Origin of the sequence: uncultured Gemella sp. (genome assembly GCF_963537375.1) — a bacterium.
GTDB lineage: Bacteria > Bacillota > Bacilli > Staphylococcales > Gemellaceae > Gemella.
Genome location: NZ_CAUTDQ010000004.1, coordinates 1 through 57,671, shown reverse-complemented (window position 1 = coordinate 57,671; position 57,671 = coordinate 1). Strand labels below are relative to the sequence as shown.

Genomic DNA, 57,671 nt, shown 5'->3' with positions numbered 1-57,671 from the left:
GGAAGTTCAATTAGCTTATGCAATTGGAGTAGCACACCCAGTATCAATCTTTGTTGAAACATTTGGAACTTCAAAAGTTGATGAAGGAGATATTGTTAAAACAATTAAAGAAGAATTCCGTTTAACACCAAATGGAATCATCGAAACTTTAGATTTAAGAAAACCAATCTTCAAGAAAACAGCAGCATACGGTCACTTTGGGCGTGAAGATGTAGAATTCACTTGGGAAAGAACTGATAAAGTGGATGCATTCAAAAAATTATTAAAATAGTATTATTGAAACGTAGAGTGGATAATATCCTATTCTACGTTTTGTGCTTTTTATAATAAAATTTGCTAAATTCAAAAAAATTTCAATAATAAATTGATGTTTGATAGCATTTTAATTGCAAAATAATACTATATGTAGTTTAATATAAATAAGGACAAAAAGTGAAAAAAATATGAACAAATTGTGGAGGTTATTATGAACCTATATGAAAAAATAGGAGAAGAAAAAATTGATGAGTTAGTTATACACATGTATGATGATATTATTCCTAATGATGATAGAATTAATATTTTATTTAATGATGGGTTTGATAACATCAAAATTGAACAGAAGAGATTTTTTAGACTGTTTTTAGGAGAGCCAGGGCATTCTGTATTCGCCACTCCAGATTTAAGAAAAAAACATATGAAACTTCCTATCTCGATAAAAGAAGCTAAATATTGGTTAGAGGATTTTGAATTAGCCTTAGATAGAATAGAACTAGACCCTGCAATAAAAAAATTCTTTAGTCAAAAAATAAACACATTGACAATGCAGATGATTAATACAATTTAATAAATTAAAAAACCTTCTTTATTGATAATTTAATTCAATAAAGAAGGTTTTTTGTTATGCGACAACTTCGTCTTCATCTGACTTAGAGAATATTTCTCTAAGTGTTTCAGGAGAAGAGGTAGAAACAAATTTGATTGATGATTTTATATTGAACAGGAATGCTTCATCTTTGTGAATTTTATTAGCAGTTAGTGCACCTTGAATACTAGTGAATAACCATTCGCTAACAGGGTTACAAACGTCCTCTGGTAGATTTCTATCGAATAAACCATCAGCAAGTAGTAAACGCCAATTTTCAAGAATATCACTGCATTTTTCAGCGATTATTGGAGAAAGTTCTGCAGTTTCCATCGCCAATAATGTAAGTGAAAAACCACTACGTTTACAAGCTTTACCTTTTGATATAAAAAGATCAAAAACAGCTGTTAAATACTCCTCTAAAGTCCCTAATTTAGGAGAAATTGTTTTAAATTCTTTTTTTACATTACTGTTGATTTTATCTAATGCTTCTAGATAAATTTCATCTTTTCCTTTTGGAAAATAGTAGTACACGCTTCCCTTAGGGGCTTTAGCTTTTTTTATTATATCCTGAACACTTGTCAGAGAATAGCCCTTAGTTCAAACGTTTTGGACAGTTGTTAAAATAATGTTTTCTTTAACTTTATTGTTTAACGTCATGTCATTCACTCCCTTGTTTTTTTATTATAATTTTATTATACAATTTTATGTTATTAAAATCAACGATATATAATAAAAATTTTCTACTTAACCTGAATATACAGATGCTGGATTATAGGCAGTGTTAACGTGTAATATTTAAAAAAGTCTATGATTTTAAAATTGTGGAAATATAAGAATATAATATAATAATAGTTATTAATTAAAAAGAGAAATTTCAAAAGATAATTTTAGGATTTTCTTTTGCAATATTTGTATTTAAACGACTTTTATAGTAAAATATAGAATGATATTCAATAAGGAGACGGGTATGTTAAAAAAGAAAATGTTTCAACTTTGTGTTGAATTAACTAATGGAAATATGAGTTCTAAAGCTCTTAAAAAATTAACAAAATCTAATCTAAGTCGATTAATGATTCAACCTTTTGCTAAGGTATATGATATTAATACTGATGAAATTTTAGATGAAATTGATGATTTTAAAAATTTAAATGAATTTTTTATTAGAAAGCTACGCCCAGATGCTCGACCAATCAATCTAGATGAGAATTCACTTGTAAGTCCAACTGATGGAGTGATTTCTGAACTAGGTGTTGTTTCTGAAGACAGAACATTTGTTGTGAAGAATCAAGTTTACAACGTTCAAACATTGGTAGGAGATAGTGAGTTAGCGGATAAATATAAAGATGGTACATACATGATAATATATCTTAGTCCTAAGAATTATCACCGTATTCACTTTCCTATGAATTGCCAAGTAAAGGATGCTTATAGCCTTGGAAAATATTCATATCCAGTTAATAATCTTGGGCTGGAATTAGGAGATAATATACTAAGTTATAACTACAGACAAGTGTATAAATTAAGTGGAAAAATCAATTATACACTAATACCTGTAGGGGCTCAAAATGTTAACTCGATTATTCCTACATATGAGAGTATCTATGTGAAAAAAGGAGAAGAGTTAGGTTATTTTGAGTTTGGTTCAACAGTTGTATTACTGTTTGAAAAAGATAACATAATCTTAGAAGAAAATTTAGAGAATAAAGAAATCAAGATGGGAGAGAAAATAGCAACTATTTTATAGGCTATTGTGTAGAAAAAATGGTACTAAAAAGATATTTTTCACCTGATGATTTTGTAGAAAAGTATGAGTTTATTGATGTTGAGTATATGAATATGCACAACAAAAAAGTTATTATTTCAGATTTAGATAATACTTTAATATCATGGGATAGTAAAAAAGATACTAAAGAATTGAATAAATGGCTAAAGAAGATGAAAAAAGCTGGTTTTGATATTATTGTTGTATCTAATAATACAGAAGAGCGTGTTGAAGAATTTTGTAAAAAATTAAATCTCCAATATGTTGCGGGTGCAAAGAAACCTTTAACTATAGGTTTTAAAAGAGCACTTAAAAAGTTGAATAGAAAACCAGAAGAAGCGATTATTTTAGGGGATCAAGTTTTAACTGACGTATTAGGAGCAAAAAGTTTTGGAGCTATGAGTGTTTTAGTAAAACCTATCTCGAAAACAGATGCATTTAAAACTAGAATTAATAGATTTTTTGAAGCGTTAATAATACATAATTTAACTAGAAGAAAAGCATTTCCTAAAATGAAAAAAGTAGGGTATAGATTAAAACACAAGAAAGAAAATAGTGGAGGCCATATTGAGTAATAAAGTTTATTGTATAGGTTGTGGTGTTGAAATTCAAAGTGAAGATCAAAATAAACAAGGATATTTACCAAAAAGTGTTGTAGAAAAAAGCATTGATGGTAATCTTGTTTGTAAGAGATGTTTCAGATTGAAAAATTATAATGAGGTATCTGATGTTCAACTAGGAGCTGAGGATTTCTATCAACTTATCAAAACATTATCGAAAAAAGATGCATTAATAGTAAAAGTTGTAGATATCTTTGATTTTTCTGGAAGTTGGATTGAAGATGTAGTAGATATCGTAGGAAATAATAAAGATATTGTCCTAGTGGCTAATAAACTAGATTTACTGCCGAAATCAGTTAAACAAAACAAGGTGAAACAATGGTTGTTTAAGATGCTTAAGGCGAAAGGAATTAAAGTAAAAGATATTCTATTAATTAGTGCAATAAAAAATCAAGGTGTAGAAGAAGCTGCTAGTCGTATAGATGAGCTTCGTAATGGTAAGGACGTATATATTGTAGGTGCGACAAATGTTGGTAAGTCTACATTTATTAACAAACTTATTGAACTTACAACTGGGGATAAAAATGTTATTACAACATCTCACTTCCCTGGAACAACACTTGGAATGATCGAGATACCTTTAGACAGAGCTACTAGTATTTATGATACGCCGGGTATCATATTAGATTACGATATTGCTCATTATCTAGATGCACAAAGTTTAAAATTAGTAATGCCTAAAAAGGAGATTAAAGCTCGCGTATTTCAATTGAATGCTGAGCAAAGTTTATTCTTTGGTGGTATGGCTAGAATGGACTTTGTAGAAGGTGAGCGTCAAAGTTTCACTTTATATGCGTCTAATTTAGTAGAGATTCATCGTACAAAACTTAGTAATGCAGATGCATTATTTGAAAAACATTTAGGAACGTTATTGAAACCACCATTTGAAGATAATATTTCAATATTCAATAATCAAGTTAAGAAAAGTTTCACTATTGATAGTAGAAAAATGGATATTGTAATTTCTGGATTAGGTTGGATAACGGTTAATAGCGATAGTGGATGTAAGATTGATATTCATGTTCCAGAAGAAATTGAAGTATTTGTACGTGAATCAATAATATAGTATAAGAAAAGAGGATAAGATGTTAAAAGGAAAACAAAAAAGACAATTAAGAGCATTAGCACATCATTTATCACCGATTTTCCAAGTTGGAAAATCAGGTGTGAATAGTGATATGATCCAAGGAATCAGAGATGCGTTAGAAAAACGTGAATTATTAAAAGTTAGTATTTTACAAAACTGTGAAGAAGATAAAGATGAGGTAGCAAAAATTTTATCTGAACGTACTTCATCTGAATTAGTTCAAGTGATTGGACACACAATTGTATTATACAAACAAAGCTCTAAGGAAAAGTATAGAAAAATAGAGTTGGTGAAGTAAGATGTCAATTGCGCTTTATGGAGGTAGTTTTGATCCAATACATATTGGACATTTAATTACAGCCGAAAATGCACTAGAAACTTATAATTTAGAAAAAATTATCTTTATACCATCATATATTACACCCTTAAAAGGCCGAGAATTGGAAGCTAGTGATAAGAATAGATTTGAGATGATTAAGCTGAGTGTAAAAGATAATTTAAAATTTGAAGTTAGTGATTATGAAATCTTAAATGAAGGGATAAGTTATAGTTATAATACCGTTAAGTATTTTAGTGAACTATATAAAAATGAAAAAATCTATTTTATTATCGGAACAGATAGAGCGAAAGATTTAAAAAGATGGTATAATATAGAAGAACTATCTAAACTTGTAACATTTATTTTCGTAGCACGAAACGAAGAGGATTTGTATGAGGTAGTAAATGGAGATGTATTTTATAAATCTATAAGTTACGAGATAATGAGGTCTCCAATAATAGAGATAAGTTCTAGTTTAATTAGAGATAATTTAAAAAATAAGAAAAGTATTAAATATATGATCACCGATGAATGTAGGTCATATATAGAGGAGTTGAGTTTATATGGAATATCAAGAAATTCAAAATAGAGTAAAAGAAATATTACCAGAAAAAAGATACGAACACACTTTAAGAGTTGTGGAAGTGGCGAAACATTTAGCAGAAATTCATGGTGCAAATGTGGAAAAAGCAGCATTAGCAGCTTTAGTTCATGATGTTTGTAAACCTATGGATGAAGTATTAATGAAAAAATATGTAATTTTACATAATTTAGATGTTAATTTATTAGATTATCCAGTAGAAGTTCTTCATGGACCGGTAGCAAGTGCATTTATTGAAGAAGAATTTGGTGTTGCAGATGAAGAAGTTAAACTTGCTGTTGCAAACCATACTTTCGGTAGAAAGCACATGACGCTACTAGAAAAAATAATCTTTATTGCTGACTATACTGATCCACAAAGAAAACATCCGCATTTAGCTGAAGTGACAGAAGTATCTCAATATGATCTTGATGAAGCGGTTAGACTTGCGGCAAAATATACATTAGTTTACTTAATTGACAATGATGAAAGAATTTATCCTTCATTATTAGAATGTTATAACTACTATAATATTAAAAATTATCGTGTTGGATTTAAAGAAAAAAATAAAGACAAAATCTTAACAGATGAAAAAACAATCACTATCAGAAATAAGAGTGAAGCTCATTTCAAGAAAGGTGATTTATTAGAAGCTACAACTTATGAAGATCCAGATACAGTGTTTGCTACATTAGAAGTTGATTTAGTTAAACCTGTAACTAGAGAAACATTAACAGAGCGTTACGCTAAATATTACGGAGTTACTTTGGATGAGTTAATCGAAAAACTTGCGAAAAGATATCCAGAAGATGACGTACTATACGTAGTAATGTTCCATATTATAAAGAAATAAATAAAGAAAGAGGATGAAAATGGAAGTAGAAAACTTATTAAAAATTGTTGTAGATGCATGTGACGATAAGCACGGATATGATATTGTTGCTTATGATTTAACACAAGCAGGAGTATTATATGATTATTCTGTAATCTGTCATGCACCTACAAATAGACAAGTAGAAGCAATTGCACAAGAAGTTAGAGAACAAGTATTAGAAAATGGTGGAGAAATTCACAGCACAGAAGGTTTAAGAGAAGCTAAATGGGTTCTTATGGACTTAGGTGATGTTGTAGTTAACATTATGACACGCGATGATAGAGAATACTATGAATTAGATTCATTATTTGAAAAATACCCTATAAAAGGTGTTTAATATGTATGAGAATTTAAGTATTGTTTATGATAAACTAATGGATGTCGACTACGATGCTTATAGAAATATTATTAATCAAGAATTAGAAGATAGAAGAAATCTTCTAGTTCTTGATTTAGGTTGCGGTAGTGGAACGATGCTACCAACACTAAAAAAATACGGAGAAGTATTCGCAGTAGATAATAGTGAACAAATGCTAGCGATAGCGAGTGAAAAAGTTCCAGGTTGTAATTATTTTGCGATGGATCTATTAGAAATCTCATCGTTAAATATAGAATTTGATTTTGTTTTAAGTGCATTCGATGTATTTAATTATTTATCAGATTTTGAGGAATTTAAATTAGGATTAAAAGAAGTATATTCGTCTCTAAAAGAAGGTGGGAAATTTATTTTTGATATTCACACACCTAAAAAAATTATTGATATGCTGGAAAAACAAGTTTTCGGATATGAAGATGAAGAAATAAGTTATCTATGGTTTACATATGAAACAGAAAATTCGTTAGAGGTGGAAAGTGAGCTGTCATTCTTTATTAAAGAAAAGAATGGTTTATATAGAAAGCTTGAACAGTTTCATTCACAAAGAACTTATGAAGTAAATAATGTCCTTGAAGAAATTCAAAATATTGGATTTAAAGTGAAAGATTATTTCTGTGATCTTGATAAGAATAATAAAAATTATTCTGAATCAGATCGAATAATCTTTATTTTGGAGAAATAAAATGGCAGTAGATTTCAAAAAAACTCTTAAGCATTTATATGCACCTAAAACTAAACCAAGTATTGTAAATGTAGATAAGGCTAATTATATAGCTGTTAAGGGAGCTGGTGATCCTAATGATGAAAATAGTGAATATAAAAAATCAATCAGTTTATTATATCCTGTAGCTTATGCGATAAAGATGAGTAAAAAAGGAGATTATAAAATTCCAGGTTATTTTGATTTTGTTGTTCCACCATTAGAAGGTTTTTGGTGGCAAGACGGAATAGAAGGTGTTGATTATGCTAATAAACAAAATTTTAAATTTATTTCATTAATAAGAATGCCAGATTTTGTTACCAAAGAAGTATTTGATTGGGCGATTGAGCAGGTGATAGAAAAGAAAAAAGAAGATTTTTCATCAGTTGAATATTTCACTTATGATGAAGGACAATGTGTGCAATGCATGCATATAGGCCCATATGATTCAGAGCCGGAGACTGTTGCTAAGATGCATGAATATATGATTTCTGAAGGATATGAATTAGATATAAATGAGACCAGATATCATCATGAAATTTATATTTCAGATGTGAGGAAAACAGCATCGGAGAAACTTAAAACAGTAATAAGACATCCAATTAAGAAAAAATTTTAAACTTGATTTTAGTATTGCTAGAATCAAGTTTTTTATGAATTGACATTATATGTTTAACATAGTATTATAGTTACAGATGTAACTGAGAAAAAAAGGATGAATGGAAATGGATATTAATATTTCAGAAGCTGAATGGGAAGTAATGCGAGTAGTCTGGAGCAATAAAGAAACTACAAGTAAATTTGTAATAGATACTCTAGGTGAAGAAAAGTCTTGGACTCCTTCAACTATTAAAACTTTACTTTCAAGGTTAGTAGAAAAAGGGTTTTTAGAAACAAGAAAACAAGGGAATAAATTTTTATATTCAGCAAAATGTGTAGAAGATGAATGTTTAGATATATTAACACAAAACTTTTTAGAAAGAATTTGTGAGAGAAGGACACATATTATTGTTAAGAATATAATTGAGACAGATAATTTGAGTAAAAGTAATATTGATGAAATTATAGAATTACTTAAAGAAAAAAGAAAAACTGCAGCTGATGTTATTACATGCAAATGTCTAAAAGGGCAATGTAGTTGTGCTGCAAAACATGGATAGACGAGGGATATAAAATGGAAACTGGTAAACAAAAAATACTAATTACTGGAGCTTCAAGTGGTCTTGGTCGTGAACTAGCTCATCAATTTGCTCAAAAAGGGAATGTTGAGTTAATATTGGCTGCCCGAAGAAAAGAAGCATTAGAAAAAGTTGCTAAAAAATGTAGTTCGTTTGAAAATGTTAAAACTAGAGTTTTTAGTGTTGATATTGGTTCTCAAGAACAAGTAGATAATTTACTTTCTTCTGTTAGCGACATTGATATTCTCATCAATGGTGCGGGATATGGACTTATGAAAGACTTCAGTGAATTTAGTGATGCTGAAGTAGTCAATATGTTTGATACAAATGTAATCGGAACTATTCAATTAACTACTGAAATAGCTAAGAGAATGAGAGAAAAAAAATCTGGAACAATAGTTACTATCGCTTCATTAGCTGGTAAAATCGCCACACCGAAGAGTTCTGTTTATTCGGCTACTAAATTTGCTTTAATTGGATACTTCAATTCTTTACGTTTAGAACTAAAAAAAGATAATGTTCATGTTATGACTGTAAATCCAGGGCCTGTAGCAACTAATTTCTTTAACATAGCTGACGAAGATAAGAGCTATCAAAAAGCAATGGGTGGTAAAACATTAACACCTAAATTTGTTGTTACGAAGATTATAAAAGGAATTGAAACTAAAAAACGCGAGGTAGATTTACCATTTAAATTAGTTTTAGGTGTTAAAATTAGTCAGCTATTTCCAAGGTTAAGTGATAGAATTTTAGCAAATATGTTTAAATAACAAAGAATAAATAAAAATCAAGGTTAGAAGAATCTAATCTTGATTTTTAATTTTATTCTAAAGTTTTCATTTCGAAAAATCCGTTTTTTAATCGTTATCATTATTTCTTATAGATTTTAGTATTGAAAAACTCGTACATTTATGATATTATGTAAATTATAAATTACAAATATGAAAGTGAGAAAAAAAGTTATTATGAAGAAAAAAAATTACACATTAGCGTCAGTTACAATAGTAGGATTAGCAATTGCAACTTCAGGGGGAGCTGCATTAGCTAATTCAGAGGATACAACTACAACTCCATCGCCAACAACAACTACACAGACACCGCCAGTAGCACCAGCTCCTGCTTCTGCAACAGCGCCAGAAAAAGATTTAGTATTAGTTCATACTAATGATGTTCACGGGCGTATCGTAGAAGAAAAAGGTCGAGATAAAACTACATCAGTTGTTGGGGATGCAAAATTAGCTACAGTAATTGAAAATGAACGTGCTAAAAAAGATCAAACAACAGTAGTGGTAGATGCAGGGGATGCTTTCCAAGGTTTACCAATCTCTAACTCAACTAAAGGAGAAGCTCGTGCGGAAATTTTAAATAAAATGAATTACGACGCTATGGCTGTAGGTAACCACGAATTTGACTTTGGTTTAGATGAAGCTAAGAAGTATAAACAAATCTTAAAATTCCCACTGTTAAGCTCGAATACATACGTAAATGGAGCACGTTTATTCGAAGCTTCAACAATTGTTGATAAAGACAAAACAGTTAAAGGTGATGAAGTTGTTGTTATTGGGGTAACAACACCAGAAACTGCCACAAAAACACACCCTAAAAATGTACAAGGTGTAACATTTAAAGATCCTATTCCAGAAGTTTTAAATGTTGTTAAAGAAATCCAAGCAAAAGCAAAAGTTACTGGTGATGATTATAAAACGTATGTTGTTTTAGCTCACCTTGGAGTAGATACAACAACTCCAAAAGAATGGAGAGGTTCTACTCTTGCTGATGAACTATCAAAAAGTCCTTTACTTAAAGGAAAACGTGTAGTAGTAATCGATGGACACTCTCATACTGTTGAATCGAAAACATATGGAGACAACGTTACTTATAACCAAACAGGAAGTTACTTAAACAACATTGGTAAAGTTACATTAAAACCAAATAGTTTATTAGGAACTCCAAGTCTAATTAAAGCTTCAGAAACTACTAATGTGACTCCAAATGCTGAAGTTAAAGAATTAGTTGATAAAATTAAAGCGAAATACGATGCAGAAAATGCTGTTGTAGTAGTGAAAAACAGTCCAGTTGAATTAAGTGGTACTCGAGAAAATGTTCGTGTCCGTGAAACTAACTTAGGAAACGTAGTAGCTGATTCACTTTATGAGTATGGTCAAACAGGATTTAAAAATAAAGCGGATATCGCAGTAACAAATGGTGGTGGTTTACGTGAAACTATCGCTAAAGATAAACCTATTACAAAGGGTAGCGTAATTGCAGTTCTTCCATTCGGTAATACAATTTCTCAAATTAGTGTTACTGGTAAAGACGTATTAGCTATGTTTGAAAAATCTTTAGGATCTATTTTACAAGTTGACAAAGCTGGTAAAACTGTTTTAGATGAAAATGGACAACCGTTATTAGAACCAAGTGGAGGTTTCTTACACGTATCAGGAGCTAAAGTATACTACGATACAAACTTACCTTCAGGTAAACGTGTATTACGTGTAGAAGTTAAAAATCACGATACAGGTGCCTACGATAAATTAGATTTAGCTAAAACATACTACTTAACTACAAATGATTTCTTAGCAGCAGGTGGAGATGGATATACTATGCTAGGTGGAGCACGTGAAGAAGGACCATCTATGGATGAAGCATTCAAAAATTATTTAGAAAAAGCAGATTTAACTAAATATGCTGTAGTAAATCCAAATTCGCGTACAATCTCTGTAGATTCAAAAACTTACAAATTTGAAGAGGAAAAAGCAGAACAACCTAAAGAAGATAATTCATATACTGGAAATGTAGGTTCAGGAGCTGATCAAGGAGAACAATCAACTAAAGAAGAAGTAACTTCAGGGAAAGTAGAACAAAACGGTAATAGTAAACAACGTAAAGATGAAAATGTTGAAAACAAAAGTGAAGAAGCTAAATCAGAATCTAAAGCAACTGATGTTAAATTACCAACTAATGCAACTAACAAACAAGTTGTAGAAAATATTAAAGAAAATAAACTACCTAACACTGGTATGAACTCAACTAGCACAACTGCATTAGGATTAAGCTTAATTGCTTTAGTTGGAGCTGCCGTTAGACGTAAACTTTCTGAATAATTGAGTTAATTAGATTATAAAAAAAATTTAAAGAGTATGGGCATTTTCTGTACTCTTTAATTTTTGAAGTTCTATTGTATATGTCTATAATAATAGTTAAAATTGTATGGTAAAAAAATATTGACAAGGATTTCTTAACTTGATATACTTAAAACACAATAAAAAATTACACTTTGAAAAGAAGAGTAGTAGTTGATGTTTGCTTAGAGAGTCTCGGTAGGTGAAAAGAGATCAAGGATGATACTATGAAGATGGTCTTTTCGTGTTAGTAGTTGAATAATTAAACTGCTACGGGATAGCCCGATATAGCTAATGGTATAAAAATAAGATTTAAATTTTGTTTTAGTACTTTATAAGTTAGTATTTGTGAGAATACTATAAATCAAGGTGGTAACACGTCAATAGATACGTCCTTGTAGAAGTGAATAACTTCTACAGGGGCTTTTTCTTTGTGTAATATTTGTATTGTAGGATTTTATTATTTTAGTTAATTTTGAAGTTGTTAGAGAAAAAATATAAAGGGATAATTATTATAAAAAGTAGTTAATGAATTATTCAAAAACAATAAACATTAAAAGACTTATTTGTTCCTAAATATTATACAAATTTTTAAAAAATGAAGTTCAGTTAAAAAATAATAAAAAATAATGAAATAATAATATTTTTATTAGTTTTTTCATAGTGATAATAGATATTATTAGATGGAAAAATTTTCTTAAATATGATAGAATAAAGTATTGAGAAATCAACGAGTAAATTTCTAATGAAAGAGATTAAAGGAGATTATATGATTAATAAATTAGGATGGAAAATTGGTGGAGAACAAGGTGAAGGTATTGAGAGTACAGCCGAAATTTTCTCTACAGTAGTAAATACACTTGGATACCACATGTATTCTACAAGAGACTTTTCAAGTAGAATCAAGGGTGGTCACAGTAACAGCAAAATTTGTATTTCAGAAGAAAAAATAAATGTAATTGACTATAAGACAGATATTCTTATAGCTTTCGACCAAGCTACACTGGATAACTATATTCCAGAATTAGATGAAAATAGTATTATTATTGCGGATGCTAAAATTAAACCTGAAATATCAGAAGAAATTAAAGGTTTAGTTGCGGTATTTCCAATTACAGAATTAGCGAAAGAAATTGCTAATCCGATTATCAAAAACATAATTACATTAGGGATTTGTTCAGCATTATTAGATATTGATTCAAAATTATTCTATGATATGATTGATTCAAAATTTGCTAGTAAAGGTGAGGAAATCGTAAATATTAATATTCAAGCCTTTGATAAAGGTCGTGAAATCATGACTGAGTTTATGGAAGAAAATGGTATTAAAGATAAGTATTATCTTAAAAAATTAAATCCAACTCACAAAAATATGTGGTTAATCGGTAACCATGCAGCTGGTCTTGGTGCTTTAGCAGCAGGTTGTAGAATGTATGCAGGATATCCTATTACACCAGCAACAGAAATCATGGAATATTTATTTGAAAAGCTTCCATTAGTAAATGGAGCATATATTCAAACTGAAGATGAAATTGCGGCATTAGGTGTTGCAATTGGAGCTAACTTCGCAGGAGTACGTGCTATGACAGCTACATCTGGACCAGGTATTTCACTTATGACTGAGTTTTTAGGTATGGCTGCTATGGCAGAACAACCAGTTGTTATTGTAGATGTTCAAAGAGGGGGGCCTTCTTCAGGGCTTCCAACAAAAACAGAACAATCTGATATCTTCCATGCTGTCTATGGTGGAACTGGAGATGCTTCTCGTATCGTACTAGCTCCTACATCTGTAGAAGACTGTTTCTACACTATGATAGATGCATTCAACATGGCGGAAAAATATCAAACACCAGTTATTGTTTTAATGGATTTACAATTAGGTATGAACAAAGAAACAGTTCCTAACTTCGACTTTAGTAAAGTTCAAATCGATCGTGGTAACTTATTAAAACAAGAAGAAATTACAGAAGAAGATATTATCTATTTCAAACGTTATGCAACTGATGTATTAGTTTCAAATAGAACTATCCCTGGTCAAAAAGGTGGAATTCATAATGCGAACAGTTATGAACACTCAGTAGTTGGACTACCTTCAGAGGTGAAACGTAATACAAAACGTCAAAAAGAAAAACGTGCTAACAAGATTGAATCAGCTTTAGTTGAAAGACCATTTGTATTAAATGAATACAATGATGAAAAAGATATTTTATTAGTGGGTGTTAACTCAACTTATGGAGTATTAAATAAAGCGGCTAAGCAACTAAAAGAACAAGGATTGAAAATTGATACAATGCATATTCGTCAAATTTATCCAGTTGCTCAAGCTGTTCGTGATACATTTGATAAATATAGAAAAATTTATATTGTTGAACATAACCACAATAAACAATTGCGTACGGTAATTGCAAGTAAGTATCATAATTCAGACAAAATTAGTAGCTTACTAAAATATGATGGAGATATTTACTATACTCATCAACTTGTTGAACAATTACTAGAGGAGGAGAAATAGTTTGAAAGTAACATTAAAAGATTATAAAAATGATGTTAAGCCCGATTGGTGTGCCGGTTGTGGAGACTTCTCGGTACTTGCGGGTATAAATAGAGCTGTAGTTAACCTAGGGATTAAACCAGAGAATGTTGTAATTTCTGCAGGGATTGGATGTTCTGGTAAAATTAGTGGATATACAAAAGCATATGGTGTACAAGGATTACATGGACGTTCATTACCAATTGCACAAGGTATTAAATTAGCAAACCAAGATTTAACAGTTTTTGCAATGGGTGGAGATGGTGACGGATATGCTATCGGTATTGGTCATGCAGTTCATGCTATGAAACGTAATGTTAATATGACTTACGTAGTAATGGATAACCAACTTTATGCCTTAACTAAAGGTCAAATGTCTCCTAAGTCTGATGAAGGTTTAGTAACGACTACAACTTTAGAAGGAGTAATGGAAAAACCTTTATCAGCGATGAAAATTGCCTTATCTTGTGAAGTAACGTTTTTAGCACAAGCATTTACTGGTGATATGAAAGAGATGATGCAGATTTTCGAAGAAGCTGTTAACCATGATGGCTTCTCACTAGTTAACGTATTTAGCCCATGTAAAACTTATAACTACAAAAATACACCGGCTTGGTATAAAGAAAACTTAACTAAACTTTCTGACATCGAAGGTTATGACAATACTAATAAATTGGAAGCGTATAGAGTATTAGAAGAGTACAATGACCTTGTAACAGGGGTAATTTATAAAAATGATAAAAAACCTCATTATGAAGATACTTTACGTAATTATAAACGAGATGAACCAATTGCTCATCAGAATTTAGAATTTAGTGAGGAATTATTTAACTCGTTATGTGATGAATTCAGATAAGAGGTAAAATATGAAATTTAGAAAAATACTAGTTCCATTAGTAGCAGCTTATGCTGGATATCGTATATATCAAAAAACAGAGGAACAAGAGTTAGATAACGATCATATAGATAGATGTAGAAATAAACTAATTGCATTAGGTTATGATGTGATTGATAGTTATACGTTGAATCTAAAAGAGAATCCATACTTAATGTTTTATTTTGATAACGACAATATCAAGTACGAAGTTCGATATGATAAAGAAACGGAAATAATAGAGTACATAAAAGAGGTATAAGAAAATGAGTAAATCAATAGAAAGATTCAGAGAATTAACAATGTTAGACGGGACATCAGGATTTGAAAGTGAAATTTCAAAATATTTAGAAGAAAATTTATCTAAATATGCTGATGAAATTAAATATGATAATCTTGGTGGAATCTATGCTATTAAGAAATCAAAAAAAGAAGATGCTAAAACTGTTATGATTTCAGCGCATATGGATGAAGTTGGATTCATCGTGACTAAGGTATTACCAAATGGTATGCTTAAGTTTGAAACGCTTGGTGGTTTTAGAGAAGATGTTCTTTTAGCTCAAACATATACAGTAACTTCATATGAAGGGAAAAAATTCACTGGTGTAATTGGATCTATTCCTAAACACTTTACTGCAGGTGTAGCACAAAATGTAAAAATTAGTGATATGACTATCGATGTTGGTGCTTCATCAAGAGAAGAAGCATTAGCGATGGGAATTCGTGAAGGTGCTTTTGTTACTCCAAAAACAACTTTTGAACAACTTACTGAACACAGATTTATGAGTAAGGCTGTCGATAATCGTTATGGATGTGTAATTATTACAGAAATTTTAGAACAATTTGCAGAAAAAGAGTTGGATTTTAATTTAGTAGTGTGTGCTACCGTTCAAGAAGAAGTAGGTCTTCGTGGTGCAACTATCGCTGCTAATATGATTAAACCAGATGTATGTTTTGTTGTAGACTGTAGTCCAGCAAATGATATGGATGGAAAAGAAACTAGTAATGGTCGATTAGGACAAGGTTTCTTAGTAAGATTAGTAGATAGAACTATGGTTCTTCGTGCAAATATGAGAGAAAAAATCGTAGCTCTTGCAGAAGAAAATGGAATTAAGTATCAATACTTCACTTCACCAGGTGGAACAGATGCGGGTAACATTCATCAAGCTTTAAATGGAGTTCCAACTACTGTAATTGGTATTTGTGCTCGTTATATTCATACTCATAATGCAGTATTTGATATTCGTGATTATTATGCTGCTAAAGCAATTTTAGGGAAACTAATTGAAACTATCGATGATAAGTTCATTGAAGATATAAGAAAATAAAAAAATGTGGATAGAAATTTTTTCTATCCACATTTTTTATCTTTTTCTTTTACTTCGACGAAATTGTTGAGGTTCTTCTTCATAATACCTATTGTTGTTATTTTCGTATACAGGTTCTAAAGGATCATAATCTTCTTCATGTTGAACCTCATCATAATCTTCTTCGTAGTTATCATAGTATTCATCTTCCATATATTCTTCGTGTATTGTTGCATGAATTTTTATAATAATACCAAACAGGATGCTATTAGCGATAAGTGAACTACCACCATAACTAATAAACGGCATACTAATACCGATAACTGGAATAATGCTTAGTGTTGAGAATATATTGACGAAAAATGAAAAGCAAAAGCTACAAACACTAAGAAGAATGAAATAGTAACTATAGTTACCTTGTTCACATTTTTTCATAATATTAAATAGTCTCAGAATAAAGATGAAGAAGATAAATAAGAATATTGCTGCACCTATAAATCCAAAGTTCTTTGCGATTATAGAGAAAATAAAATCATTAAATTGTTCATCTATATAGTTTTTATTCTTAACAAATGTACCAGTTAATCCACCTAGTTTAATCTCTCTAAGTACTTGAGTAATTTGATAAGAATAATCTAACTTATATGCTTCAGGATTTAGCCATGATAGAATACGATTTAGCTGATAAGATTTTAAACCAACCAAGCTAAGTAATCTCGGGAAGTATAAAGCAGCTAGAATAATAATTGCTAGTCCTGCTATAACTACTGAATAAATTCTAAATAACGTTTTACCTTTGTTACAAACCAAGAAGACTAATCCTAGGAATAAAAAGATGAAAAATAATCCATTCCCTAAGTCATTTTCTTTTAGGACTAGTATAAAAGGTATAGAAATTATTAAAGCTATTTTTAAAAGTTTAATTGTATCTGTGTTTTCTTTAAAACTCTTTTCTTTAATAAGCATACTTATCATTGCTACAGTAGCTATTTTACTAAATTCTGAAGGTTGTAAGGTAAATATTCTAAAGTTATACCAACTACGAGCACCATTAACAATTGGGGCAAGAGTAGGTGGAACTAAGAATATTCCAACTAAAAGAACCAAAGCAAATAAATAAAATGCTATTGAAAACTTTTCGATATAATTTATTGGTATCTTTTGCAGTAGATATATTATTCCAAAACCAATTAAGTAAAAAACAAATTGTTTTAGAAATAGTGTTGGTGTTTTATTGTTGTTATATTCAGCTAATAGTATAAATAGTAAACTAGAAAAGCTAAATATAAAATAAAATATCAATATTGATAAATTTGTTTTATTTTTTATGAAATTTAACATAAGTCAACTCCTTTGATGTAATTATACAATATTGAAGGGATATACGCAACTTAATAGGAATCTACAATATGAATTTGGTTATGATATTAAACTAGAAGATATATATAATATTGATGGTGAAGTTGAAGTATCGAACGAAGATGTTAAAAGAGAAAAGCTAGGGCTTATTGATTAATATGAAAATAAATCTAAATTGAATAAATCAGAAAATAATGATAATAATGTTTTAAATAAACCTTTAGAAAATACTGGACTTTTAACTGAGGGGAATGGAAGTATTATCAGTTATCATCCTCTTATAGTAATATTGATATTAAGAAAGAAAAAATAATTGTATACTAAATTTATAAGAATAAATAATAAAAGAGTTACGTTAGTAAGCAATTTGTTACTGGATAACTCTTTTTTATGTGTTTTGTCACATGTCACACTACTAAAAAATAACGTTTTATGCTAAAATTATATATGTTATAAATACAAGGAAGAAATAAAGAGAAAGGAACTTTTGAGATGAAATATACTCCAATGATAGAACAATATCTGAAGATAAAAAAAGATTATCAGGACATGTTTTTATTTTACCGTCTTGGTGATTTTTATGAGATGTTCTTTGAAGATGCGACTAGAGCGTCAAAAATATTAGAAATAACTCTAACTGCTCGTGATGGAGGAGCTGAAAAAATTCCTATGTGTGGAGTTCCATTTCATTCATCAGCTACTTACATTGATACTTTAGTTAATAACGGCTATAAAGTAGCTATATGTGAACAAGTTTCAGAACCTGGTCAAGGAAAAATCGTAGAACGTAAGGTAGTTCAAGTAATCACACCTGGAACTTACATGAACTATAAAAACTACGATGAGAACAATTACTTAGGTAGTGCATATGTAAAGGATAATAATATTTACTTCGCTTTTTGTGACATTATGACGGGGGATAGCCGTTGTACTGTACTAAAAACTATGGCTGATCTGCAAGATGAAGTACTAAAAAATAATATTAAAGAAGTAATTAGCATAAAAGATCAAGAGTTGGATATTAGTGCTTATATTACTGAAGTTAAATTAACTAATGATATTACTAAGGAAAAAACAAGTAATCTTACTGATAGTAATCTTCGTGTTGCTTGTGATGTTCTTTTAGATTATATTGAAAAAACTCAAAATAAGGATATTTCAAGCCTTAAAGATTTTGAAGTATATTTTAAAGATAAGTTTGTTTATATGACGAACTACTCGTTAAAAAACTTAGAAGTTACTCAAAATATGGCTAATGGTGGGAAGAAAGGTTCACTTCTTAGTATTGTAGATAAAACATCAACAGCTGCGGGTTCAAGGAAACTAAAAAAATGGTTAGAAAATCCATTATTAGATCTTAAAGAAATTAAAAAACGTCAGGAAATTGTAGAAGATTTTACTAAACATTATTTTGAAAAAGCTGATGTGAAAACTAGTTTGAAAGAAGTGTATGATCTTGAGAGAATTTCTACAAAAGTTTCTTATAATATAGTAAGTCCTAAGGAATTATTAAATCTAAAGAAAACATTAGCTCAAATACCAGAAATTAAGAAATTGTTATTAGGATTTGAATCTAATAAATTAAAAGATATCGCAGAGAATATCGATGAATTAACAGATTTATACGATTATCTTGAAGCGACAATCCATGAAGAAGCTGGGCAGACTGTTAAAGAAGGAAATGTAATTAAATTAGGCTTCAATGAAGAATTAGATAGCTATAAGAATTCTAGTAAGAATGGAAATAGAATTTTATTAGAAATCGAAGAACGTGAAAAAGAGAGAACTGGGGTTAAAAATCTTAAAGTTGGATACAATAAGATTTTTGGTTATTTTATCGAAGTATCTAAAGTAGGGCTTAAAACTATAGATCCAACAGAACTAGGTTATCATAGGAAACAAACACTTTCTAACTGTGAAAGATTCGTATCTGAAGAATTGAAAAAAGTTGAAGAACATATCGTAAATTCTAAAGCAAAAATAGAAGAATTAGAATTACAATTATTCCAAGAAGTTAAGACGAAAATTCATAATTATATTGTAAGATTGCAGAGAGTAGCGAATACTTTGAGTGATATTGATGTTTTTGTTTCATTATCTGATGTAGCGGAAGAATATGGTTATATGAAACCTGAGTTCAATGATAATAATATTATCGATATTGTTGATGGACGTCACCCGATTGTTGAGAGAAATGTGAGTGCGGATAGTTATATTAGTAATGATTGTAAAGTAGACAAAGATAATAATATCTTGCTTATTACAGGGCCTAATATGTCTGGTAAATCTACTTACATGAGACAACTCGCTCTTATAGTGATTCTTGCACAAATAGGATCTTTCGTTCCAGCGACTTCTGCGAATTTACCGATTTTTGATAAAATATTTACGAGAATAGGTGCGAGTGATGATTTAGCTGGTGGTAAATCGACGTTTATGGTTGAGATGATTGAGGCGAAGAACGCTTTAGTTGAATCTACTGCAAATTCATTATTAATTTTTGATGAAATTGGTCGTGGTACATCGACATATGACGGTATTGCCTTAGCTCAATCAATATTAGAATACATTAATAATACTATTAAGTGTAAAACATTATTCTCAACTCACTATCATGAGCTTACAAAATTAGAAAATATTACCCAGGGAATAAAGAATATTCACGTCTCTGCAAAAGAAGATCATGGAAAATTAATTTTCTTATATAAAATTAATGAAGGACCTATCGAGAAGAGTTATGGTATCCATGTAGCTCAACTTGCTCATTTACCGGAAGATGTTATCGTAGGTGCTAATAAAATTTTAAGAGAATTAGAAAGTGGTAATAAAGGTAGTGAGGACCTTGTTGATAATGCTAGATATAACAAAGTATTATTAAATGATGCTTCATCACAAGAATCTGAGGAAAAACTAAGAGCGAAAATTCGTTCTGAACTAGAAGAAGAATACAGTAGCAGAGTGGTTAAAGAAGATGTTGTAAAAGTGGACGAGGAAGCTTTAAGAACGAAGCTCCGTCAAGAACTTGAAAGAGAACTTAAAGAAGAATTAGAGAAAACTATTAGAAAACAACTAAAAGCTGAAGAGATATCGAAGAAAAATTATGCGAAATTACAATTGGATTTCGATGGAGATAATGAGAAATTTGATGAAATCAAAAAACAATTAGAAAGTGTAAACTTCTTAGAAACTACTCCAATGCAGGCGTTCAATCTTCTTTATGAATTACAACGAAAAATAAGTGAGGATGTGAAATAAATTAAATGGGAAAAATAAATATATTATCTGCGGAATTATCTAATAAAATAGCAGCAGGAGAAGTTGTCGAAAGACCTTCTTCTGTTGTTAAAGAACTTGTGGAAAACTCAATAGATGCAGGGAGTACTAATATTAAAGTTATAATTAAAGAATTTGGTATTCAACAAATTAGAATTATTGATAATGGTAGTGGTATTTCTAATGATGATTTGGCACGAGCATTTTTACGTCATGCAACTAGTAAAATAAGTGCTGACTATGATTTATTTCACATAGAAACGCTAGGTTTTAGAGGTGAGGCATTAGCGAGTATTTCATCTGTGAGTAAAGTAGTAATTAAGAGTTGTGCAGGAGAAGCGCAAGGAAAAATGTTAGTTCTTGAAGGTGGAAAAGTAGTTTCTGAGGAATATTACGCTCCTATTAAAGGAACTGATTTAAGTGTAGAAAATTTATTCTACAATACACCAGCAAGATTAAAATATTTACGTAATCCTCATACAGAACAAGCTAATATTACTAATATTATTCATAAGTTTGCCTTGTCTTATCCTAATGTAGCTTTCGAACTTCATGTAGATGGTAAGCTTACCTTTAAAACATACGGTGATGGTGATGTTCATAAGATTTTATCTAAAATCTATAATATGGGTGTTGCTAGAAATATGATTGAATTCAGTGGTAGTAACGATGATTATAAAGTATTTGGTTATATTTCTGTTCCTGAAGAGACGAGAGCTAGTAAAAACTATATAAATATTTTTATTAATGGTCGTTATATAAAGAATTATGGAATTCAAAATGCTATAATCGATGCGTATGGAACACTTTTAATGATTAATAGGTATCCATTATGTGTAATTAATATCGAAATGGATCCAATTTTATTAGATGTTAACGTGCATCCAACTAAGCAAGAAGTAAGATTATCGAAAGAAGCGGAGTTAATACGTTTAATTAAAGAAGTTATCGCTGAAAGATTAAGTAATTATACGTATATTCCACAAGGAATGAATAATGTTCTTACGAAAAAAGAAAAAGCAAAAATTGAAAAAATAAATTTCTTAGATGAACTTGATAATAAGTTTGGAAATGTTCAAGATGAGAATAGCTTCTCAGGAGAGTTAAAAGTATCTGAAGTAAATTCTAAAGATGACAGTAGTATTTCTGATAACCGAGAAGAATCAACAAATTATGTCATTCAAGAAGATGAGTTTCTTTTCGGAGGAGATTTATTGACGGGCTCTAGCGAAGAAAAAACTTCAGTACAAAGTAAAGAAAACACATTTAATCAAAGAAGTAAAACTCAAAGAATTAAGAGCGACTTACCGGATTTAAGTTATAGTTCACATCCTCGCGATAATAGAAACAAGTACGGTGATAAGCCGACTAAAAAAGAAATAGAGAACTTCATGAATTTTTCTAAAAAAGAAGATAATGCGAGTTATGATAATTGTACTGAAGAAGTAGTTTCTAATGTAGTAAAAGATGACAGTCACTTTAATGAAATTAAAGATGCTAAAATCGTCCAAGATGATGATACAAAAGTTAGAACTCTACCAGACTTAAAAGTATTAGCCCAAATCTTTAAAACATATATCTTATCAGAAGCGGATAATAAGTTATTTCTAATAGATCAGCACGCAGCTGCAGAAAGATATAATTATGAGAAATTACAACGTGAATTTATTGAAAGAAAGAATTATAAAAAGCAGATGTTAATACCGCTTATGTTTGATTTTTCTGTAGATGAAGCGGCTGAAGTTCGTAATAATTTAGAAAAATTTGAAGAACTTGGTATTGTATTTGAGGAGTTTGGGGATAATTCTTATGTTGTTCGTGAATTTCCTGGTTGGATAGAAGAAGACGAAGAACAAATGATAAAAATTATTGTTGAGAAGGTCCTTAGAAATAATAATATAACTTTCAACGAATTAAGAAATGATGCAATTGCAATGGCGAGTTGTAAAATGTCTATAAAAGCGAATCAAGTACTTACTGATGTAGAGATGAATAAGGTTATAAGTGATCTTTATGAATGTAAGAATCCGTTTACGTGTCCACATGGACGTCCGATAATCACAAAAATGGAGAAAAAAGATTTAGAAAAAATGTTTAAGCGTATAGTGTAGGAGGTAAGATGGAAAAAATACCTTTAATAGCTATAGTAGGACCTACTGCAGTTGGGAAAACAGCACTTAGTATAGAACTAGCAAAAAAGTTCAACTGTGAAATAATTTCTGTAGATAGTGTTCAAATTTATAAGAAGTTTGATATTGGTTCTGCAAAGGTAAAAAAAGAAGAGATGGATGGAATAGATCATCATTTAATTGACGAACTAGAGCCTACTGATACTTGTTCTGTCTATGATTTTCAAAAACTAGCACGTAAGAAAATAGAGGAAATACATTGTCGTGGTAAGATGCCTTTATTAATCGGAGGAACTGGTTTTTATATGAATGCTGTTCTAAATAATTATGAGTTTACTGATTTAGAGGAAAAAACTTATGACATTGATGTTGATATGGCCAGAGAGTATCTAAAAGAAAACTATCCAGACACATATAATTCGATCGATCTAGAAAATCATCGTCGTGTAATCAATGCATATAATTATGTGATGAATGAAAAAAAATCTGTAACGACTAACAACAATGGGGATACTGTTCTTGATTGCTATAATCCATTTTTAATAGTTCTTAATACCGATAGGGAAGTTCTATATAGTCGTATTAATAAGCGAGTTGAGCTGATGTTTGAAGAAGGTTTAGAACAAGAAGTTAGAGAAATTATAGATGAGTATGGAATAGAACTCCAAGCTTTAGGAGCGATAGGATATAAGGAGATGATCCCGTATCTTAATGATAATATTTCTAAAGAAGATACCATTGCAACTATCTCTCAAAACTCACGCCGTTATGCAAAACGTCAATTAACATGGTTTAGAAACAAAATGGATGGAACTTGGTATGATACTGCTAATAAGGAACTATTGGCAGATGTAATAAGAGGGATCAAAGAGAAATTTAATTTATAATTATATTAGTAATTGTCTAAGGCTTGGAAGATTAATTTTTCAAGCCTTTTTTCTAATTTATTACAAGTTATTTTCTATTGTATAATAGATTGAACTCTAGTTATGAGAAGATATATTAGAAAATTTTAAAATATTTCAAGAGTATTTCTGATTTAACTAGAGTTTTTGTTAGTTATGTGCTAAACTAGTAATACTATAGATTCTCAAAAGTAGGAGGAGAAGATGAATTCATTTAAATATCTCAAGCCGAAGTTATTTAGTGTAATGAAAAATTATACAAAGGAACAATGCTTAAAAGATATAATTGCTGGTTTAATAGTAGCTGTTATAGCATTACCTTTATCGATTGCTTTGGCGATAGCATCTGGAGTGAATCCGGAACAAGGTCTTTATACTGCGATTATAGCAGGTTTTTTTATTTCGTTTTTAGGTGGGAGTAGGGTTCAGATTGGTGGACCTACGGCTGCTTTTGTTGTTATTATTTATGGGATAATAGCTGAACATGGAATTGCAGGATTAACTGTTGCTACACTAATGGCAGGAGTTATGTTGATTCTAATGGGGTTATTTCACTTTGGGGACTTGATAAAATTTATTCCGAAAACTATCACTATTGGATTTACACTAGGGATTGCTATGGGAATAGTAGTTGGTCAGGTGAAAGATTTTCTAGGATTAAGTATGGGAGCAGTTCCTGCAGAGTTTGTTGGGAAATTAGTAGCATACGGTCATAATATAAGAAGTATTAGTTTCGTCACTTTAGCGATAGGGTTACTTGCGATACTAATTCAAATATTTTGGCCAAAGGTATCGAAGAAAATACCGGGTTCTTTAATCGCAATACTAGTTACAACATTTTTAGTAGCTATTTTCAAATTGCCGGTTAAAACTATTGGTGATCTATATACAATTAAAGCAGGGCTTCCTAGCTTTACAATGCCTACAATTTCATTTTCGCTAATAAGAGAGATGATTTTACCGGCATTTACAATCGCAATATTGGCAGCTATAGAATCACTATTATCGGCTGTAGTATCTGATGGTATGACAGGAAGTAAGCATAAATCTAATGCTGAGTTAGTAGCCCAAGGTGTAGGGAACTTTATGTCGGCACTTTTTGGAGGAATACCTGCAACAGGTGCGATTGCGAGAACGGCAGCTAACGTGAAAAATGGTGGAAGAACACCGGTATCTGGAATGGTGCACGCATTTACCTTATTACTAATATTATTATTTTTAATGCCATATGCATCGTATATACCTATGAGTTGTTTAGCTGCGATATTGATAATTGTAGGTTATAATATGAGTGGCTGGCGTATTTGTGTACGTATGTTGAAAACTGCACCGAAGAGTGATATTGCGGTATTAATTATTACTTTCTTATTAACGTTATTCTTTGACTTAGTTATTGCGATAGAGTTCGGTATGGTATTAGCGGCTTTCTTATTCTTAAAACGTATGTCAGATATTGCAGAAGTTCGACAATGGACTTATAAAGGTTCATCTGATGATGATAAACTATCAGAAGAAGTCGATTTAAAATATGTTCCTAAAAATACAGTAGTTTATGAAATATTTGGAGCGTTATTCTTCGGTGCAGCAAATGTGTTTACTAACTTTGAACATGGAGAAGGGAAAAATGTTTTAATTATAAGAATGCGCAATGTTCCAGCTATGGATATTTCGGGATTAGAAGTACTTGAAGAAATATTGGAAACTTGTAAAAAACGTGGATTAACATTAATATTATCACACGTAAATGAACAACCATATCATGTTATGGAAAAAGCTGGCTTTATTGAAAAAATAGGTAAAGAAAATATATGTGAGAATATTGATGCTTCTTTAGAGAGAGCGGAGAAATTAAGAGAACTATAAATTTAAGTAAATTTTATTTATAGTATAAAGTTTATATAAGGTATATCGGATATAATATAAACATAACAAAACTTAATAATATTTTTTTCATAATATATGGGACTGATTATTTTATCAGTCCCTTTCTCCATTATCACAGATTATTTTCAAATTTTTTCAATTTTAGTTACATTTTAATTATAGTCTAAAGTTCATATAAGGTATAACGTATATAATATAAACATAACAAAACTTAATAATATTTTTTTTCATAATATATGGGACTGATTATTTTATCAGTCCCTTTCTCCATTTTTAGGGCTACTTATATTCTGGTTGATATAGTTTGTGAGGAAGATTAATTCATAATACTTTTTTATATGAGTTATATATGGGTAATTTTTTGTACAGGTAATATGGTATAATGAATTTAAATGGAGGTGAATATTATGAGTACATTAGAAATTTTGTTAGGAGTATTTTCATTAATATTTTGTATTTTTTATATGATAGTATTTGTAATAGCTAGAAAAACTATAAAAAAAGAAGAACTACTTTTAGAGAAGTTAACAGATAAAGAAATAGAAAAAATTAGACTAAAGGAGAATTCTTCCAAATCCGCTTTATTATTAAATTTAGGTATAACTATATCATGTTATATATATCTACTCATTTCAATAATAAATAAAGGGTTATTGATAAGTTTCTTTGGGGAAACAGTAAACAAAGTAATTAATTCAATTATTATTGTTATAATTTTACTGCCACACTTATTGGAGAGAATTAATGTTATTCGTCGTTACAATAAGGTGAAAAAAATGGCAGTGAACAATTAGACGTTCAATTATTTAAATATAAATTTAATAAATTTTTAAGACAATTGGTAAAATATTTATTGATTGTCTATTTTCATGAAAACTAAATTATTGACAATTGTAAACTATAGAGGTAGAATGAACTCATTAGTATTAAAAAAATTACTAATAAGTTTTTTAATAAGATAATAGTCAAAAGATTTTACTAGTTTAGAAGAGGTTTTCAGTGTTATAAAAATAAAGTGAATCTAATAGTAAAGAAAACATTTAAACTATTAAGATTAAAAGTGTTCTCATAATTATTTAGGTAATAATTATAGTTTTAGAGAGGGAGTGATTACAAGTGAATAGTTTATTGGGAAACTCGAATCTATTTTCTAGAAAAAAAGATGAAAACAACTCATTATATGAGTACTATGCTAGAAAAAATGGTTTGCAAGGCAAATCACTATTAATACTAAGTTGTCTTTACTATACAAAAAATGGGATAACTCAAAATACTATTTGTGAGAAAACTTATTCTACTAAACAAGTAGTTAGCGCAGCTATAAAGACTTTTAAGAAAAAAGGGTATATTTATTTTGAGGAGAAAGAAAAAGATAGGCGGGAGAAAATAGTAAGACTTACAGAAGAAGGTTACTTATATGCATCAAAAATTTTAGATCCACTTGAAAAAGCTGAAATAGATGCAATAAGTAAACTTTCAAGTGAACAACAAAAAATATTTATAGAATACTATACAATCTTTAACGATAATATGAAGAAAAATATTGAGAAACTAGTATTGAAAGGAGAAATATAAAAATGATTAAATATAACAATGTTTCATTATGCTGTTCCACAAATGGTTTAATACTTGATGGATTAGATTTTGAAATACAAGAAGGAGAATTTTTTGTTCTTGTAGGACCGAGTGGAAGTGGAAAAACAACAACTTTAAAATTAATAAATAGGTTGATAGAACAAACAGATGGAGATATTTATTTTGAAGATAAGAGACTAAAAGACTATGATTTAAGAGAATTAAGGCTTAAAACTGGATATGTTCTTCAACAAATTGCACTATTTCCGAATCTTACTGTTGCAGAAAATATTGCGCTAATCCCAGAAATGAAAAACTTTGATAAGAAAGAAATTAAAGAAAAGACGGAGGATTTACTTCAAAAAGTAGGATTGGATCCGAAGCATTATATGAATCGTCTTCCTAAGGAACTTTCTGGAGGAGAGAAACAGCGTGTAGGAATACTACGTGCAATTATCGCTAATCCTAAAATTCTACTGATGGATGAACCATTTTCTGCATTAGATCCTATTAGTAAAGTTCAACTTCAAGATTTAATAAAACAACTACATGATGAGTATAAAAGAACAACAGTTTTTGTAACTCACGATATGGATGAAGCGATGAAACTTGCTGATAGAATTTGTGTTTTAAAAGAAGGTAAGGTGGTTCAAATTGCTACACCAGAAGTACTAAAAGAAAATCCTGCGGATGATTTTGTTCGTGAATTTTTTGCAAGGGGGAATAAATAATGAATTTAGTAAGTACATTTTTAGAAAGAAAAAGTGATTGGATAACTGGCTTATATGAACATCTTCAAATTTCATTATTATCACTTATTATTGCAATTTTTATAGCAGTTCCATTAGGTATAATTATCTCAGGGAATAATAAGACAAGTGAATGGTTTTTACAAATTACTGGTATTTTCCAAACAATTCCTTCTCTTGCATTACTAGGTTTATTTATTCCGTTTACGGGTATAGGGACATTACCAGCAGTCGTGGCATTGGTAATTTATGCAATATTCCCAATACTCCAAAGTACGATTACTGGACTATCGGAGATTGATCCATCGCTAGAAGAGGCTGCGACAGCTTTTGGTATGACAAAACTTGAGAAGTTGAAAAAATTTAAACTTGCACTTGCTATGCCAATACTTATGAGTGGTGTGAGAACTGCGAGTATTATGATAATTGGTACAGCAACTCTTGCCGCTTTAATAGGAGCAGGAGGATTAGGTTCATTTATATTACTAGGGATAGATAGAAATAACTCAGCGTTAATTTTGATAGGGGCAATTTCATCTGCAATATTAGCGATTCTATTTGGGTTATTAATTAGATTTTTACAAGATAAAAAACCGAAAACTATTTTAGCTTCATTACTTGCAGCTGTAGTCGCTTTAACTATCAGCTTCTTTCCAATTGGAAAAATGTCTAATGATAAACTAATAATAGCTGGTAAAATAGGAGCAGAACCTGAGATATTAATAAATATGTATAAACTTTTAATAGAAGATGAGACAAATATTGATGTTGAGGTTAAACCTAATTTTGGTAAAACAAGTTTCTTATATGAGGCGTTAAAAGGCAAAAGTATTGATATTTATCCAGAATTTACAGGTACAGTTACTACAACATTATTAAAAACACCTCAGACTGTTGCTTCTAATGATCCTGATGAGGTTTATGAGGTTGCTAAAAATAAAATTTTTGAACAAGATAATCTTGTGTACCTAAAACCTACAAAATTCCAGGATACTTATGCTTTAGCAGTAACAGAAGATTTTGCAAATAAAAATAAATTAAATAATATTTCAGATATAAAATTAGTAGAAAATTCTTCAAAAGTTGGATTCTCATTGGAGTTCAATGATAGAGAAGATGGTGGTATAGGACTTAAAAATCTTTATCACTTGAATTTAAATGTTAAGACTATGGAAATAGCGTTAAAATATCAAGCTATTTCAAATGGTGATGTAAATATTATCGATGTATTCTCAACGGATAGTAAAATAATAACTAATAAGCTTAAATTATTAAATGACGATAGACATTTATTCCCACCATATCAAGGGGCACCGTTATTAAGAGAAGAGACATTGAAAAAACATCCTGAACTTGAAAAAATCTTAAATAAACTTGCTGGAAAAATAACAGAAAAAGAAATGACTGAAATGAACTACAAAGTAGATATTGAAGGTAAACCTGCTTATGATGTAGCAAAAGAATATCTACAAAAAGAAGGGTTAATTAAAAAATAACGTAGTATCTTAGTTGAAAATAAAAATTCTCAAGCCTTATGGTTTGGGAATTTTTTTCTTTCTAACATTTCCTTTTTTATGTGATTTTTGATAAAATTAAAGGTAAGAGTTTTTAGCGAGGAATATAGAAAGTAGGTGTAAATTTGCAAGTTACAAATATAACAAAGCTAAAAGTTAAGTATAAAATAGACTTGGAAAATGGTAAACATTTTTATGTTTCTGAAGATACGATTATTAAATATGGACTTATAAAAAAAATAGATTTATCAAAAGAGCAACTAAAAGAAATTATTGCTCACGAAAGTGTTGAGAGTGCTTATAGTAAGGCAGTACATTATCTACAATTTGGTTTGAGAACTAAGCAAGACATAAGAGAATATCTTCAGAAGAAAGAGATTGCTAATAATGTTATTGATGAAGTAATTGAGAAGTTAATAGAAATTGGTTATTTGAATGATAATCACTATGTAGAAGCTGCTGTAACAGATTATTTTAATCTTAATCTAAAGGGTCCTTATTGGATACAAAGAAAACTGTTAGAAAAAGGCTTAGATAAAGATGTTATAGATGAAAATATTGCCAAGATTTGTACAGAAGAAGCAATGATAGAAATACTTTATAAAATTATTGAACGTGAGTATAAAGTAAGAAGAGAAACGAAAAACAAAAAAGTTCAAAAAATAACACAAAAACTTTATACAAATGGCTTTACATCTGATATAATAAGAAAGGTGTTTGACATATTTTTCGAAGACTATGAAGATGAAAATGAAGACGAAATATTAGATGAGCATTTTAGAAGGGCTTATCAAAGTTATAGTCGCAGATATGAAGGATATGCACTTAAACAAAAGCTGATTGAAAAGCTAATAAGGGATGGTTTTTCGTATTATACAGCTAAAGACTACGTAGAAAAACAAGATTTGTAAAGGAAGAATAAAATGGATAAAAGAAATGAAAGGCAAAAGAAAATAAGGAACTTTTCTATAATTGCACATATTGACCACGGGAAATCGACTCTTGCGGACAGAATTTTAGAAAAAACAAAGGCGTTAGAACAACGCGAAATGAAAGCACAACTTCTAGATTCAATGGATATTGAGCGTGAAAGAGGTATTACAATTAAACTTAATGCAGTTCAGTTACAATATACTGCCAAAAACGGAGAAGAGTATATTTTTCACTTAATCGATACACCGGGACACGTAGACTTCACTTATGAAGTATCACGTTCTCTAGCAGCATGTGAAGGGGCTATTTTAGTAGTTGATGCTGCTCAAGGTATCGAAGCGCAAACATTAGCTAACGTATACTTAGCATTAGACAATAATTTAGAAATTATTCCAATTATTAATAAAATCGACTTACCTGCAGCGGATCCTGAGAAGGTTAAGACTGAGATTGAAGATGTAATTGGATTGCCAACAGACGATATCGTACTAGCTTCTGCTAAAGCGGGTATTGGTATTGATGAAATCTTAGAACAAATCGTAGAATACGTTCCAGCTCCATCAGGGGATGCGGCTGAGCCACTACAAGCCCTAATCTTTGACTCATTATACGATGCGTATAGAGGAGTTATCGTTTCAGTACGTATTAAGAACGGTACTGTAAAAGCTGGAGATAAGATTAAGATGATGGCTACTGGTGGTGTGTTCGAGGTTACTGAGGTTGGTATTCACACACCTAAAGAGAAAATCGTTGATGAACTTACTGCAGGGGATGTAGGATTTATCTGTGCATCTATTAAAAATGTAAGTGAAACTCGTGTAGGGGATACAATTACATTAGCGAATAATCCAGCTAAAGAAGCATTACCTGGATACAGAAAATTAAATCCAATGGTATTCTGTGGATTATATCCAATCGATTCATCAAAATATAATGATTTACGTGAAGCACTAGAAAAATTAGAGCTGAATGACTCTGCATTACAATATGAAGCTGAAACGTCACAAGCACTTGGATTTGGATTTAGATGTGGATTCTTAGGAATGTTACACATGGAAATCATTCAAGAGCGTATTGAGCGTGAATTTAATATTGATATCATCGCAACTGCACCATCGGTTATTTACAAAGTTGAAAAAACTGACGGAACTCTAGTAGATGTGTCAAACCCATCAGAAATGCCAGATCCACAAAAAATTAATAAGATTACAGAGCCATTTGTTAAGGCGAGCATAATGGTACCAAATGACTATGTAGGTGCTGTTATGGATCTTTGTCAGAAGAAACGTGGTATTTTCTTAAATATGGAATATATCGATGATACAAGGGTTAATATTACTTATGATATACCTTTATCAGAAATCGTCTTTGATTTCTTCGACCAACTTAAATCTAATACAAAAGGATATGCATCATTTGACTATGAATTAACAGGATACAAAGATAGTAACCTTGTTAAGATGGATATTCTATTAAATGGTGAACAAGTCGATGCTTTAAGTTTTATCGTTCACAGAGAATTTGCTTACCAACGTGGTAAAGTTATTGTAGAAAAACTTAAAAAACTTATTCCAAAACAACAATTCGAAATTCCTATCCAAGCTGCTATTGGAAATAAAATTATCTCTCGTGAAACTATTAAAGCGATGCGTAAAAACGTTCTTGCTAAATGTTACGGAGGGGATATTAGTAGGAAACGTAAACTATTAGAGAAACAGAAAAAAGGTAAAGAGAGAATGAAAGCTGTTGGTAGCGTAGAAGTTCCTCAAGATGCCTTCATGGCTGTTCTTAAAATGGATGAAGAATAATGAAGAGTTATCCACGCGGAGTATATATTCATATTCCATTTTGTAAGTATATTTGTTCATATTGCGATTTCAACAAGTTTTATATACAAAGACAACCTGTTGACAAGTATATAGATTGCTTAATCAAAGAAATCGAGAGTATGGAAAACATTCAAAATGTTGAAACTATTTATATTGGTGGTGGAACACCAAGTGCATTAAGTGATGAACAACTTCATCGTTTATTAACTGCATTAAGAAATAAAATTCCACAACAACTGCGTGAATTTACTTTTGAAGCTAACCCTGAGGATCTTGTTGATTCTCGGGTTGCTTTGGTAAAGGGCTACGGAGTTGATAGAATTAGCATGGGAGTTCAGACTTTTAATAACGAATTGTTAAAAATTCTTGGACGTGGACATGTTGCTGATGATGTAGATATGGCGATTGCTAATTGTAAAAAGCATGGTATTGAAGATATTAATGTTGATTTAATGTTTTCACTACCTAAGCAAACAATGGATGACTTATATGATAGTATGAAGAAGGTTGCAGAATACAATATCAGTCATATCTCATGTTATTCATTGATTTTGGAACAGAAGACTAAACTTTATAATCAGGTGAGAGATAAGAAAGTTACATTGCCTTCGAATGAGACAGAAGAAAAAATGTACAACGAAGTTATTAACTTCTTAACAGAAAATGGTTATGAGCAGTATGAAATTAGTAATTTTGCTAGGCCAGGTCATGAGAGTGTTCACAATAGCAGTTACTGGAAGAATATTGAATATTATGGCCTTGGGGCAGGCGCACATGGTTATATTGATGGAGTACGTTATGCCAACCAAGGAGCATTAAAATTCTATATCGACAGTATGTTAGAAAAAGGGCACGCTAGACGTGAAGAAAATGCCGTAACACATAAAGAGAGAATAGAAGAAGAAATGTTCCTAGGTCTACGTCTTTTAAAAGGTGTAGATTTAGACATTTTTGAAGAAAAATATGGAAAAAGAGCAGAAGAAATCTTCAAAGATGTTATTGATAAAAACGTAAGAGAAGGGTACTTAGAAATTGAAGGTAATAAACTTCGTCTAACTAGAAAAGGATTATTCTATGGAAATGATGTCTTCTCTGAGTTTTTATTGGATTAATAACGTATTTTACTAAACGATAATAATTTTTATGGGAGGAACTTGATTAATTTATATAAAATTATTGAGTTTCTCTCAATAATGAAAGAAAGGAGAATTATTGTGGAACGAACATATATTGAAAGATTGCTTAATACTTTGAATGAAAAGTATGGTTTTAATTTGATATTCAGTGAGAATTTTAAAAATGCATTTTCTCATTCTTCTTATACTAATGAGAAAAGAATTGCGAAGCATTTAAATTATGAGCGTTTGGAATTTTTAGGGGATGCTGTTGTTGAACTTACAACAAGTGAATTTTTATTTAAGAAATTTTCTGAGCTTCCTGAAGGTGAACTTACTAAGCTGCGTGCATCTATTGTTTGCGAAAAAACATTGGTTAAATATGCTTTGCAACTCGGTTTAGATAAATGTATTTACCTAGGAAAAGGAGAAGAAAAGATGGGTGGAAGAAGTCGAGCAGCATTACTTGCTGATATTTTTGAATCTTTCACAGGAGCAATGTACCTAGAGTCAAATCTTGAGGTGGTAAAAACTTTCTTACATAACACGTTATTTACAGAAGTTCAAGATCTTGAATATCACAGCTTTGTAGATTATAAAACTATACTACAAGAGTACATTTCAAAAATTAAATTGGGTGATATTGAGTATGTAGTACTTGATTCTACGGGGCCATCACATTCTAAAACTTTCACAAGTGCTGTTTTAATTGATGGAAATCAGTATGGAAGTGGAACTGCAACGACTAAGAAAGAGTCTGAACAGCTTTCAGCAAAACAAGCATTAGAAAAACTAGGGTACAAAGATATTTAAAAATAATGAAAGGAAACAAAGATGAAATTAGCAAAGGTTGAAGTTACAGGTTTTAAATCTTTTCAAAAGAAGACAACGTTTGAATTTAAAAATAATTTAATCGGTGTTGTAGGGCCGAATGGTTCGGGAAAAAGTAATATAATTGATGCTATTCGTTGGGTTTTAGGGGAGCAATCTGCTAAAAATTTACGTGGTAGTAGCATGAAAGATGTTATCTTTTCGGGGACTGAAGATGCGAAAAGAAAAAACTTTGCTGAAGTAGCAGTAACATTTTCTAACGGAGAAGATAATTGTGAAATTAAAAGACGTTTGTATAGAAATGGTGATAGTGAATATTACATTGATAATAAACGTGCTAAATTAAAAGATATTACGGATATCTATCTTGATTTTGGGATTAATAAAGAAAGTTATAGTATTATTACTCAAGGTAAGGTAGAAGATATTATTTCATCTAAACCTATTGATCGTCGAGCGATTATAGAAGAGGCATCAGGAGTATTAAAATATAAAAATAAGAAAAAAGAAACTAATCTTAAATTAGAAAAAACTAATGATAACTTAATGAGATTAAATGATATTTTCTCAGAAATCTCAGGTCGTTATAAAATCTTAGAAGATCAAAAAAATAAAACTCAAAAATATTTAGATTATGCTAATGAGCTTGAAGAAAAAGACATTTTATTAAATGTCTATAACATTGCTGAATATCAAAAAAGACTTGCTGATTTACTTCAAGTTAAATATGAGAAAGAATCTGAAAAACTTGGACTTGAAAGTAGACAAGAAGAACTTATTAAAGATTTAGAAAGCATCAAGAATAGTTTAGTTTCGCTCGATAGAACATACATGAAATATCATGATGAGGAGTTAGAATTAGTTCAGAAGAAAGAATCTCTTCAATCGCAATTGAGTGTTATTGAGGAAAGAAAAAATAACAGAACACTTAGAAGTGAAAAAATAAACGATGATATTAAGTATCTTGAGGAAAGAAAACAAAACCTTGAAAGTAAGCTAGCTGAAAGAGAAAATTTAAATGCTGAAACTAAGGCCAGAATTCAAAAGATTAACAAAGAAATATCTTCGTTAGAATCAGGTGAAGAAAGTAAACTAGAATTAATTGAAAGAAATATAGAAGAATTAAAAGATACTTACTATAGCTTAATTAACGAAGAAACTAAACTAGAGAATAGTATAGAGTTTGCAAAGAGAAATCTAGAGAGTGCTGATGAAAACAGTAAAGAAATTTTAGATAATATAGAAAGACAAAAACAAGTTTTAAGTGTAAGAGAAGAAGAATTTTTTACAGCGATAGAAGAACAAAAGGTATTAAATGAACAATTATCTAATCTTCAAAGAGAACTTGATATATTAGTTGAAAAAAATATTTTAATTAATTCAAATGGGAAAAATATAGAAGATCAAATTCGTACAGGACATAACTTCAAGAGTAACCTGGAAAATCGTAAGAAATTTTTAGAAGATCAAATCAATAATTTAAGCTTTTATAATATTGGAGTTAAAGAGATTCTTGCAAATAAGGATTCTTTAGCTGGTGTTCATAATAGTGTAGCAAATATTGTAGAATTTGATAAAGAATATGCTGTTGCTATTGATATTGCTTTAGGGCAAGCACAACAAAATATTATCGTAGAAAATGAGAATGTTGCTAAAGAGTGCATTAATCATTTAAAGAAAACTAATAAAGGTAGAGTTACATTTTTACCATTAAATAATATTAAAGCAAAAGCTATTGCCAATGATGTTTATAGAACAGTAGTAAATGAAGAAGGATTTATCAATATTGCTGAAAATCTTATAACTGTTGATAGTGAGTATAAAAATATAATATCTCACCTATTAGGGCTTGTTCTTATCGTTGATAATATGGATAACGCCAATAGAATAGCTCGTAAGATTAATTTTAGGAATAGAATTATTACCCTTGATGGGCAAATTATTAACAGTGGTGGATCTATTACTGGTGGAGCTATTAATAAAAATAATAATTCATCTATTAAACACAAAGCTGAACTTGATGAACTTTCACAAAATCTTGTTAAAATTAATGATAAGATTGAAAAATTAGATAGAGAAAAACATCAATTAGAAAATCAACAACAAGAAGTAATGAATGAAATTGGAAGTTTAAAATCGACAAAAGAAGAAGTGATTTTAAAACTTAAGCAATTAGAATTAAGTATTAATCATAAGAATTCTGAGATTGCTGATATTAAAGCAAATATAGAATTTAATGAGAAAAAATTATTAGAATTTAAAGACAATGAGGATGATTCAAGTAATATTATCGAATTAACTCAAAGTCTTGGAAAAATTAGAGTAGAACTACAAAAACTTGATGAAAAAATCAAAGAAGAAAGTAGTAAGAAACAAAATGCTCAAAGTGCTGAGGAATTATTCATAGAGAAAATTGCTGAGCTTAAGATAGAAAAATCAAAATTGGAAGAGACTACTAAGCATGGTTTAGAGTTAATAGAATCACTATTAGCAGATATAGCAGATGTGGATGAACAGTTGATAAGACTAGAAATGTCTAAAGATGCTGAGTCATTGAGTGAGGAAGATGAGCTTCAAATCTTAGAAAATAACTCTAAGTTGATTATTGAGTGTACTGAACGTTTAACAACGCTTAAGACTTTATTATCAGATCTTGATATGGAAAAAACAGGATTGTTTAAACGTGAAAAAGAAATTACGGTAGCTCAACAAAGAAATAACGAAAGTCTACGTCAAAAAACTTCAGAATTTGAAAAACTAACAGTAGAACAGACGAAGATAGAAGTTAAAATCGATGAGTATCTAGAAAATCTTGTTACCAACTATAATGTAACGTATGAAAGTGTATCAGATAGATTGACTGATAAAAATATTGATGAAGTACCTTCATATAAAGATGATGTAGTAAGACTTCGTAAAGAGATAGTGGACTTAGGTAATATTAACCTAAATGCTATAGCTGAATTTGAAGAAGTAAAAGAACGTTATGACTTCTATAATGAGCAAATTACCGACCTTGTAGAAGCGAAAGAAAAACTAGAAGAGACTATCGCAGAGATTGATAAAGAAGTAAAAGAGCGCTTCTTAACGACGTTTGTTCAAGTAGCTGAGAACTTTAATAAGATATTTAAAGAACTATTCAAAGGTGGTTATGCGGATATGACTTTAGAATCACCAAATGATATATTAAATACTGGAATAGTAATCGAAGCTTCACCTCCTGGTAAAAAACTTCAAAACCTTTCATTATTATCAGGTGGAGAGAAATCTTTAACTGCGGTAAGTTTACTATTTGCGATATTACAGGTTAAAAATCCTCCGTTTGTAGTACTTGATGAGGTAGAAGCGGCACTGGATGAAGAGAATGTTAATAGATTCGCTAAATTCTTGAAAGTTTATTCAGAGAATAATCAGTTCTTAGTTATTACGCACAGACGAGGAACTATGGAAGCTATGGATACCTTATACGGAGTAACAATGCAAGAAAAAGGTATTAGTTATATCTTAGAATTAGAGTTAAAAGATGTTATCGAGAACTTTGAGGAGATTATAGAGTAGATGGATCAAAGGATATTAGAAATGTATAAATCTCACGAGAATATTTCATATATCTCTCCTGAACGAAATATTGATGAGTGGTTATTGGATGCGAAGCCAGTACCGAAAAGAAATATGGTAACTTTAAAGAATAATCTGCTTGCAGGTGATATTATATTGTTATGGAGAATAGAATTCGGGACATTTACAACTGAAACCTGGTTTCCTAAATACTTCGAATATACGTATGGTATAAATGCTCCTGAGAACTTGAAAAAATTAGAAGATGAAGGGTATGTTGAAATCGAGAGTGCATTTTCTTCATTAGATCATATTAACTCTACAGCTAAGAAAAATATTCTTAAACAAAAAGGAATCAAAGGACTATCTAAGTTAAAAGCAGCTGATTTAGATAAAGTACTTGAAGAAAATTTTAGTGAGGAAGAGTTATCTAAACTTTTCTCTATAAGAGGATATAAATTAACTCAAAAAGGGGAAAAAGCTTTACTTGATAATCAAGATGTTATAGACAGACATCCAAAGAAAAATATATAAAAATAAGGACACAGTACAATTTTGAACTGTGTCCTTCAAATGTATATACTATTAATTATTTGAATATGATAAATTCTTAATAAACCCATACCATACATAAATTACAATAATTATCGCCAGTAATTCGCTTAGATGAATTAAAATATTCAAAACAGAAAATTCAGCTATTTGATAGTATATTCCAGTTTTTTGAAATGCTATCGCACAAATTACTAATGGGAAAGTAAAAGCAGAAAAGCTAGGATAGAATTTTCTTTTTAGTAAATAAGGTAATTGGATTAAGACAAATATAAACAATAATATCGTTAGTGGCACTAATACTGTAAGTATATAGTTGCTTTTTTGTGTAACTCCTATCATATAACTAGCTAGTAATAATCCACCAGGAGCAGAAAATACTGTTATAGTAGGATAATCACCATCATTATAATGTTTATATTTATAAACTCTATAAAGAACGAAAGGTAATAATACTAAGTAGTTAATATAAGAAAAATAGAAGTAAATTAATCCTAGTGTTTCTAAGTTGTAATTTATTGCTGTTACAGTTACAACGGCTGGTCCAACGAAGGTGATGAACCAAGTTGGATAAATATTTTTGATATGTTTTTCTCTCAAAATAAAATAATAAATTGCATAACAAACAACAAATAAATCTAGAAGAATTCCAATTATCCAAAAGGGAACACTGTAAGCACCGATAAATTTTTTTGAAAATGAACTTAAAAGCATAATACTCATAGGATAAGTTGCAAGAACCGTTGCAATTACAGGATTTTTCATTTCTTTTTTTAATTTGTCAAATCCCAACACAAATTTAATAGTTAAAAGTACAATTATTATAAAAGATAAAAGACAAAATAATAATTGTAATTTAGGACTGTATGGTTGTAATAGATTTCCTAACGCTACTGAACCAAGTGCTAAACCGGCAATAGGTGTAGGTAAATTTTTAATAATATTCATAAATAACTCCTAATAAATTTTCTCATCTTTAATTGTAAACGATTTTATATGAAAAATCAATATAAAATCTCATATACATAAAAATGTACATGAGATTCTATAATATAGTTATTTAGCTAGTCCTTCAGAAATTTTATCTAAGTTCCATTTCATCATGCTGTAGTAGCTATCTCCATTTTGTCCTGGTTCAGCAATTGAATCAGTGAAGATTTTTTCGTAAATTGGAATGTTAGTGTCTTTTGATACTGTTTGCATTGGACGTTCGTCAACACTACTTTCTACGAATAGAGAAGGTACTTTAGTTTTACGTAATTTTTCAACTAGAGTTTTGATTTGATCTGGAGTTCCTTCTTCTTCAGTATTGATTTCCCAAATGTATGCAGAAGGTACGTTGTATGCTTTAGAGAAGTATTTGAAGCATCCTTCACTAGTTACGATTGTTTTTTTCTCTTTAGGAATGTTGTTGAATTTCTCTTTTGCTTCTTTGTCTAATTTAGAAAGTTTTTCTAAGTAAGTTTTAAGGTTAGCTTCGTAAAAATCTTTATTTTTTGGATCTTTAGCTTCTAATTGTTTTGCAATATTTTTAGCATAAATCATACCATTTTCAAGGTTTAACCAAGCATGTGGGTCTTCTTTACCTTTTTCGCTTTGACCTTCAAGGTAAATTACATCAACACCTTCACTTACTGCGTAGTAATCTTTGTTTTCTTCTTTTTTAGCATTTTGAACTAATTTTGTAAACCAAGCGTTACCACCAGTTTCTAAGTTAATACCGTTGTAGAAGATAAGATTAGCTTGAGATGTTTTTTTAACATCATCAGGAAGTGGCTCGTATTCATGTGGGTCTTGACCAACTGGTACGATACTGTGTAAATCAATTTTATCACCAGCAATATTTTTAGTAATATCAGCAATGATAGAGTTAGTTGCTACTACTTTTAATTTTGTAGCTTCGTTAGAATTTGAGTCTTGTTTAGCGCTAGAACAAGCAAATAATCCAACAGCTAAAGTAAAAATAAGCGCTAGAAAACTTAATTTTTTAAAACCTAATTTTTTCATATTATAGGCCTCCTTTATTATTTTTTTTTGTAAGACAAAGAATAAAATAGATTTACATAACTAATAATAATCATTATCAATTAAAACCTTTTTAATAACACCTCTAAATAAACTCACTTTGGAAGTATTTTTTATTTTAATAAGTTTATTTAAAGGGATTATTATATTAATTTAGATTAGATAAAAACTAGTTTATTCTTTGTATGTTATTACCTAAATTATTTTTTTTTATGCTTAACAAAGCGTTGTTTTGGTGCAATAAAGAAACTTATTGCAAAAACAATAGCTGATGTCAAAACGATACTAGATCCAGCTGCGATATTGAATGAATATCCTATGAATAGCCCGAGTACAGAACAACATGCTCCAATTGTAGATGATAAGAGAATCATTGTTTTCAGACTATTTGCATAAAGATATGCTGTGGCAGCAGGAGTAATTAGCATTGCTACAATTAGAATTGTACCAACACTTTGCATTGCTGTTACAGATACTAAAGTTAAAAGTATCATAAGTAAATAGTGATAGAAATTAACTTTCATTCCCATTGCTTTTGCCAATAATTCATCAAATGAAGTTAGTAATAATTCTTTGTAGAATAGTTTTATTACAAGTAATACGAAAATAGCAACTCCAATTGTAATATACATGTCTAAGTCTTGAACAGCTAAGATATTACCAAAAAGAATGTGAAATAAGTCTGTAGAACTTTTTGCAACACTGATTAGGATAACACCTAAGGCTAAAAACGAACTGAATGTAATACCTATAGCGGTATCGCTTTTAATTATTGAATTACCTTTTATAAATGTTATAATAATTGACGCTAATAGTCCGAATACAATCGCACCTATAAAGAAGTCAATTCCTAATATAAATGATAGGGCGACTCCTGGAAGAACTGCGTGAGAAATAGCATCTCCCATTAAAGACATTCCCCTAAGTACAATAAAACATCCGACAGCACCCGCCACAATACCTATCACGATTGCAGTGATAAGAGCATTCTGCAAGAAATGAAAACTATAAAGACCATCTATAAATTCTTTAATCATTAGATTCACCTCCCATGAAGAATAGGTCAGTACCATATGCTTTTGTAAGGTTTTCTCTAGTAAAAGTCTCTTTTGTATCACCGTAAGAAATAACTTCTTTGTTTAGTATAAGTACTTTATCAAAATATGAATGAACTTTTCTTAAGTCGTGGTGTACAATTAGAATTGTATGTCCTTTAGAACGAAGATCTCTTAGTGTTTCCATGATGATTTCTTCACTAACAGAATCAATACCAACAAAAGGCTCATCTAAAAATATATATTTTGCTTCTTGGACAAGACAACGAGCAATTAATACACGTTGAAATTGACCACCTGATAACTCGCTGATTTGACGATTTGAAAATTGATCCAATCCAACAAGTTTCAATGCTTCGTCTACTTTTTGCCAATCTGATTTTTTTAATTTTTTAAAAATACCGATTTTTGGATATAAACCAAGTGAAACACATTCCCTTACTTTTATTGGAAAATTGTAATCGATATTAATTTTTTGTTCAACATAAGCAACATTATTTAAATTTTCTTTAGAGATTTTATTATCTATTTTTGCACTACCTGTTGATGGTATTATGTTCAAAACAGCTTTTATTAAAGTGGATTTTCCAGCACCATTTGGTCCTATAATACCAATTATATTAGCTCCTGTAATTTCTAAGTTAACATCAGAAAGAACAGGGGTTTGGTTGTAGGAAACGTTAAGGTTTTCGATTTGTATCATATCTTCCCCTCCCTCATATAATTTTTCTCTACACATTAAAGTTTACCTTAGGAAAGAAAATAAGTCAAGACAATTTTGTTGTAAAGAGAAAAAAATATGTACTTTGTGAAAAAACAGTGGAAATTAATTGTTATTTCAGAAAATGAAAATAAAAAAACCTACCTTACAAAAAATATTGTAAGGTAGAAATAAGGGAGTAAATATGAAAAGTCTTTATTATAAGCTAGGGAGACTTATAATAAAAGAACATATTGAAGTAATATAATAATTACTTCATTTATAAGTATAACAGAAGTATATACAAAAAACAAGAGGAAAATATAATTTTCTTTAAAATAATTCAGTTATATTTTGGTAAAATATTAATAAAACTCGATTTATATAAAAAGATTAAAATTTTGATAATAGTTTATATTATTATTTATATTTTAAATACAATTAATGCTATTTTTATAGTAAAAAATAGTATTAAGTAATTTACTGTAAAGATGTAAATATAATAGCCATTTATAGGAGTTTTATTAGTACTAATTTATCATTTAAAAAAATTAATATAATATTAAGTTGTTATTTATTTGTTTAAAAATTATAAATATAAAAAAATGTTTGAGATAATGTGTAGAATAAAAGTGGGATATTTTAATATGTAAATTGATTTTATAGGATTATTGGAATTACAGTTGTATCTTTTAAAAATACAAAATATAAAAAGAAGTTAGTTTTTAATCCTAACTTCTTTTTGTGATTTATTTTACTTCAAATTTTTCACGAACGATTTTTGCAACTTGTTCGCAATATTTATCAGTTAGTTCATCGCTACTAGCTTCTACCATTACACGAATTAAATTTTCTGTACCAGAAGCTCGTAATAAGATACGTCCATTTCTTTCTAATTCTTTTTCTACTTTTTCACATTCAGAAAGAATTTCTGCATCTTCCATAGCAGATTTTTTATCCACTACTTTAATATTGACTAGTTTTTGTGGATAAATATTAACTTCATTAGCTAGTTCTTCTAATGATTTTCCAGAAGATTTAATTATATCAGCCAGTTTAACAGCTGTAAGAATACCGTCACCAGTTGTCGCATAGTTCATAAGAATAATATGACCAGATTGTTCTCCTCCAAGTGAGTAGTCGTTATTTCTCATTTCTTCAACAACATATCTATCTCCTACGGCAGTTTTTACCGATCGTAATCCATTTTCTTCGATTGCTTTGTAGAATCCGATATTACTCATTACTGTTGATACTACCATATTCTCTTTCAATTCACCTTGTTCTTTTAAGTGTTTTGCTAAGATGAACATTATTTTATCACCATCAACGATATTACCTTTTGAATCAACAGCAAGTACTCTATCACCATCACCATCGAATGCAAAACCTACATCTACATTATTTTCTTTAACAAAGTTTGCAATTGTATTGATTTTTGTTGAACCAACATTGTCGTTGATATTGATACCATTCGGTTTACATCCGATAGTTTCTATATCTGCTTCTAAATCACCGAAGATGAATGGAGCTACACCTGTTGTGGCTCCATTAGCGCAATCAAGAGCAATTTTAATTCCAGATAAATCTCCAGAAATAGATTGTTTTATGTGTTGAACATATTTTTGTGTTAGCTCATTTCCACTATATAATTTTCCGATTTTTTCAAAACTAGCATTTTTTATTTCGTCTGAATTGTCGATTAGGTGTTCAATTTCTAATTCTTGATCGTCTGTAAGTTTGAATCCATCAGGTCCAAAAATTTTAATTCCATTGTCTTGGTATGGATTGTGAGAAGCAGAAATCATAATTCCGCTATCAGTTTCAATTGTTTTAGTAAGATATGCAATAGCTGGAGTAGGGATAGCTCCTACCGTCATAACATTAACACCAGTACTAGTTAGTCCTGCTGTTAAAGCTTGTTCAATCATGTCACATGAAATTCTAGTATCTCTACCTATTATTACTTTTGGATGTTCTTTTTTTTCAGTAAGTAATTTACCAAGAGCTTTACCTACTTTAAAACTTAAATCGGCAGTTAGTGATTCTCCTGCGATACCACGAATACCGTCTGTTCCAAAATATTTTCTCATAAAAAAATGACTCCTTGTATTATAATCTATATGAATATTACTATATAAAGCAAAATAAGTCAAGGTCTAGGGTTGTTTTAAGCGTTTTATTAAGTAACTAATATCATGTAAAGCGTTATTTAAAAGTGAAATTGAGAATATTAAAAACAACTCGAAAATTGATTGTAAAAAATCTTATTTTCGAGTTATTCTTTCAGGTTTTATGACATATAGAGTTTTTGAATTTATAAATCTATATGTATTTTAATAATTGATATTACTATTATTTATTTAATTTTTCAATATCTTCTAGAACTTTTTTAGCTTCATCTTTATTATTTTTAGAATAAACATGCTTATTATATATTATTGCACTTATAGAAATCATATGAGCTGAGACTGGTGCAGCTAAGAATAAGAATCCAATTGCTAAAAAGAATTTAAATTCAAGGACGTGTAAATATCTATAGAAATAAACAAATCCAGCAATAAGTACTAATTCAACAGCAAATGAACCAGTAACACCAGCAGCGTGAATTTTAGTTATTTCATCAGGTAACCTAATGAACCCAATCACAGTTGCTAACATAGCTATAATAGAAACTAAAATTAGAAGTATAATAACAATATCTAAAATATTATTTAGTATCATCACTTAAAACCTCCTTTTTAGCTAAGAATCTAGCAGTGACAACTGTACCAACTAAACAGATAATAGCTATTATAAGTATAAGCGAAATATATGAAAAAGTTTTATAGTACATACTTACTAAAACTATTAAGCACATAAGAGGCATAGCAAGAAGGTCGCTTGCTATTAATTTATCAAAGATGCTAGGCTTTTTAACGATATAAACTAGTAAGAAAAATATCATAGCAATACTAGCGAAAATTCCCAATAAAATAGAATACTCTACAATTTTATCCATCTAAATCAACCTCCAATATTGCTTTTTCAAAGCTATTTTTTATACCTTCAATTTCACCAGGAATATCATCTGTATCTAAACAGTGAATATGTAAGACTTTATTATCATGGCTAACGTTCACTGTAAGAGTACCAGGTGTTAAAGTAATCATGTTTGCTAAAAGAGTTATTTGCCAAGCTTTTTTAACTTCAAGAGGATATTCAAAAATAACCGGATTTACATCAAGCTCTTTTTTGAACATTAATTTTAAAACATTCACATCTGCTTTTAGCAATTCAACTAAAAACATTAAGATTAATTTTATCCATTTGTATACATAAATGTAGTATAGTTGTTCTCCTAAAATATTTTTAACAAATGTCTTTCTGAAGATGAATAATAATACCATCCCCCAGAAAAATCCAACTGCAAAATATTCAGAATTATAACTTCCTGAAAAGAACATCCATATTACACCAACTAATATATTAATTAAAAATTGTAGTGCCATAATTATGCTCCTTTCTTAAGTACTAAATCGATATAATGTTGAGGATTAAGTACCATTTGAATACCTTTATCGAAGAATCCATCTAATAGGTTAGTGCTAACTCCAATAATTAATGCAATTGCTACGATAGCGATAAGAGGGATTTGTACACCTTTAGGGAGTGGTTTTAAAATTAAACTCTTATTGATGTTATCGTAAAAGACATTTAAGAAAACTTTAATTAATGAGTAAAACACAACTAATCCAGATAAAGCAACAAGTATTGCAATAAATGTATTGTTGTTTGCTACTAATCCTTTAATTATTAAAGCTTTACCGTAAAATCCGCTAAATGGTGGTACTCCTGCTAATGATAAGACAACAATAAAGTATGTCCATCCTAGAAGAGGATATTTGTTAATTAATCCACATTTTTGAATATATTTAACACCGCTAACGTAAATTATTAAGCCTACGATTATGAATAAAGCAGCTTTAAGAAATATGTCATTAACAGCGTAGAATAAAGCACCTTTAACACCAAATGTATTTAATGTAGCTGTTCCACAAACCATTACTCCTAGAGAAATCACAATGTTAAATACTACTATTTGTTTTAAATCTTTTTGGTAAATTGCCCCAATACATCCGGCTATTATAGATATAGCACCTAAAATTAATAAGTATGATTTAATGAAGTTTGACTCGTAGTAGAATAGTCCATAAGTTCTAATAATCGAGTATAGTCCAACTTTTGTTAATAACGCCCCAAAGATAATTGAGACAGCAATTGGAGGTGCTACATATGATCTATTCATCCAAGTGAATAGTGGGAATAATGCTCCTTTCATACAGAACACGAATATCATTACTGCGCCGATAAGATATAATCCTCTACGATCTGACATAGAAGAAATTGTTTGTGATATGTATGCCATATTCAAACTACCAACAATTGTGTAAAGATAACCGATACTAATAACAAATAAACTACCAGCAAAAACGTTCATTAGTACATAACTAATAGAAGATTTAAGTTGTTCTTTATTTATACCTACTAACAATAGTAAGTAAGAAGACATAAGTAAGATTTCGTAGAAAACAAAAAGGTTAAAAATATCTCCTGTAGTGAACGCTCCATTAATACCTACCATTATTAATAAGAAACCAGGATAGAAGAAGCTAAGTTCACGAATTTTATCTATTGTTTTAAAAGAATATAATAAAGTTGCTAAAAATACTAATGATGAAGTTGTAACTAAAACACTGTTTAGTCCATCTAAAGTCAATGTAATACCAAAAGGACTAGCCCAGTTACCCATTTCTAATATTAGTAATTTATGTTTATCTACAAGATAGATGTTGTAGATTGAAAATGCTAAGACTAACAGAGTAGCTAATGTTGTTAGTAAACGTTGCATTGCTATTCTTTTTCTAAATAATACTGTTATTGCAGCAAATAGAAGGGGTATAAATATTGGAATAACAGGTAAATTACTATGCATTATTTCTCTCCTCCTTCATATTTTCAACGTCTTCAAGATCAATTACATTATCGCTTCCTTTTAGTTTGTAGTTAGCAATATAAATTGAAATTAATAAACAAGTTACTGCAAAACCAATAACGATAGCAGTAAGAATAAGTGCTGCTGGTATTGGGTCTATATAATTTTTTCCTAGTTCTGAGATAATAGGAATATCTCCATCATATAAACCACCTGCGATAAGAATAATTAGGTTAGCAGCATGTCCAAAAAGACCAACACCGATAATTATTCGCATCATACTCTTAGAAAGCATAAGGTAAACACCAAAACCAACAAGAATACCGCATAAGATAATCATATAAAATTCCATTATTTACCATCCTTTCCAAAAGCTAATATTACTGACATTAATACACCAACAACTACGAAATAAACACCTAAGTCAAAGATTGCAGCTGTGTGTAATTCCATTTCTCCCATAATTGGAACATGGATATGAGTGAAGTGATGTTTAAAGAAATTTTTTCCAACAACAACTCCACTAAAAGCTGTTCCGATAGAGAAAAGTAAGCCGATTGCTGTTACATAAACGTAATTAATTGGAAGTAGTTTAGTAACTTTGTCTATTCCATATGTGAACATAGATAAAGCAAGAGCCATTGTACAAAGGAGTCCACCTACGAAACCACCACCTGGAAGGAAGTGCCCACCGAAGTATAAACTAAGTGAAAGTAGAAATATACAACCTGAAATAATTGCAGATAATGATTTTAAAATTACATCATTAGTTTTCATCTTTTGGTCCTCCTCTTTTAATAATTTTGAACATAGCATAAATTATTAAAGCTACCATCGTCATAACTGTGATTTCAAATAGGGTATCAAATCCCCTGAAATCAACGATAATAACATTTACTATGTTTCCTCCACCAGAAGCTACAACGTTATCGAAATAAAATTGACTAATTTCTGATGGATTTTTGTATGCATAAGATACAAGTCCTACAATTATAAAACTAACACCAGTCAGAGTTGCAATAATTGCGTTTGTAAGTTTGAAACTATTTTTTTCTACTTGTTTTGTTTTATCAGTTAATAGAATGAAAGCTATTAAGAAGATAATTGTAGAAATTGATTCGATGACGAATTGCGTCATTGCTAAATCAGGTGCTCTGAAAGTTACATATAAACCAGTCATCATAAATCCAACACCAGATGAAAGGATTATAAGTACTAATCTATTGTAAACTCTTGTTAGAGTAACACAACAAAGGACAATACATAATCCAATGAATATATTCATATAATGAATAGTAGAGAAGTTATTTATTATCATAGGTCTACCAATTGCAAAATAACCACCGATAATAGTAGCTGATAGGCCACAGAATATATAACTCATATTTCTTCTTAGTTGATTAGTGATGAATGCATCGTGAAGTCTACCACTAACTTTATGTAATAATATACCTAAATTGTTGTATGCACCGTGAATAGATACAATGCTAGGGTTTATTGAGTAAATACCATTACCACTAGCGAAAACTTTATAAATTACAAAACTTGCAATTATTACAAAAATAGAAGTAAGAAGTTCACTTGATAGGAAACTATCGTGATGAATGTGAGTTATTACCTCGTTGTTCGTTACTTTTACTGCAAGAGCAGCCTGTTGAGCTGGAATTACAATATAATCCTTAATAAATGTGTTAATAATAACAAAGATTACAAGTATTATTGGAGAAATAAACATTCCATTTTTTGGTAAATGAAGTTTTTTGTCTCCAAGTACTTTACTATCGAAAGTACCTAGGAATGGTTTGAAAGCTAATATTAATGAATATACAGCTGTTCCTAGAGCACCGATTACAACAGCTATAACAATTATCATGTATAGCATACTAGAATTTAATAAGCTATATACAGCTGTTAAGAAATATTCTTTTGAGTAGAATCCACTTAGTGGTGGAATTCCTGCCATAGAGAATCCCGCTATTATACTTAATATAAACCCAAGAGGCATATACATTCTTACTCCTCTTAGTTGTTTAATATCTCTAGTGTGGAATGAGTGATCTATTATACCAGTTATCATAAACAAGCTAGCTTTAAATGCTGCGTGGTTAATAATATGGAAACATACAGCATAAAATGCAAAAGTATAAATATAATGATTATCATTATATAAACCTAAGTTTGCAATACCAATCATAAGAGTCATCATACCAAGCTGACTGATTGTTGAATATGCTAAAATTCCTTTTAGATCTTTTAAGAAAATTGCAGATATTGATCCTAATAACATAGTAATAGTACCAAAAACAATTAAGATATTTCCAAAAGTTGGTGTGAATGAAAATACAATTCCAATTCTAAGTAATAAATAAATACCGGCTTTAACCATTGTCGCAGAGTGAAGATAACTACTAATTGGAGTTGGAGCAGCCATTGCATCAGGTAACCAAATATGAAATGGAAATTGAGCTGATTTAGTGAATGCACCAAATAAAATAAGAATCATAGCGATAATGTATTTACTGTTGTAACCATGATTATTAGTAAAGTCAATTATTTCACTAACGTTAAAACTACCAGTGATACTATTTAGAATGAAGATACCTGCTAACATTAATACACCACCAAAAACAGTAATTATTAATGATTTTAAAGCACCTTTTCTTGAAGCATCATTTTCATGCCAATAACTAATAAGTAGGAAAGAAGATACAGAAGTCAACTCCCAAAACATGTACATACTAAGCATATTATCAGATAATACTACTCCTAGCATTGCTGACATGAATATTAATAGAAATATATAAAATTTATGTAGTTTTTCATCTGAAATACTCATATAGTAACATGAATATAAGATTACTAAGGTACCAATTCCTGTAATTAGTAATGAGAAAAGAAGTGATAAACCGTCAAGATTAAGGTTAATATCAAGCCCTGCATTAGAAACAAATGCTAATTTTTTATATATTGTCCCACCTGAATAGATATATTTTATATTTGATACAAAATATCCAAACAGAATTAATGGTACAATTATAACAAATTTTCCAGTATGGATATTTTTGAAGTTTTTCCTTAAGAAAGGTATGAAAAGCATCGCAATTACTGGGAAAAAGACAGCTAATTGTAACATAAAAAAACCTCTTTCTAATTTATTTTTTATAACATTAATTATATAACAAAATTGATTAAATTACTATTGATATTCAATTTTTATATAATTATTTTTCAATAAATATTGTTGTATATAGCAAAATACCATTAATAATTCTTAGTTAAACTTAAAAAATACGTGTTAATTATTTTTTTAAAATAATAAATATTATTATATTAAAAGGAGTGTTCATCTATATGGTAAATAGTATTTTTTAGTGGAAATTCCGTTGAAAACTTTATGCGAAACTTACTATTTTCAGAATATTTGTTAGAAAATATAGATAATTATTTTTCTAATATAACTTGTTTAAGATAAGAAAAAAAGGTATAATAAAGTTATTAATATATTTACAGGGGGACTAACTGATGTCACATAAACAAACACCACATATTAAACCAAACGGAGTAGAAATCGCAGAAACTATTCTTCTACCAGGGGATCCGTTAAGAGCGAAATTTATTGCTGAAACATTTTTAGAAGATGCAGTTTGTTTTAATGAAGTGCGTGGTATGCTAGGTTATACTGGAACATACAAAGGTAAAAAGATTTCTGTAATGGGAACTGGTATGGGACCCGCTAGTATCGGTATTTATTCTTATGAATTAATTCACACTTTTGGAGTGAAAAACTTAATTAGAATTGGAACTTGTGGAGCATTGCAACCAGAAGTGAAATTATATGATGTAATCTTAGGTATGGGATCTTCTACAAATTCAAATTACATGCACCAATACAACATTCCAGGAAACTATAGCTTAACAGCTTCATTTGATTTATTATTAAAAGCATACAATAAAGCTCAAGAAATGGGACAACCAGTGCACGTTGGGAATATTTTATGTAGTGAAATTTTCTACAATGCTGATGAAAAAGCTATGGAAAATTGGATTAAAATGGGAGTTCTAGCTGTTGAAATGGAAAGTACTGCATTATATGCGAATGCGACTGCAGCAGGAGTTAATGCTTTAACAATTTTAACAGTAAGTGACTCTTTAGTAACAGGGGAAGAAACTACTCCAGAAGAAAGACAAACAGCATTCACAAAAATGATGGAAATTGCTTTAGGGCTAGCATAAAATTAAATTTTTAGAGGTAATATTATATGAGTAACTATCAAGAATTATATGAAAAATGGTTAAACAGTTCAGCTTTAACTGAAGAAGAAAAACTTCAATTAAAAAACGTAGCTGATGATGAAGTAGAAAAAGAAGATCGATTTTATAAAGAATTAGAATTTGGAACTGCGGGATTACGTGGTAAAGTAGGCATGGGTTCTAATAGAATGAATAGATTCATTATCGCTCGTGCTACAAAAGCGTTAGCGCAAACTATTATCGACAATGGATTACAAGAAAAAGGTATTGCTATTGCACACGATCCACGTCTTTTCTCAAAAGAATTTGCTAAGTTGGCAGCATTAGTAATGGCTAGTAATGGAGTTAAAGCATACTTATTCGAAGATTTACGTCCAACTCCAGAATTATCATTTGCAGTTCGTTACTTAGGAACAGCTAGTGGTATTAACATCACTGCAAGTCATAATCCTAAAGAATATAATGGATATAAAGTATACTGGCAAGAAGGCTCTCAAATTAAATCTGATATAAGTGATAAAGTTTTAGAATACATTAACTCAATGGATATTTTTGACAACTATGTTACTTTAACAGAAGAAGAAGCTCAAGAAAAGGGATTATTAGTTTACATTGGTCAAGAAATTGATGAAGAATTCTATAGAGAATCTTTAAACTGTGCAATTAATGATGAAAATATCGACAAAAACATTTCTGTAGTTTATACACCATTAAATGGTGCAGGATACAAAGCTGTAACAACAGTCCTTGCACGCCGTGGATTTGAAAATGTTCATGTTGTTGAGGAGCAAAAAGATCCAGATGGAACTTTCCCAACAATCGAATATCCAAACCCAGAGGACACTGCAGCATTTGAATATGGTGAAAGACTAGCTAAAGAAGTTAATGCTGATGTAATCATCGCAACTGACCCTGACTGTGACCGTCTTGCTGTAGAAGTAATTCACAATGGTGAAGTAGTTTCTCTAAATGGTAACCAAGCTGGAGCGGTATTAGTTCAATATGTTATTGAAAATCTTGCTAAACAAAACAAACTTCCAGAAAACCCAGTATTAGTTAAATCTATCGTAACTTCAAAAATGGTAGAACCACTTTGTAAAGAATACGGAGTAGAAGTAATTGACGTTCTAACTGGATTCAAAAACATCTGTGCATTACCAAATGAATGGGATATTACAGGTGAGAAAAACTATGTGATGGGATATGAAGAAAGTATCGGATACAACGTTGGTACATTCTTACGTGATAAAGATGGTGTTACTATTGCTATGTTATTAGTAGAAGCAGCAGCATTCTACAAAACACAAGGTAAAACATTAGTAGATGTCCTGGATGGATTCTATGAAAAATATGGTTACTACCTAGATAAAACTATCTCTATCGTACTAGAAGGAGCAGCAGGTGCTCAAAGAATTAAACGTATGATGGAAAAATATCGTGAAATTTTTGCTCGTGAAATTGCTGGAAGTGAAGTAGTAGCTATTACTGACTACTTAGTGCAAAAAGAAAAAGTTGTAGCAACTGGTGAAGAAAAAGATATTGAAATCGAAAAAACAGATGCTGTTAAATTCAGTTATTCAGATGAATCTTGGTATACTTTACGTCCAAGTGGAACTGAACCAAAAGTAAAACTTTACATCTACGTTAAAGATGCAGATAAGAAAGTTGCTGAAGAAAAATTAGTTAAATTCGAAGAAAAAGTATTAGAATTACTTTACTCAATTGATTAATAAATTTTAAAAAAGAAAGGAAGTGAGAAAAAATCTCGCTTCCTTTTTTGCTATTTATTATAATATTTTAGATATTCTTTACAGAATTGTCTAGCTGATAATTTACCGCTTTGTCTATCTGCGTATGAAGAACTAACAAATTTTGAAATTTCATCAGTATATTCTACTTTTGGTAAAGGTTTCTCAAGGACAGTTTCTCTATTGATAGCGAATGTTGAGAAACAGATTCCAACTAGACGAGTATGTCTAGTTTCATGATTAAATGCACTTAGTTCTGCAAAAATCTCGACACTTCTAGTACCAACTCTAGAAATATAACTATCAATAATTAACGCTTCGTGTCTATGTACAACATCTAAAAATTGATATGTATCAATACTTGCAGTGAAGAAGGGTAGGTGTGTATATCTACGTATTACTAAACCTTGTACATCGTCAAGCCAGTATAGAGTTTGTCCACCGAATAATGTGTCATGTCTGTTCATATGGTTAGGATAAATAGTATGGAAGTTTTCAATCCTAGTATCTTTATAATTCATAACTTCTTGCATGAAAAAGTTCTCCTTAAAATTTAATTTAACTAATGTCTAATATAAAATTAGAATACATATGTAATTGTAACATAAAAAAACAATTTTATTAAGAAGATTGTTTATAATATTAGAAAAAAGACACATATGTATTTATATTGAAAATAGTATAGATTAAAGTAAAATTATTACGGGAAATAAATTCCTGAAAAATAAAATTGCGGTGAAAAACTAAAAAAAGTTTTTTTCGTCGGTAAAAATTTGTTAAAACATAAAAGTCGATGAAAACAGATTTTTTAGAGATTCCTCAAGACGACTAAACTGCAAAATTTGTGTTATAATGTTCATATAAATAAATTTCTTTCTGTGGATGTCACAGTTTATAGTTTAAAGAAATTTTTCTTTTTTTCTACTATCTTCAAAACAGTTTTATACTTGCTCAATTTTAATAGATATAATATAATTATAAAGATAGAATAATGAGTACATTGTAATTTTTAAACAAATTGATAAGGAGAAAATTATGTTTAATAAGAAAAAATATTCGATAAGAAAGGTTTCAGTAGGTATAGTTAGTGTATTAATAGGTATTGCTGCAGGATCTCTTGGAACAGCTTATGCACATGAAGATGAAAACAATGTTATTGTGAATACTGAAACTATTCCTGGTGTTAACATAGAACAAGTAAATAAAACAATCTTAGAAGAACCTGGAAGAGCAATAGCAACTCCTGAATTGACTTTCAAGTCTAAAGAATCTATTGTGTCACCGAAGTGCGAAGATTGTAAACATGAGGAAAAAATTTTAGAATATCAAAAAGTAGACGTAACAGGTAAGTCTAAAACAGAAGTGTCTTCTTTTAAGGCAACTTCAAAGTCAACAGAATCAGTGTTATCAAAAACAGTTTCAGTGGTAGGAATTCATAAAGAAGGAGAATTAGTTGAATCTATTTTAGAAGATAAAGTTGATTGGAATTCGATTGATGAAAAAGAGTTTGTAAATTATCTATTAGCTGGTATTAAAGTTGATAAAACGAAAGAACAGGAAATAAAAACTATTTGGTTGGTTAAAGTTAAAGAATTGTTAGAAGCTAATCCTAATAATGAAAATCTTAAGAAAGTGAAGTCTATTTTAGAAAATACTTTAAAGAATGAACCTTTAGTTGAAAAAGATGGTAAAAAAAATATTCCAAAAGAAGAAAAAGTTACTGATGATAAAAAAGAAAACAAAGAAGTAACAAAAGAAACTGATAAGAAGGAAACTCCAAAAGGAAACAAAGTTTCAGAGAACAAGAATGAGCCAGTAATAGAAGATAAAAAAGATGCTTCTAAAGAGCAAACTATTACTGAAGACAAGAAAGTAGCTCCTAGCAAAGAAACTCCAAAAGTGACTCTAAGTAAACAAGAAGCAACTAATGATAAAAAACAAGAAACACCAACAAACACTGCTAAGGTAGAAAATCATGTCTTATCAGCAAAAATTTTAGGACGTGATGTAGCTGTGTTATTTGATAAAGATAAAATAAAAGCTGATAATGTTTTTGTAGGATCAATTAATGATGAAAATCTAAATAAAACTATTATCGAAAAATTAGGTAGTGAATATAAAGTTGTAGAAGTATTTGAAATTCATTTTGAAAAAGATGGTAAGAAATTAGATAGTGATGCCGAACGTACAGTTAAAATGTCTGTAGTAAAAAATGATAATGCAGAACTAGAAGTGTATCATATTACTGACAATAATGAATTAGAAAAAGTTGAAAGTAGTTTTAGTGAAGGGGTTGTACAATTTAAAATAAATCATTTCAGTAAATTTACTATTCTAGAGAGAATTAGAGTAGGTGCTAAAGATTTAGAAAGTCGTGTTCAAATAGTAACTCCAGTAAAAGCAGAGTATAAGTCTGAAAATAAAAAAGAAGAGTCTGATAATAACAATAAGACTAGTAATGAAAAAAAAGAAGAAAATAATAAAAAAGAAACAGAAAAATTGCCAAAAACTGGATTGGAAACTACTAACTCACTAGAGATTGCATTGTTGGCACTAGGGGCTGCAATAGCGATTAGAAGAAAGAAAAATCAATAAAATCTAAGAAACTATCACACTTAGATATAAAAAATAAACTCGAATTAGGAGGTTATCCTAGTTTCGAGTTTATTTGTTTCTGAATATAAAAATAATATCAAACTTAAAGAAAGTAAGAAAAAATCTAAGCAGCAAAATGCTGCCTAGATTTCTAGAGTGATTTTTTCCCATGCCCCGAACTTGACAAAAAGCCCTTTTTTATAAATCTAAATTAGGAATGATATTTATTGTTAATCGTATTTATTATGGTGTAGCTGATTTCTTTCTATACCCTGAATTCGAGAAAGAGTTAAAAAACTAAAATGATTGTAAGAAATAAAAGTCATTAAAAGTAATAATTTATTAATTTTAAAGTTTAAAATATTAAACAAAAATAAGTTACTATCCTGTATAACTTGTTTTGGGAAATATTTAAGGTGAATTAGTTTATTATCTAGTTGTTCTCTTTTGAGTGTTTTGATTTTGGGTATCAGTAGTATTTTTATTGTTATCGTTATTTTTTTGTTTAGGTGCTTCTCTGTTTGTTTCAGTTACACGAACTGGATTAACAGGTACAAAAGATCCATCAGCTACATGATATATTAATCTATTATTTTTAGAAATACCAATACCATTAATATTTAATTGGGCTCCATTACCATAAGTTGATCTAACACTGCTTAGAGACTCGTCAGAATAAATATTTTGTGTAGTCAAGAATTTAATTGCTACTGGACGAGAGATAAAGTTTTCAAGTTGATCATTTTTCTTATCCACAGAAACAAATTTTTCATTTGCTGTAATATATTGCCCTTGTAAATTTCCAAATGAAATTTGATACATAATGTAACCAGCGGGAGAAACTATCTTATCTACTGTTAGTTTTGTTCCAGCTTCAATTACTTCACCTGGTTCTGACCAAGAAGCTGATTTAAATGCGTGAATTTTTTTATTAACTGTAACTTCACGGTCTACGTCGAATGAGTAGGATGAGAATGTTCCAGCTAATTTCGCAGTTATTTCTTCATCTTGCGCTTCTGAATCGATACGAACAGCGTTGGCTTGTTCTTGTGCTTTAAGAATTTTTTCTTTTTCCTCAGCTTCTTTTTGTTTTTTCAATTCGTCTGTAGTATTGACGGCGCTATTGCTAGTTTCACCGAATCCTACATAGTGCTCTTTTGCAGAAGAAATGAATTTCAGAGTAACTAAGAAACAAATTGATAATAATAAAGCTAAAATTATTGAAGTTGCAATTCTAACCTTAATATTTTTGGATACTTTTTGTATTTTATCATAATTCTCAACTTTATTTCTTAAAATAGATTTAGAAATGAAAGCTTTAATACTTAGAAGAGATACCACGAATATATTTTTAGATTTGTTGTCAATATATTTAACTTTAAATGCTGTTTCATCTTCATTAACAACTTCTTTTTTGATACTGTGAATTTCCTTTTTAAGACCATCTAGTTTATATTCAATATCAAGATTTTTTTGAATTTTTTCTATGGCCTTTTTCTCAGTTGCAATATCTTTCAACACAACTTGTCTTTGAGTATTTAAAATGTTAAGTCTTTTTTCTTCAAGTGTTATTTTCTCTTTATCAGCTTTTCTATTTTTTAGAGTAGAGATAGTAAGTTTTTTTTCTTCGATTTTATCTTCTAGAGAAATTAATGAAGTTTGTAATGATAGAAGATTATTTTCGTGTTCTCTCATCTCATTTTCTTTTTGTAATAGCTCTAATTTTTTCTTATCTTCTGATAACTTAAATTCTTTTTCTTTTCGTCTAAATTCTCTTTTTCTTTTTTCTTCTTGTTCTTTTTCGATACGTTCTTTCTCAAGGCGCTCTTTTTCTCTTTGTTTAGCTTTTTCTTTTTCGATACGTTGACGCTCTAATTCTTTTTCGCGAGCGATACGTTCTTTTTCAAGACGTTCTTGTTCACGTTTTTCAGCTTTTTCTT

General features: G+C 29.9%; 53 protein-coding genes and 1 other annotated feature (1 of these 54 running past the window's edge). Of the genes, 37 read left to right on the top strand and 16 right to left on the bottom strand.

All coding sequences use genetic code 11. The annotated features are described in order from the left end of the window. Positions 1-271: the end of a methionine adenosyltransferase gene (metK, locus tag RYK99_RS01805; RefSeq protein ID WP_314989596.1), read on the top strand. Its footprint begins 911 nt before the window's first position; 271 of the gene's 1,182 nt are visible here — the last part of the coding sequence; its start codon lies beyond the left edge, outside the window; it ends in the stop codon at positions 269-271. Positions 272-466: 195 nt separating this feature from the next. Beyond that, positions 467-826 (top strand): protozoan/cyanobacterial protein, globin family, encoded by a 360-nt coding sequence (locus RYK99_RS01800; RefSeq protein WP_314989594.1) that lies wholly within the window; start codon positions 467-469, stop codon positions 824-826. Positions 827-880: 54 nt separating this feature from the next. On the opposite strand, the gene RYK99_RS01795 is transcribed toward RYK99_RS01800, so the two are convergent. Continuing rightward, the gene (locus tag RYK99_RS01795) at positions 881-1,429 is read right to left on the bottom strand and encodes a TetR/AcrR family transcriptional regulator (protein ID WP_314989616.1); all 549 of its coding nucleotides are present in this window, start codon (positions 1,427-1,429) and stop codon (positions 881-883) included. 385 nt (positions 1,430-1,814) lie between these two features. Between RYK99_RS01795 and RYK99_RS01790 the strand changes: the two genes are divergently transcribed. The 16 genes from RYK99_RS01790 (at position 1,815) to RYK99_RS01715 (ending at position 16,197) form a co-directional block, all read left to right on the top strand. Beyond that, positions 1,815-2,591, top strand: coding sequence for a phosphatidylserine decarboxylase (locus RYK99_RS01790; RefSeq protein ID WP_314989592.1), 777 nt, complete (start codon positions 1,815-1,817; stop codon positions 2,589-2,591). Between the two features lie 17 nt (positions 2,592-2,608). Further along, positions 2,609-3,184 carry a YqeG family HAD IIIA-type phosphatase gene (locus tag RYK99_RS01785; RefSeq protein ID WP_003147124.1) on the top strand — a complete coding sequence of 192 codons (576 nt, stop codon included), beginning with the start codon at positions 2,609-2,611 and terminating at the stop codon, positions 3,182-3,184. After that, positions 3,177-4,295 carry a ribosome biogenesis GTPase YqeH gene (yqeH, locus tag RYK99_RS01780; RefSeq protein ID WP_003147123.1) on the top strand — a complete coding sequence of 373 codons (1,119 nt, stop codon included), beginning with the start codon at positions 3,177-3,179 and terminating at the stop codon, positions 4,293-4,295. The genes RYK99_RS01785 and yqeH overlap by 8 nt, the downstream gene beginning before the upstream one ends. A 19-nt stretch (positions 4,296-4,314) precedes the next feature. After that, positions 4,315-4,614: a ribosome assembly RNA-binding protein YhbY gene (yhbY, locus tag RYK99_RS01775; protein ID WP_003147122.1), complete on the top strand. Its 300-nt coding sequence runs from the start codon at positions 4,315-4,317 to the stop codon at positions 4,612-4,614. Between the two features lies 1 nt (position 4,615). Beyond that, the gene (nadD, locus tag RYK99_RS01770; RefSeq protein ID WP_314989589.1) at positions 4,616-5,224 is read left to right on the top strand and encodes a nicotinate (nicotinamide) nucleotide adenylyltransferase; all 609 of its coding nucleotides are present in this window, start codon (positions 4,616-4,618) and stop codon (positions 5,222-5,224) included. After that, a complete protein-coding gene (gene yqeK / locus RYK99_RS01765; protein WP_314989587.1) occupies positions 5,199-6,068 on the top strand; it encodes a bis(5'-nucleosyl)-tetraphosphatase (symmetrical) YqeK in 870 nt (289 codons plus the stop codon). Before nadD ends, yqeK begins: the two co-directional genes overlap by 26 nt. Positions 6,069-6,087: 19 nt before the next feature. Then, the gene (gene rsfS, locus RYK99_RS01760; RefSeq protein ID WP_204643909.1) at positions 6,088-6,426 is read left to right on the top strand and encodes a ribosome silencing factor; all 339 of its coding nucleotides are present in this window, start codon (positions 6,088-6,090) and stop codon (positions 6,424-6,426) included. Between the two features lies 1 nt (position 6,427). After that, positions 6,428-7,147, top strand: a complete 720-nt coding sequence (locus tag RYK99_RS01755) for a class I SAM-dependent methyltransferase (protein WP_314989582.1) — start codon at positions 6,428-6,430, stop codon at positions 7,145-7,147. A gap of 1 nt (position 7,148) precedes the next feature. Then, on the top strand, positions 7,149-7,784 hold the full coding sequence (locus tag RYK99_RS01750) for a GyrI-like domain-containing protein (protein ID WP_314989580.1): 636 nt from the start codon (positions 7,149-7,151) through the stop codon (positions 7,782-7,784). A gap of 106 nt (positions 7,785-7,890) precedes the next feature. After that, positions 7,891-8,325 carry a CopY/TcrY family copper transport repressor gene (locus RYK99_RS01745; protein WP_314989578.1) on the top strand — a complete coding sequence of 145 codons (435 nt, stop codon included), beginning with the start codon at positions 7,891-7,893 and terminating at the stop codon, positions 8,323-8,325. A gap of 14 nt (positions 8,326-8,339) precedes the next feature. Further along, complete coding sequence (locus RYK99_RS01740) at positions 8,340-9,113, top strand: SDR family oxidoreductase (RefSeq protein WP_314989577.1); 774 nt, start codon at positions 8,340-8,342, stop codon at positions 9,111-9,113. A gap of 195 nt (positions 9,114-9,308) precedes the next feature. Further along, a complete protein-coding gene (nt5e, locus tag RYK99_RS01735) occupies positions 9,309-11,447 on the top strand; it encodes a cell surface ecto-5'-nucleotidase Nt5e (RefSeq protein WP_314989574.1) in 2,139 nt (712 codons plus the stop codon). Between the two features lie 164 nt (positions 11,448-11,611). Continuing rightward, positions 11,612-11,865: a binding site (T-box leader), on the top strand. Positions 11,866-12,234: 369 nt separating this feature from the next. Beyond that, positions 12,235-13,977, top strand: a complete 1,743-nt coding sequence (locus tag RYK99_RS01730) for a 2-oxoacid:acceptor oxidoreductase subunit alpha (protein WP_314989572.1) — start codon at positions 12,235-12,237, stop codon at positions 13,975-13,977. A 1-nt stretch (position 13,978) separates the two neighbouring features. Further along, the gene (locus RYK99_RS01725) at positions 13,979-14,851 is read left to right on the top strand and encodes a 2-oxoacid:ferredoxin oxidoreductase subunit beta (protein ID WP_003147040.1); all 873 of its coding nucleotides are present in this window, start codon (positions 13,979-13,981) and stop codon (positions 14,849-14,851) included. Between the two features lie 10 nt (positions 14,852-14,861). Then, on the top strand, positions 14,862-15,131 hold the full coding sequence (locus RYK99_RS01720) for a hypothetical protein (protein ID WP_003147039.1): 270 nt from the start codon (positions 14,862-14,864) through the stop codon (positions 15,129-15,131). 4 nt (positions 15,132-15,135) lie between these two features. Next, positions 15,136-16,197, top strand: a complete 1,062-nt coding sequence (locus RYK99_RS01715; RefSeq protein WP_314989569.1) for a M42 family metallopeptidase — start codon at positions 15,136-15,138, stop codon at positions 16,195-16,197. Between the two features lie 36 nt (positions 16,198-16,233). Here RYK99_RS01715 and RYK99_RS01710 read toward each other — a convergent pair whose 3' ends face one another. Then, positions 16,234-17,517: an FtsW/RodA/SpoVE family cell cycle protein gene (locus RYK99_RS01710; protein ID WP_314989567.1), complete on the bottom strand. Its 1,284-nt coding sequence runs from the start codon at positions 17,515-17,517 to the stop codon at positions 16,234-16,236. A 31-nt stretch (positions 17,518-17,548) separates the two neighbouring features. Here RYK99_RS01710 and RYK99_RS01705 point away from each other — a divergent pair, with 31 nt between their 5' ends. From RYK99_RS01705 to RYK99_RS01630, 16 genes are all read left to right on the top strand, one after another. Beyond that, complete coding sequence (locus RYK99_RS01705; RefSeq protein WP_314989565.1) at positions 17,549-17,692, top strand: hypothetical protein; 144 nt, start codon at positions 17,549-17,551, stop codon at positions 17,690-17,692. 18 nt (positions 17,693-17,710) lie between these two features. Next, entirely contained in the window at positions 17,711-17,848 is a 138-nt protein-coding gene (locus tag RYK99_RS01700) for a hypothetical protein (RefSeq protein WP_314989563.1), read from the top strand. Between the two features lie 179 nt (positions 17,849-18,027). Then, a complete protein-coding gene (gene mutS / locus RYK99_RS01695; protein WP_314989561.1) occupies positions 18,028-20,790 on the top strand; it encodes a DNA mismatch repair protein MutS in 2,763 nt (920 codons plus the stop codon). A gap of 5 nt (positions 20,791-20,795) precedes the next feature. Continuing rightward, positions 20,796-22,919: a DNA mismatch repair endonuclease MutL gene (mutL, locus tag RYK99_RS01690; protein WP_314989559.1), complete on the top strand. Its 2,124-nt coding sequence runs from the start codon at positions 20,796-20,798 to the stop codon at positions 22,917-22,919. A gap of 8 nt (positions 22,920-22,927) precedes the next feature. Next, entirely contained in the window at positions 22,928-23,824 is an 897-nt protein-coding gene (miaA, locus tag RYK99_RS01685; RefSeq protein ID WP_314989557.1) for a tRNA (adenosine(37)-N6)-dimethylallyltransferase MiaA, read from the top strand. Positions 23,825-24,046: 222 nt separating this feature from the next. Then, positions 24,047-25,705: a SulP family inorganic anion transporter gene (locus RYK99_RS01680; protein ID WP_314989555.1), complete on the top strand. Its 1,659-nt coding sequence runs from the start codon at positions 24,047-24,049 to the stop codon at positions 25,703-25,705. 428 nt (positions 25,706-26,133) lie between these two features. After that, the gene (locus tag RYK99_RS01675; RefSeq protein ID WP_314989553.1) at positions 26,134-26,520 is read left to right on the top strand and encodes a hypothetical protein; all 387 of its coding nucleotides are present in this window, start codon (positions 26,134-26,136) and stop codon (positions 26,518-26,520) included. 322 nt (positions 26,521-26,842) lie between these two features. Further along, a complete protein-coding gene (locus tag RYK99_RS01670) occupies positions 26,843-27,301 on the top strand; it encodes a MarR family transcriptional regulator (RefSeq protein WP_314989551.1) in 459 nt (152 codons plus the stop codon). Between the two features lie 2 nt (positions 27,302-27,303). Continuing rightward, positions 27,304-28,032, top strand: a complete 729-nt coding sequence (locus tag RYK99_RS01665) for an ABC transporter ATP-binding protein (protein ID WP_314989549.1) — start codon at positions 27,304-27,306, stop codon at positions 28,030-28,032. After that, on the top strand, positions 28,032-29,546 hold the full coding sequence (locus RYK99_RS01660; protein WP_314989547.1) for an ABC transporter permease/substrate-binding protein: 1,515 nt from the start codon (positions 28,032-28,034) through the stop codon (positions 29,544-29,546). The genes RYK99_RS01665 and RYK99_RS01660 overlap by 1 nt, the downstream gene beginning before the upstream one ends. Before the next feature lie 143 nt (positions 29,547-29,689). Beyond that, on the top strand, positions 29,690-30,475 hold the full coding sequence (locus RYK99_RS01655) for a RecX family transcriptional regulator (protein WP_314989546.1): 786 nt from the start codon (positions 29,690-29,692) through the stop codon (positions 30,473-30,475). Positions 30,476-30,487: 12 nt separating this feature from the next. Then, positions 30,488-32,305 carry a translation elongation factor 4 gene (gene lepA / locus RYK99_RS01650; RefSeq protein WP_271965846.1) on the top strand — a complete coding sequence of 606 codons (1,818 nt, stop codon included), beginning with the start codon at positions 30,488-30,490 and terminating at the stop codon, positions 32,303-32,305. Further along, a complete protein-coding gene (gene hemW / locus RYK99_RS01645; protein WP_314989543.1) occupies positions 32,305-33,438 on the top strand; it encodes a radical SAM family heme chaperone HemW in 1,134 nt (377 codons plus the stop codon). The genes lepA and hemW overlap by 1 nt, the downstream gene beginning before the upstream one ends. 102 nt (positions 33,439-33,540) lie before the next feature. Next, the gene (gene rnc / locus RYK99_RS01640; RefSeq protein ID WP_314989541.1) at positions 33,541-34,254 is read left to right on the top strand and encodes a ribonuclease III; all 714 of its coding nucleotides are present in this window, start codon (positions 33,541-33,543) and stop codon (positions 34,252-34,254) included. Between the two features lie 21 nt (positions 34,255-34,275). Beyond that, a complete protein-coding gene (smc, locus tag RYK99_RS01635) occupies positions 34,276-37,830 on the top strand; it encodes a chromosome segregation protein SMC (protein ID WP_314989539.1) in 3,555 nt (1,184 codons plus the stop codon). Further along, positions 37,831-38,364, top strand: coding sequence for a hypothetical protein (locus RYK99_RS01630; RefSeq protein WP_314989537.1), 534 nt, complete (start codon positions 37,831-37,833; stop codon positions 38,362-38,364). It abuts the gene before it with no gap. 51 nt (positions 38,365-38,415) lie between these two features. Here the strand turns inward: RYK99_RS01630 and RYK99_RS01625 are convergent, their stop codons facing one another. The 12 genes from RYK99_RS01625 to mbhE form a co-directional block, all read right to left on the bottom strand. After that, positions 38,416-39,330: a TDT family transporter gene (locus RYK99_RS01625; RefSeq protein ID WP_314989535.1), complete on the bottom strand. Its 915-nt coding sequence runs from the start codon at positions 39,328-39,330 to the stop codon at positions 38,416-38,418. A 108-nt stretch (positions 39,331-39,438) separates the two neighbouring features. Then, the gene (locus tag RYK99_RS01620; protein WP_271987512.1) at positions 39,439-40,389 is read right to left on the bottom strand and encodes a metal ABC transporter substrate-binding protein; all 951 of its coding nucleotides are present in this window, start codon (positions 40,387-40,389) and stop codon (positions 39,439-39,441) included. A gap of 218 nt (positions 40,390-40,607) precedes the next feature. Next, complete coding sequence (locus tag RYK99_RS01615) at positions 40,608-41,444, bottom strand: metal ABC transporter permease (RefSeq protein WP_271965837.1); 837 nt, start codon at positions 41,442-41,444, stop codon at positions 40,608-40,610. Next, the gene (locus RYK99_RS01610) at positions 41,437-42,165 is read right to left on the bottom strand and encodes a metal ABC transporter ATP-binding protein (protein WP_271987513.1); all 729 of its coding nucleotides are present in this window, start codon (positions 42,163-42,165) and stop codon (positions 41,437-41,439) included. The genes RYK99_RS01615 and RYK99_RS01610 overlap by 8 nt, the downstream gene beginning before the upstream one ends. A gap of 746 nt (positions 42,166-42,911) precedes the next feature. Then, on the bottom strand, positions 42,912-44,255 hold the full coding sequence (glmM, locus tag RYK99_RS01605) for a phosphoglucosamine mutase (RefSeq protein ID WP_314989529.1): 1,344 nt from the start codon (positions 44,253-44,255) through the stop codon (positions 42,912-42,914). Positions 44,256-44,517: 262 nt separating this feature from the next. Continuing rightward, positions 44,518-44,886: a monovalent cation/H(+) antiporter subunit G gene (locus tag RYK99_RS01600; protein WP_314989527.1), complete on the bottom strand. Its 369-nt coding sequence runs from the start codon at positions 44,884-44,886 to the stop codon at positions 44,518-44,520. After that, positions 44,873-45,163, bottom strand: coding sequence for a monovalent cation/H+ antiporter complex subunit F (locus RYK99_RS01595; protein ID WP_314989524.1), 291 nt, complete (start codon positions 45,161-45,163; stop codon positions 44,873-44,875). The genes RYK99_RS01600 and RYK99_RS01595 overlap by 14 nt, the downstream gene beginning before the upstream one ends. Continuing rightward, complete coding sequence (locus tag RYK99_RS01590; protein WP_314989522.1) at positions 45,156-45,653, bottom strand: Na+/H+ antiporter subunit E; 498 nt, start codon at positions 45,651-45,653, stop codon at positions 45,156-45,158. Before RYK99_RS01590 ends, RYK99_RS01595 begins: the two co-directional genes overlap by 8 nt. Before the next feature lie 2 nt (positions 45,654-45,655). Then, on the bottom strand, positions 45,656-47,137 hold the full coding sequence (locus RYK99_RS01585; RefSeq protein ID WP_314989520.1) for a proton-conducting transporter membrane subunit: 1,482 nt from the start codon (positions 47,135-47,137) through the stop codon (positions 45,656-45,658). Further along, positions 47,130-47,489 carry a Na(+)/H(+) antiporter subunit C gene (locus RYK99_RS01580; RefSeq protein WP_003147003.1) on the bottom strand — a complete coding sequence of 120 codons (360 nt, stop codon included), beginning with the start codon at positions 47,487-47,489 and terminating at the stop codon, positions 47,130-47,132. Before RYK99_RS01580 ends, RYK99_RS01585 begins: the two co-directional genes overlap by 8 nt. After that, complete coding sequence (locus tag RYK99_RS01575; protein WP_003147002.1) at positions 47,489-47,914, bottom strand: Na(+)/H(+) antiporter subunit B; 426 nt, start codon at positions 47,912-47,914, stop codon at positions 47,489-47,491. Before RYK99_RS01575 ends, RYK99_RS01580 begins: the two co-directional genes overlap by 1 nt. After that, the gene (gene mbhE, locus RYK99_RS01570; protein ID WP_314989517.1) at positions 47,904-50,270 is read right to left on the bottom strand and encodes a hydrogen gas-evolving membrane-bound hydrogenase subunit E; all 2,367 of its coding nucleotides are present in this window, start codon (positions 50,268-50,270) and stop codon (positions 47,904-47,906) included. Before mbhE ends, RYK99_RS01575 begins: the two co-directional genes overlap by 11 nt. 389 nt (positions 50,271-50,659) lie before the next feature. On the opposite strand from mbhE, the gene deoD reads away from it, so the two are divergent. After that, on the top strand, positions 50,660-51,370 hold the full coding sequence (gene deoD / locus RYK99_RS01565) for a purine-nucleoside phosphorylase (RefSeq protein WP_314989515.1): 711 nt from the start codon (positions 50,660-50,662) through the stop codon (positions 51,368-51,370). 26 nt (positions 51,371-51,396) lie between these two features. Then, complete coding sequence (locus tag RYK99_RS01560) at positions 51,397-53,118, top strand: phospho-sugar mutase (protein WP_314989513.1); 1,722 nt, start codon at positions 51,397-51,399, stop codon at positions 53,116-53,118. A 50-nt stretch (positions 53,119-53,168) separates the two neighbouring features. On the opposite strand, the gene RYK99_RS01555 is transcribed toward RYK99_RS01560, so the two are convergent. Then, entirely contained in the window at positions 53,169-53,669 is a 501-nt protein-coding gene (locus RYK99_RS01555; RefSeq protein ID WP_314989511.1) for an acyl-CoA thioesterase, read from the bottom strand. A gap of 502 nt (positions 53,670-54,171) precedes the next feature. On the opposite strand from RYK99_RS01555, the gene RYK99_RS01550 reads away from it, so the two are divergent. Further along, on the top strand, positions 54,172-55,731 hold the full coding sequence (locus RYK99_RS01550; RefSeq protein WP_314989510.1) for a YSIRK-type signal peptide-containing protein: 1,560 nt from the start codon (positions 54,172-54,174) through the stop codon (positions 55,729-55,731). Between the two features lie 429 nt (positions 55,732-56,160). On the opposite strand, the gene RYK99_RS01545 is transcribed toward RYK99_RS01550, so the two are convergent. Next, positions 56,161-57,671: DUF5776 domain-containing protein (locus RYK99_RS01545; RefSeq protein WP_314989508.1), on the bottom strand; the 1,511-nt coding region annotated here is incomplete at its 5' end.

Coding starts and splice junctions, on each gene's coding strand:
- RYK99_RS01800 (WP_314989594.1), top strand. CDS start 467: ATGAACCTATATGAAAAAATAGGAGAAGAAAAAATTGATGAGTTAGTT.
- RYK99_RS01790 (WP_314989592.1), top strand. CDS start 1,815: ATGTTAAAAAAGAAAATGTTTCAACTTTGTGTTGAATTAACTAATGGA.
- RYK99_RS01785 (WP_003147124.1), top strand. CDS start 2,609: ATGGTACTAAAAAGATATTTTTCACCTGATGATTTTGTAGAAAAGTAT.
- yhbY (WP_003147122.1), top strand. CDS start 4,315: ATGTTAAAAGGAAAACAAAAAAGACAATTAAGAGCATTAGCACATCAT.
- nadD (WP_314989589.1), top strand. CDS start 4,616: ATGTCAATTGCGCTTTATGGAGGTAGTTTTGATCCAATACATATTGGA.
- yqeK (WP_314989587.1), top strand. CDS start 5,199: ATGGAATATCAAGAAATTCAAAATAGAGTAAAAGAAATATTACCAGAA.
- rsfS (WP_204643909.1), top strand. CDS start 6,088: ATGGAAGTAGAAAACTTATTAAAAATTGTTGTAGATGCATGTGACGAT.
- RYK99_RS01755 (WP_314989582.1), top strand. CDS start 6,428: ATGTATGAGAATTTAAGTATTGTTTATGATAAACTAATGGATGTCGAC.
- RYK99_RS01750 (WP_314989580.1), top strand. CDS start 7,149: ATGGCAGTAGATTTCAAAAAAACTCTTAAGCATTTATATGCACCTAAA.
- RYK99_RS01745 (WP_314989578.1), top strand. CDS start 7,891: ATGGATATTAATATTTCAGAAGCTGAATGGGAAGTAATGCGAGTAGTC.
- RYK99_RS01740 (WP_314989577.1), top strand. CDS start 8,340: ATGGAAACTGGTAAACAAAAAATACTAATTACTGGAGCTTCAAGTGGT.
- nt5e (WP_314989574.1), top strand. CDS start 9,309: ATGAAGAAAAAAAATTACACATTAGCGTCAGTTACAATAGTAGGATTA.
- RYK99_RS01730 (WP_314989572.1), top strand. CDS start 12,235: ATGATTAATAAATTAGGATGGAAAATTGGTGGAGAACAAGGTGAAGGT.
- RYK99_RS01720 (WP_003147039.1), top strand. CDS start 14,862: ATGAAATTTAGAAAAATACTAGTTCCATTAGTAGCAGCTTATGCTGGA.
- RYK99_RS01715 (WP_314989569.1), top strand. CDS start 15,136: ATGAGTAAATCAATAGAAAGATTCAGAGAATTAACAATGTTAGACGGG.
- RYK99_RS01710 (WP_314989567.1), bottom strand. CDS start 17,517: ATGTTAAATTTCATAAAAAATAAAACAAATTTATCAATATTGATATTT.
- mutS (WP_314989561.1), top strand. CDS start 18,028: ATGAAATATACTCCAATGATAGAACAATATCTGAAGATAAAAAAAGAT.
- mutL (WP_314989559.1), top strand. CDS start 20,796: ATGGGAAAAATAAATATATTATCTGCGGAATTATCTAATAAAATAGCA.
- miaA (WP_314989557.1), top strand. CDS start 22,928: ATGGAAAAAATACCTTTAATAGCTATAGTAGGACCTACTGCAGTTGGG.
- RYK99_RS01680 (WP_314989555.1), top strand. CDS start 24,047: ATGAATTCATTTAAATATCTCAAGCCGAAGTTATTTAGTGTAATGAAA.
- RYK99_RS01675 (WP_314989553.1), top strand. CDS start 26,134: ATGAGTACATTAGAAATTTTGTTAGGAGTATTTTCATTAATATTTTGT.
- RYK99_RS01665 (WP_314989549.1), top strand. CDS start 27,304: ATGATTAAATATAACAATGTTTCATTATGCTGTTCCACAAATGGTTTA.
- RYK99_RS01660 (WP_314989547.1), top strand. CDS start 28,032: ATGAATTTAGTAAGTACATTTTTAGAAAGAAAAAGTGATTGGATAACT.
- lepA (WP_271965846.1), top strand. CDS start 30,488: ATGGATAAAAGAAATGAAAGGCAAAAGAAAATAAGGAACTTTTCTATA.
- hemW (WP_314989543.1), top strand. CDS start 32,305: ATGAAGAGTTATCCACGCGGAGTATATATTCATATTCCATTTTGTAAG.
- smc (WP_314989539.1), top strand. CDS start 34,276: ATGAAATTAGCAAAGGTTGAAGTTACAGGTTTTAAATCTTTTCAAAAG.
- RYK99_RS01630 (WP_314989537.1), top strand. CDS start 37,831: ATGGATCAAAGGATATTAGAAATGTATAAATCTCACGAGAATATTTCA.
- RYK99_RS01625 (WP_314989535.1), bottom strand. CDS start 39,330: ATGAATATTATTAAAAATTTACCTACACCTATTGCCGGTTTAGCACTT.
- RYK99_RS01620 (WP_271987512.1), bottom strand. CDS start 40,389: ATGAAAAAATTAGGTTTTAAAAAATTAAGTTTTCTAGCGCTTATTTTT.
- RYK99_RS01615 (WP_271965837.1), bottom strand. CDS start 41,444: ATGATTAAAGAATTTATAGATGGTCTTTATAGTTTTCATTTCTTGCAG.
- RYK99_RS01610 (WP_271987513.1), bottom strand. CDS start 42,165: ATGATACAAATCGAAAACCTTAACGTTTCCTACAACCAAACCCCTGTT.
- glmM (WP_314989529.1), bottom strand. CDS start 44,255: ATGAGAAAATATTTTGGAACAGACGGTATTCGTGGTATCGCAGGAGAA.
- RYK99_RS01600 (WP_314989527.1), bottom strand. CDS start 44,886: ATGATACTAAATAATATTTTAGATATTGTTATTATACTTCTAATTTTA.
- RYK99_RS01595 (WP_314989524.1), bottom strand. CDS start 45,163: ATGGATAAAATTGTAGAGTATTCTATTTTATTGGGAATTTTCGCTAGT.
- RYK99_RS01590 (WP_314989522.1), bottom strand. CDS start 45,653: ATGGCACTACAATTTTTAATTAATATATTAGTTGGTGTAATATGGATG.
- RYK99_RS01585 (WP_314989520.1), bottom strand. CDS start 47,137: ATGCATAGTAATTTACCTGTTATTCCAATATTTATACCCCTTCTATTT.
- RYK99_RS01580 (WP_003147003.1), bottom strand. CDS start 47,489: ATGGAATTTTATATGATTATCTTATGCGGTATTCTTGTTGGTTTTGGT.
- RYK99_RS01575 (WP_003147002.1), bottom strand. CDS start 47,914: ATGAAAACTAATGATGTAATTTTAAAATCATTATCTGCAATTATTTCA.
- mbhE (WP_314989517.1), bottom strand. CDS start 50,270: ATGTTACAATTAGCTGTCTTTTTCCCAGTAATTGCGATGCTTTTCATA.
- deoD (WP_314989515.1), top strand. CDS start 50,660: ATGTCACATAAACAAACACCACATATTAAACCAAACGGAGTAGAAATC.
- RYK99_RS01560 (WP_314989513.1), top strand. CDS start 51,397: ATGAGTAACTATCAAGAATTATATGAAAAATGGTTAAACAGTTCAGCT.
- RYK99_RS01555 (WP_314989511.1), bottom strand. CDS start 53,669: ATGCAAGAAGTTATGAATTATAAAGATACTAGGATTGAAAACTTCCAT.
- RYK99_RS01550 (WP_314989510.1), top strand. CDS start 54,172: ATGTTTAATAAGAAAAAATATTCGATAAGAAAGGTTTCAGTAGGTATA.